Genomic DNA, 44,220 nt, shown 5'->3' with positions numbered 1-44,220 from the left:
GAGATACAGGGCGAGATCACGAGGAACATCGAGGATGGCACGATAGGTGATCACGTGGGGGCCTTACCTGGTGAAGATCATCTTTGGTCGGAGTTCTTCTACCAGGAGCCCCCACGTCCCACTCCATCAGGCAGGCCCTCTGCCACCCCTACCGATCACCCCACGGCCACCCCTGCCAGGCACCTTACTGAGATCACCTCATTGAAATCGCGTCACCTCAGCGGAGGAGTGCCTCGGACTTGACCGGGGCCTGCTTGCGGGTGGCGAGGTAGCCGACGATGACCGCGATCGCCAGCACCGGCGTGATGTAGAGGGCGATGCGGGTCTCGGCGTCGAAGGCCAGCAGGATCACCACGAACGCCAGGAACGCCAGCACCACGTAGTTCGAGTAGGGCGCCAGCGGCATCCGGAAGCGGCCCTCGGGCAGCTCGCCGCGGGCGACCTTGCGGCGGTAGCCCAGGTGCGCGACGACGATCATGCCCCAGGTGAAGATGGCGCCGACCGTGCTCGCGCTGGTGATGTAGGTGAACGCCTGCTCCGGCACCACGTAGTTGAGCACCACGCCGACCAGCATCGCGCAGAACGTCACGCCGATCGCCCGCGCGGGCACGGCCCGGCCGGACAGCTGTCCCAGCGCACGTGGCGCCTGCCCGTCCTCGGACAGCGTGCGCAGCATGCGGCCGGTGGAGTAGATGCCGCTGTTGCACGAGGACAGCGCGGCCGTGGTCACCACGAAGTTGATCACGCCTGCGGCGGCCGGGATGCCGATCAGGGTGAAGGCGTGCACGAACGGGCTGCCGTCGGCCGGGAACTGGTGCCACGGCACCAGCGCGGTCAGCGCGATCAGGGCGCCCACGTAGAAGATCAGGATCCGCCACATCACCGAGTTGATGGCGCGCGGCAGCACCTTCTGCGGATCGGAGCTCTCGCTGGCGGTCTGGCCGACCATCTCCACGCCCACGAACGCGAACATCACGATCTGGAAGGCCAGCAGCGAGGACGCGGCGCCGTTCGGGAACAGCCCGCCCTGCGACCAGATGTTGCTCAGCGAGGCGGTGTCACCGACCTCGGAGAAGCCGAACACCAGGATCGCGGCGGCCAGCACGATCAGGCCGACGATCGCCAGCACCTTGATCAGGGCGAACCAGAACTCGAACTCGCCGAAGAGCTTCACCGCGATCAGGTTGACCGCGCTGAGCACGATCAGGGCGCCGAGCGCGGGAATCCACTGCGGCAGCTCGGGGAACCAGAACTGGAAGTACTCGCCGACCGCGGTGATCTCGGCCATCCCGGTCACGATCCACACCAGCCAGTACCCCCAGCCGGTCGCGAAGCGGGCCCACGGGCCGACGAACTCGCCCGCGTACTCGGCGAACGAACCGCTCACCGGGCGGTACATCAGCAGCTCGCCGAGCGCCCGCATCACGAAGAAGATCATCACGCCGGCGATGGCGTAGATCAGGATGAGGCCGGGGCCGACCTGGTTCAGCGCCTTGCCGGAGCCGAGGAACAACCCGACACCGATCGCACCACCGATGGCGATCATGTTGATGTGCCGGGTGCTGAGATCTCTCTTGTACTCGGCCACTGGCTGGCTCATGGGAGTTTTGCTCCTTTGTGGACGAATGTCGCAAATCTCCGGCGAGTTCCCGCCGGTCGGTCCGCGGAGATGATCCACCCGCCCGCCGACCTGCGGCAAGAGTTCGGGACATACCGAAAAGGCAACCTCGCGGCCCGCATTCGCCCCATGCCGGAGCGTGCACGAAAAAACGCCGCATTCCGGACACAGTGGACCGGAACGCGGCGTTTCCCGCTCAGGCGATCAGAGGTTCGGGTACAGCGGGTGCTTCGCCGCCAGCGCCTCGACCCGGGTGCGCAGCTCGGCGCTGATCGACTCGTCGAAGTTCGGCTTGAGGGCCTGCGCGATCACTTCGGCGACCTCGGTGAACTCCTCCTTGCCGAAACCGCGCGTGGCCAGCGCCGGGGTGCCGATCCGCAGACCCGAGGTGACCATCGGCGGGCGCGGGTCGTTCGGCACGGCGTTGCGGTTGACGGTGATGCCGATCTCGTGCAGCCGGTCCTCGGCCTGCTTGCCGTCCAGCTCGGAGTGGCGCAGGTCCACCAGCACCAGGTGCACGTCGGTGCCGCCGGAGACCAGCGAGACACCGGCCTCGGCCGCGTCGGCGGCCAGCAGGCGCTCGGCCAGGATCTGGGCGCCCTCGACGGTGCGGCGCTGGCGGTCCTTGAACTCCTCGCCGGCGGCGATCTTGAAGGCCACCGCCTTGCCCGCGATCACGTGCTCCAGCGGGCCGCCCTGCTGACCGGGGAAGACCGCGGAGTTGAACTTCTTGGTGAACTCCTCGTCGTTGGACAGGATCACGCCACCGCGCGGGCCGCCCAGCGTCTTGTGCGTGGTCGTGGTGACCACGTGCGCGTGCGGCAGCGGCGACGGGTGCAGACCCGCGGCCACCAGGCCAGCGAAGTGCGCCATGTCGACCATCAGGTAGGCGCCGACCTCGTCGGCGATCTCCCGGAACCGCTTGAAGTCCAGCTGGCGCGGGTAGGCCGACCAGCCCGCGACGATCAGCTGCGGCTTGCTCTCCCGGGCCAGGCGCGCGACCTCGTCCATGTCGACCCGGTGGTCGGATTCGGAGACGTGGTACGGCACGACGTTGTAGAGCTTGCCGGAGAAGTTGATCCGCATGCCGTGGGTCAGGTGACCGCCGTGGGCCAGGTCCAGGCCCATGATGGTGTCGCCCGGCTTGAGCAGCGCGAACATCGCGGCCGCGTTCGCCTGCGCGCCCGAGTGCGGCTGCACGTTGGCGTAGCTGGCGCCGAAGAGGTCCTTGATCCGGTCGATGGCCAGCTGCTCGACGACGTCGACGTGCTCGCAGCCGCCGTAGTAGCGCTTGCCCGGGTAGCCCTCGGCGTACTTGTTGGTCAGCACCGAGCCCTGCGCCTGCAGCACGGCCTGCGGGGCGAAGTTCTCCGAGGCGATCATCTCGAGGGTGTTCTGCTGGCGACCCAGCTCGGCGCCGACCGCCGCTGCCACCTCCGGGTCAACCGCTGCCAGGGCATCGTTGAACAGATCCGGGTTCGACATCAGTGTGTGCCTCCTGTTTCTTTCTGGAGTCAGGCGTTGCGGCGGTAGAACGGCAGCTCGACGACCTGCACCGCGACGTTGCGGCCGCGGATGTCGACCTGCAGCGCCGTGCCGGGCTCGCTGTGCTCCCGGTCGACGTAGGCCATTCCGATCGGGTGTCCGAGGGTCGGGGACGGTGCGCCGCTGGTGACCTCGCCGATCTCGGCGCCGTCGGCGTCGAGGACGCGGTAGCCGTGACGCGGCGCCCGCCGCTGGTCAGTGGTCAGTCCCACCAGGGTGCGCTCCGTGGGCTTCTCGGCAACCGCGGCCAGCGCGGACTTGCCGACGAAGTCGGCGTCCTTGTCCAGCTTGACGACCCGGCCGAGGTTCGCGTGGTACGGCGTCAGGTCGGCGGAGAGCTCGTTGCCGTACAGCGGCATGCCCGCTTCCAGCCGCAGCGTGTCGCGGCAGGACAGCCCGGCGGGCTGCAGGTCGTGCTCGGCGCCGGACTCGCTCAGCGCCTGCCACACGGCCACGGCGTCGCCGGGGGCGGTGAACAGCTCGAAGCCGTCTTCGCCGGTGTAGCCGGTGCGCGCCAGCAGCACGTCCTTGCCGGCGACCGTCGCGCGGTAGCCGGCGTAGTACTTGACGGTGCTCAGGTCGGTGTCGGTCAGCGGCGCCAGGATCGCCACCGCGTTCGGCCCCTGGACGGCGATCAGCGCGTAGTCGTCGGAGACGTCGGCGTGCTTCGCGTCGAAGCCGGAGACCCGCTCGGCCAGCTCGGCGGAGACCACCGCGGCGTTGGCGGCGTTGGCCACGACCAGGAACTCCTGCTCGGCGAGCCGGTAGACGATCAGGTCGTCGAGCACGCCGCCGGAGTCGTTGCAGATCATGGTGTAGCGCGCGCGACCAGGGGTGATGGCGGAGGCGTTGGCGACCAGCGCGTGGTCCAGCGCCTCGGCGGCCTGCCGGCCGCTGATCAGGATCTCGCCCATGTGCGTGAGGTCGAACAGTCCCGCGCCGGTGCGCACGGCGTTGTGCTCGGCGGTGTCGCCGCTGTAGCGCAGCGGCATCTGCCAGCCGGCGAACTCGGTGAACGTGGCGCCGAGGGACTCGTGCACCGCGTGCAGCGGTGTCTGTCGGGGCGACGACATGGTGAAACTCCTCCTGGGTGGGCGTGCCGGTCGGCAGTCGAGGGCCGGTCAGCTCACGCGCCCAACCTTATCCGGGGCGCCTCGACCCCCGACCGGCGCGGTCTGCGCTGGTCGGGCGGGGTCTCCCCGGAGTCATTGGCCTGAGAGTTTCACCACCCGGCAGGGTGGTTTGCACCGTGGGCGAGAAGCGCGATGCTCCTGCTTTTCTCCGTGTTTCGCCTGGTGTCCTGCGGTAATGGTGCCTGAGAGTTTACTGGGGAGTATTGCTCCTTCGGCGCCTCGCCCGGCCGGGGCGAGGTCTCTCCCGCGAGACGTCATCGGCGCGGTATTCGGTTGTACCGCTCACAGACGCTACGAACCGCCTCACCCCCAGTCAACAGGAAGACCGAGTGATCTCGACCCTTGCGCAGCGGCCCGGTGCGACACCCCGTCGCGCCCGCGCCGGGCCCCGGGTCAGGTCTCCGCAGTGAGTTGTTGGTGTTGGACCTTGAGGCCGTCGATGAGGGCGGTGAGGGCGAGCTCGAAGCTGGCCGTGTCTATCTCGGCGGCCTTCTGGTGGAGCAGGTGGGCTCTGCTGAGGTGCGGGTAGCGGTTGGTGTAGAGCGCGGCGTCGGCGGGGAAGCCGTGGCTGAACGACCCCATCGCCGAGCCGACGACCAGGTACTTCGTCGAGGCGCCGATCATCGTGGCGTAGCGCTGGGGCCACCCGGCGCTGGTGAGGCCGCCGTGCACGGCGTCTGCGGCGCGCAGCGCGGCGTCGCGGCGGGCCGGGCCGTAGGCGATGAACGGGACCAGGTTCGGGTGGCCGGCCAGGGCCGCGCGGTAGGAGCGGGCCCAGGTGCGCAGTCCGGTGATCCAGTCCTGGGCGAACCCGGAGACGTCGACCTCGCGCATCACCTCGTCGGCGATCTCGTGCAGCAGGTCTTCCTTGGTGGCCACGTGGTTGTACAGCGAGGCCGCGCGCACGTCGAGGCGTTCGGCCAGCCTGCGCATCGAGAGCGCTTCCAGGCCCTCGGCGTCGATGATCTCCAGCCCCGTCCTCCGGATGCGGTCCGGGGAGAGGCGGGGTGTGCTGGGTCGGGGCAACGTCTTCTCCTCGCCGGAATCCCTTGCGGCGTGCGCCGGAACGGTTCTAGGCTGCCATAAAACTAACGGTGTTAGTTACCGGCCTGCACGGAAAGGAACGACGCGATGGTCGACTTCTCGCTCTCCGACACCGAGCGCGACATCCGCGACTGGGTGCGCAACTTCGTCCAGCGGGAGCTCATGCCGCTGGAACCGGAGGTGTTGCGCAGGGAGCGGGCGGGTCAGCGCGGTCTCAGCAAGGACGAGCTGGTCGAACTGCAGGACAAGGCCAAGGACGCCGGGTTCTGGGGCGTGCAGACGCCCGAGGAGTACGGCGGGATGAACCTCTCGGCGGTCATGACGGCGCTGATCGAGGTCGAGCTCGGACGCACCTACGTGCCGTTCCGCTTCGGCGGCTACGCCGACAACATCCTCTACTACGCCAACGAGGACCAGAAGCAGCGCTACCTGCTGCCGACCATCGAGGGCACCCGCAAGTCCTGCTTCGCCATCACCGAACCCGGCGCGGGTTCGGACGCGAAGAACCTGCGCACCACCGCCGTCCGGGACGGCGACGAGTGGGTCATCAACGGCGAGAAGACCTTCATCACCGGCGGGATCGACGCCGACTTCGTGATGGTCTTCGCCGTCACCGATCGGGACAAGGGCGCCAACGGCGGGGTCACCTGCTTCCTCGTCGACCGCGACATGGGCTGGAAGTCCGAGCCGATCGACATCATGGGCCCCGACGAGCGCCAGCCGGCCGCGCTGGTGTTCGACAACGTCCGGGTGCCCGCCGAGAACGTGCTCGGCGAGGTCGGCAACGGGTTCGGGCTGGCCATGCAGTGGATCGGCCGCGGCCGCTACCTGCTGCCCGCTCACGCGCTGGGCGCCTGCGAGCGGCTGGTCGAGATGGCCTCGGAGTACGCCAAGAGCCGCGAGACCTTCGGCGCCCCGATCGCCGACCGGCAGGCCATCCAGTGGATGGTCGCCGACTCCGCGGTCGAGATCGAGGCGCTGCGCTGGCTGATCCTGCAGGCCGCCTGGCAGGTCGACCAGGGGATGGACTCCCGGCACGCGCAGTCCATCGCCAAGCTGTTCGGCGCCACGCGCGCCAACGAGATCGTCGACCGGGTCATGCAGATCCACGGCGGCATGGGCTACACCAAGGAGCTGCCGGTCGAGCGCTGGTACCGCGACCTGCGGCTTCTCCGGATCTTCGAGGGCACCGACGAGATCCAGCGCCGCACCATCGCCCGCAACGTGCTCAAGGGTCACGCCAGCATCAGCGGGGTCCTCGGCTGAGTTCGCCACCCGTTCCACGGCGGGATCCGTGAGTCGTGGGTGATTTGTCGGTACCCTGGTGAACAACGGCCACGATGCATCGGGAGTGATGATGTCGCTGTTCAAGAAGGTCACCGACTTCGCGAAGAGCCCGCAGGGCAAGAAGGTGATCGACCAGGCCAAGAAGTACGCCTCCGACCCGAAGAACAAGGAAAAGATCGACCAGGTCAAGAACAAGTTCACGGGCAAGGGTGGATCCGGCTCGCAGGGCGGTCACCACTGAGCGGAAAACCCAGGACGGCTCCCGGCTTCGGCCGGGAGCCGTTTTTCTGTTGCCGGAGGGGCGATCAACAGTAGAGTCGCCTCCCGGGTTGTTCTCGATGACGGGCAGCACGGAGGTCGCGATTGGGCAGCGCGCACGTCGCCGGAACGTTCGACACCAAGGGCGCGGAACTGGGCTACGTCGCCGAGCTCATCGCCCGGGGGCATCCCGTCGTCACCGTGGACCTGTCGACCACGGGTGAGAGCTCTTCGGGTGCCGACGTCTCCGCCGCCCAGGTCGCCGGGCACCACCCGGGCGGTGTCGCGGCGGTGTTCACCGGCGACCGGGGGACGGCGGTGACCGCGATGGCCACCGCCTTCGCGCACTTCCTGCGCAGCCGCGACGTCGACGGCGTCATCGGGCTCGGCGGCTCGGGCGGGACCGCGCTGGTCACCCCGGCGATGCGGGAACTGCCGGTGGGCGTGCCCAAGGTGATGGTGTCCACTGTGGCCTCCGGTGACGTGTCCGGCTACGTCGACGCCACCGACATCGCGATGTTCCCGTCGGTCACCGACGTCGCCGGGCTGAACCGGATCTCCCGCCGCATCCTCGCCAACGCCGCGCACGCGCTGCTCGGCGCCCTCAGCCACCCGATGCCGCAGGCCGAGGACAAACCCGCCGTCGCGCTGTCGATGTTCGGCGTCACCACGCCCTGCGTGACCGCCGCGGCCGGGAAGCTGGAGGCCGACTTCGACCCGCTGGTGTTCCACGCGACTGGGACCGGCGGGCGGGCGATGGAGAAGCTCGTCGACGACGGCCTGGTGCGCGCGGTCCTGGACATCACCACCACCGAGGTCTGCGACCTCGTCGCCGGGGGCGTGATGAGCGCGGGCGAGCAGCGGCTCGACGCCATCGCCCGCACCCGGGTGCCCTACGTGGGCTCGTGCGGAGCGCTGGACATGGTGAACTTCGGTGCGCTGGAGACGGTTCCGGAGCGCTACCGGGACCGCAACCTCTACGTGCACAACCCGCAGGTCACCTTGATGCGCACCACGCCGGAGGAATGCCGGGAGATCGGCTCGTTCATCGCGCGCAAGCTCAACGCCTGCCAGGGCCCGGTCCGCTTCCTGCTGCCGCTCGGCGGTGTGTCCATGTTGGACGCGCCGGACCAGCCCTTCCACGACCCCGAGGCCGACGCCGCGCTGTTCGACACCATCGAGCGCGAGGTCGAGCAGACCGAGGACCGCCGCGTGCTGCGGATCGCCCACAACGTCAACGACGAGGAGTTCGTCACGGCGCTGCTGGCGGCGTTCCGTGAAATCCTCGACCGGTAGGGGCATTCGAGACTGGAGGGGCGATGAACGGATTCGACCGCGCGGACCTGCTGCGCGAGTTCCACGCCAAAGCCCAGCGCGGCGAACCCATCGTCGGTGGGGGAGCGGGCACCGGGCTGTCGGCCAAGTGCGAAGAGGCCGGTGGCATCGACCTGATCGTCATCTACAACTCCGGCCGCTACCGGATGGCCGGGCGCGGCTCGCTGGCCGGGCTGCTGGCCTACGGCAACGCCAACGACATCGTGGTGGAGATGGCCCGCGAGGTGCTGCCGGTCGTGCAGCGCACGCCCGTGCTGGCGGGGGTCAACGGCACCGACCCGTTCATGCTGCGCGAGCGCTTCCTGCGCGAACTGCGGGATCTCGGCTTCGCCGGCATCCAGAACTTCCCGACCGTGGGGCTCATCGACGGCACCTTCCGGGCCAACCTGGAGGAGACCGGCATGGGCTACGGGCTGGAGGTCGAGCTCGTCGCCGCCGCGCGCGAAGCCGATCTGCTCACCACCCCGTACGTGTTCTCCGCCGACGACGCGCGGGTGATGACCGAGGCCGGTGCCGACATCATCGTCTGCCACATGGGCTTGACCACCGGCGGCGCGATCGGTGCGGAGACCGCCAAGAACCTCGACGACTGCGTCCGGCTCATCGACGAGTGGTCGCAGGCCGCCGCCGAGGTCCGCGACGACGTCCTGGTGCTGTGCCACGGCGGGCCGATCGCGATGCCGGACGACGCCGCCTACGTGCTGTCGAAAACCCAGCGCTGCCACGGCTTCTACGGCGCCAGCAGCATGGAACGACTCCCGACCGAGAAGGCCCTGACCGAGCAGACCAAGGCGTTCACCAACATCAAGCCCTAGGAGGAGCCATGCGCAGCTACGCCAGCGCCGTCATCGAAGCCCCCGTCGAGAAGGTGTGGGAGGCCGTCCGCGACTTCGACGGACTCCCGGTCTGGCACCCGGCGATCGCCTCCAGCGAGATCGAGGACGGCCGCGACCCCGCGAGCGTCGGTTGCGTGCGGCGGCTCGAGCTCGGCGACGGCGGCGAGGTCCGGGAGCGGCTGGTGGCCCTCGACGACGCCGCCCGCAGCTGCACCTACGAGTTCGTGACCAGCCCGTTCCCGGTCCGCAGCTACCGCTCCACGATCCGCGTCCTGCCGGTGACCGACTCCGGGCGCAGCTTCGTGGAGTGGTCCGCCGGCTTCGACGCCGACGCCGACGTCGAAGCCGAGATGGACAAGACCTTCGCCCAAGGCGTCTACGCCACGGGTCTGAAAGGACTAGCGGCGCACCTCGCGGGCTGATCAAGCGGAGTTTCAGCCGAAACCGCCTCACGTGCGGGGAGGGAGGTTTCCGCTGAAACGTCCCTCCCCGGCCAACCGTGAAAGTGAAGGCCTCGGGGATGGCGGGGGATCGTTCCGGTTAGAGTCGGGCGCGTGCCAAGCCCTACCCCCGCAGACATCGCCCACTCCGACCGGGTCGTGGTGACCGGAGGCTCCGGCTTCGTAGGCCGCGCCGTGGTCCGCGCGTTCGTCGAGCGCGGCACACCGGTCACCATCGTCGACCTGCAGGCCCCGCCGGAGTCCCTCCAGGACCCGCTGGTGAGCTTCGTGGAGGGCGACCTGCGCGACGCCGACGTGCGGGACCGGGCCATCGCGCCCGGCAGCGCCGGCATCGTCCACCTGGCCGCGATCACCTCGGTGCTCAAGTCCGTCGAGCAGCCCGCCGCGACCTACGCCAACAACGTCGAGGTCACCCAGCACCTGCTGGAGCTGGCCCGCGAGCGCGAGGTCGGGCAGTTCATCCTCGCCTCCACCAACGCCGTGGTCGGCGACATCGGGCACGGCACGATCTCCGAGGCGCTGCCGGTCCGCCCGCTCACGCCCTACGGCGCCACCAAGGCCGCCTGCGAGATGCTGCTGTCCGGCTACGCGGGCGCCTACGGGATGTCGACCTGCGCGCTGCGGTTCACCAACATCTACGGCCCCGGCATGGGGCACAAGGACAGCTTCGTGCCTCGCCTGATGCGCGCCGCGCTGGCCGGTGAGGGCGTCGAGGTCTACGGCGACGGCGCGCAGCGACGCGACTTCGTGCACCTCGACGACGTCGTGCAGGGCGTGCTGGCCGCGTGGGACAAGCAGTACACCGGCACCGCGGTGATCGGCTCCGGCGAGTCGATCACGGTGCTGGAGCTCATCGACGCGGTCCGCGCCGCCACCGAGATCGACATCCCGGTCACCCACGTGCCCGCCAAGAACGGCGAGATGCCCGCGGTGATCGTCGACGTGTCCAAGGCCCAGCGCGAGCTCGGCTTCCAGCCGGGGGTGGAGCTGACCGACGGTCTGCGCACCGTCTGGGCGGACTTCGCCAGCGGAGCGCGGTGACGGCCGCGCTCACGCGCGCACTGCGCCGGCACTGGTTGCTGGCGCTGCTGGTGCTGGCCGGACTCGTGCTGCGGATCGTCACGCAGCTCGCCTACCGGCCGGCGCTGCTCTACATCGACTCGTTCCGCTACCTCGACGACGTCGGCGTCTTCCACCCCGGCGGCATCAACCCGGTCGGCTACGAGTGGTTCCTGTGGCCGCTGCTGGGCATCGGCGGGCTGACCGGCGTCGCCGTCGTGCAGCACCTGCTGGGCATCGGCCTGGGCATCGGCGTGTACGTCCTGCTGCGCCGCTTCGGCGTCCGCGAGTGGCTGGCCGCGCTGGCCGCCGCGCCGGTCCTGCTGGACGCCTACCAGCTGCAGATCGAGCAGCTGATCATGTCCGACCTGCTGTTCCAGGTGCTGCTGCTGGTCGCGGTGTACCTGCTGTGCTGGTGGGGCCCGCCCACGCCCAAGGTCGCCGCGATCGCCGGTGGTGTCCTGGCGCTGTCGGTGATGGTGCGTTCGGTCGGGCTGACGCTGGTGCTGCCCGCAGCGCTGTTCGTGCTGCTCGCGACGGGGCTGCGGCCGCGCGGGGGCTGGCGTCCCCGGCTGATCGCCACCGGCGCGCTGGTCGCCGGGTTCGGCGTGGCCGTGGTGGCCTACGCCCTCTACGGCGCGCTCGTCGCGGGCAAGTTCGGCGTCGGCGGTTCCGGCGGTGGGGGAGTGCTGTTCGGCCGCGCCGCCGTCGTGGCGAACTGCGACGAGCTGGAGCTGACCCGCGAGGAGCAGCTGCTGTGCCCCGACGAGCCGCGCGAGGTCCGCGAGGAGCTCGGCATCGACTTCTACCTGCACCTGTGGGACGTCCAGGCCAACGTCGACAACCTGCTGCCCGAGGGCATGGACGTCGAGGCCGCGCAGCGCTCGCTGACCCGCCAGGTCGTGCTGAACCAGCCGCTGGACATCGCCGAGGGCGTGCTCCGCGACTTCTTCAAGGGCTTCGCGCCCACCCGGACCCAGACCGTCGGCGACGTGCCGCTGGACCGCTGGCAGTTCCAGCTCGACCACCCGATGTTCGCGCCCGACTGGTACGTCCACGAGTGGGTCGAGCTCCACGACGGCGGCGGACTGCACGCCGACCCCGAGCTCGCCGCGTTCCTGCGCGGCTACCAGCTCGGCGGCGGCTACACCCCGGGCCTGCTGCTCGGCGGCGCGCTGCTGCTGGCGACGGCGGCGGTGCTGGGCGCGGGCCGGGCGCGGCGCAGCGGGCTGCGCGCGGTGACGCTGCTGCCCGCCGGTCTGGTGACGACCTCGCTGCTGACCGCTTCGGTCATGGAGTTCTCCTGGCGCTACCAGCTGCCCGGACTCGTGCTCATCCCGCTGGCCGGCGCCCTCGGCGCCACCGCGATCTTCGGCCGCCCCCAGACCATCCGCACCGCACACCGATCGACGCCCTCCGAGGAGAGCCAGATGTTGACGACCTTCCCCGACGAGGTGGACTCCGACGCCCTCGACGAGTACGCGACCCGCTACGGCGAGCACCGGTTCGCGCCGGTGGTCGTGCTCATCGCCGCGTACAACGAGGAGGAGTCGATCGGCGACGTCCTCGACGCCATCCCGGCCCGCAGCTGCGACATGGACGTCGACACCCTCGTGGTCGTCGACGGCGCCAAGGACAGCACCGCCGAGGTCGCGCTCAAGCACGGCGCCCACACCTGCGTGGCCCCCACCAACCGGGGGCAGGGCGCGGCGCTGCGGCTGGGCTACCGGCTGGCGGCGCAGCGCGGCGCCCGCTACGTGATCACCACCGACGCCGACGGCCAGTACGACATCGCCGAGCTGCCGAAGCTGTTGCGACCGCTGATCGAGGGCCGCGCGGACTTCGTCACCGGCTCGCGGCGGCTGGGCAGCAACGAGCGACCGGCGCTGATCCGCCGCATCGGCACCTACGTGTTCGCGTGGACGGTCAGCGCCCTGACCAGGCAGCGCATCACCGACACCTCGTTCGGCTTCCGCGGCATGCGGGTGGAGGTGCCGAACTCGGTGACCCTGCAGCAGGCGCAGTACCAGTCCTCGGAGCTGCTGGTGGGCCTGCTCAGCCACGGCTACCGGGTGCTGGAGCAGCCGATGCGGATGCTGCCGCGCAGCGCGGGGGAGAGCAAGAAGGGCTCGAGCCTGAGCTACGGCTACCGCTACGCCAAGGTCGTGCTCGGCACCTGGTGGCGGGAGCGCGGTGCTCGCGCGCAGGCTCCGGCCGCGGAGCGGATCAGCGAGCGGCCCGCCGCTGTGGGCGAGTGAAGACGAGCTTGTCGATCAGCACGAACTTGATCACGAACATCACCGCGTAGGTGCCGATGAAGGCGCCCCACACCACGGCCACCTGAGCGGGCCGGGTGTGGGGGAACGCCGAGGTCGCGACGATCTCGGCGAGGTGCGTGGCGCCCGCGGCCAGCAGCGCGGTGCCGACCGAGATGGCGCCGTAGCGCAGGAGTTCACCGCGCAGCGCCTCGCGGCCACCGCCGCCCCAGGTGCGCCGGTTGAGCGCGAAGTTCGGGATCGCCCCGGCCAGCCACGCCAGCACGGTCGACACCACGGGCGTGGCGCCGAGCGAGTAGGACAGCAGGAACACGAGTTGGCTGATGCCGGTGGCGACCGCTGACGCCGCCGCGAACCTGCTGATCAACCGCCAGTAACGAGCACGGCCGGTGATCATCGGCTGCGCCACGTGTCCTCCAGGAAAATTCATGCGCAAGTGTGCTGGGCTGCACGATACCGATCGCAATGCGTGGTCTTCTTGGAGTGCGGAAGAGATGAGAGCATGCGTGATGTTCACGCTGCACTAACGGCTGAAAAGAGGGAGACAGGCGTGCGAATCCTCGTCCTCGGAGGGGACGGCTACCTCGGTTGGCCGACCGCTCTGCACTTGTCCGACTGCGGTCACGAAGTCGCCGTGGCGGACAACTACGCCCGTCGGGGCTACGACCACGAGATGGGCGTCGAGAGCCTCGTGCCGATCGAGTCGATGCAGGTCCGCCTGGACGCCTGGCGAGAGGTTTCCGGCAAGACCATCAAGCACTACTACGGCGACCTCGTCGATGATCACTTCACCTACGAGATGATCGCCGACTTCCGGCCGGACACCATCGTTCACTTCGCCGAGCAGCGCGCGGCGCCGTACTCGATGATCGACCGCAAGCACGCGGTCTACACCCAGCACAACAACGTGGTCGGCAACCTCAACGTGCTGTTCGCGATCCAGGAGATCGACCCGGAGATCCACCTGGTCAAGCTGGGCACGATGGGCGAGTACGGGACGCCGAACATCGACATCGAGGAGGGCTGGCTGGAGGTCACCCACAACGGGCGGACCGACCGGATGCTCTACCCGAAGAAGCCCGGCTCCTTCTACCACCTGAGCAAGGTGCACGACAGCCACAACATCGAGTTCGCCTGCCGCATCTGGGGTTTGCGCGCCACCGACCTCAACCAGGGCGTGGTCTACGGGCAGGAGACCCCGCAGACGGTGCGGGACCCGCGGCTGTCGACCCGCTTCGACTACGACGCGATCTTCGGCACCGTGCTCAACCGGTTCGTCATCCAGGCCGTGCTCGGTCACCCGCTGACGGTGTACTCGCCGGGCGGCCAGACCCGGGGCATGATCGACATCCGGGACACCGTCGAGTGCATCCGGCTGGCCGCGGAGACCCCGGCCGACCGCGGCGAGTTCCGGGTGTTCAACCAGATCACCGAGAGCTACTCGGTCGGCGAGATCGCCAAGACCATCGCCAACAACTTCGACGGCCAGGTCGAGATCGAGTACGTCGACAACCCGCGCGTCGAGCAGGGCGAGCACTACTACAACGTCAAGCACACCGGTCTGGTGGAGCTGGGCCTGCAGCCGCACCTGCTGTCGAACACGCTCATCGAGTCGCTGTTCGCGGTCGCCGACAAGCACAAGCACCGCGTCGACCTCTCGGCGATGCGCCCCACCGTGAACTGGCGCAAGGCCAGCAACCCGCTCCGCGAGGAGGAGTAGGGCGAGAAGGTGGCCCCGGGCTGTTCGGCCCGGGGCGCCTTACCGCGTGTCGGGGGGCTTCCACGCGGCAGGTTCGAACATTAGCTCGTTGGGATGATCTCGGCGATACGGCACGTGGGTAAACCTGAAACCCGACGTGAACGCCGGTTAACAAGTGCCGCGCATTCGGTTGGGCGAGTTGACGGTTCCGCCCCGGTCCGGCCACGCCCTGCGGGCCCTGGGACGGGTTGGTCCTGGGCGGAACCGTTAACTGCTATTCAGCTCCGCGCGGCCGCCGGGGCATCCTCTTCGAGGTCCTCGATCTCGCGGCGCTCGCTGATGATCACCCGGATGGTGTAGGCCAGTGCTGCGACCCAGGCGACCACGATCGCGCCGTAGATCGCCGTGGGGGTGGGGGCCGGGAGGTCGAAGGCCTTGATCAGCGTGCGCGCATTGGTCAGCACGATCAGACCACCCGCGCCGACGCCGATCAGCCGCATCGGCACGATCCGGACCAGGTAGGCGGCCAGCGGCGCGGCCGCCACACCGCCCAGCAGCAGGGCGCCCACGGTCATCCAGGACAGCTTCTGGTCGGCCAGCGAGAACAGGAATCCCAGGCTCGCCGCGACGGCGATCAGGAACTCGCTGGTGTCAACCGATCCGATGACCTTGCGCGGTTCGACCTTGCCGGTGCTCAGCAGCGTCGGGGTCGCGACCGGGCCCCAGCCGCCGCCACCGGTGGCGTCCACGAAGCCGGCGACCAGGCCCAGCGGTGCGAGCAGCTTGGGGCTCACGCCGGTGAGCTGGCGGCGGCGCAGCGGGCGGATGGCGAAGCGCAGCAGCACGTAGACGCCCAGCGCCAGCAGGATGGTCGACATCCACGGCTCGGCGGCCTCGGTGGAGACGTTGCTCAGCGCGGTGGCGCCGAGGAAGGCGCCGATCGCACCGGGAACGCCCAGCGTGAGGACGATCTTCCAGTCGACGTTGCCGAACTTCCAGTGCGAGACGCCGGAGGCGACCGAGGTGCCGATCTCGGCGAGGTGCACCGACGCCGAGGCCAGCGCCGGGGTGAGGCCGGCGGTCAGCAGGATGGTCGTCGAGGTGACGCCGTAGGCCATGCCGAGGGAGCCGTCGACGAGCTGCGCGACGAAACCACCGATCGCGAAGATCAGGAATGCTTGCACGATGTCTCCGTACGGGATCCGGGGCGCGACGAGTTCGCGGCGCGAGGTCTCGTGGCGGGGATGGGTGAAGAGGGTGCGGACGGGCGGGCGCGGCTGGGTCCAGCGCGAGGAGGACTAGCGCGAGCGCCGACACCGTGCGGAGGTGACGCGGCGCAGGTCTACGTGGAGGCGCTGCGACAGCAGCCGCCACTGATCACCGGGCGTCATGGGGACAGTCAAACAGATCGCGCGTTCGAGTGGCAGAGCCTCCCAGAGTGCGGGAAGCCTCACTAGGCCGTTCGAGGGGCGTTTGTGTCGAAGGACACTTTCCACCCGATCTGATCTTGTGCCGGCTCCAGCGCGTCATCGGAGCACGGGAGTCCACTGTGGACCACCTAGCTCGGGGGTTCCGCCCGGTTGCTGTTGCGGGCCTTGGTGATCTAGCCCTGATCGTCCACATGACCTGCACGAACTGTTCGAATCATGAACCGCCCCGCTGCCTGCACCGCCGGTCGGCGATCGCGTCGTCGGGCGGCTGGGTCGATCTCGGGCGTTACCGAACGGCGATCTTGAGTGATCACTGAAAGTCACAAATTGTGCGGCACGAGTGGGTGAACCGTCTGATGGGTGATCCATCGGTTGCGGCTTGCCGTGACTGTCAGCTACGTTCTGGTCCGCACGTCACGGTTCGATCACGACGAGATCTCTTTCCCCGAGGAGCTCTTGCCCGCACCCCCGACGCGGGAGTGACCGGACCGTCCCCCGACGGAAGGTAGTGATGGGCAAGCATCGCAAGGAGGACCGGCGACCCCCGACAGCCGGTCTTCCGCTCCGCAACAAGGTTGTGGCGGCGGTGGTGGCCGGAGGCGCGGGGGGGGGGGGGGGGGGGGCGCCCCCCCCCCCCCCCCCCCCCCGGCTCCGAGCAGGACCGCGACGTTCAGCCCCTGGCCAACGTCAAGAAGCTGAGCACCGCCATCACCGGAACCCAGAACAGCCCGGCATCCGCGCGACTGCTGCAGTCGCAGGTCCCGGCCCGCTCCGAAGCGCAGGACCTGGCCAAGGCCAAGGTCATCGAGGCCGAGCGCATCGCCCGCGAAGAGGCCGCCCGCCAGCAGGCCGCTCAGGCCGCCCGAGCCGCGGCCGAAGCGCAGCGGGCCGCCGAGGAGAAGGCGCGCAAGGCCGCCGGCTTCCACAGCCCCGCTGAAGGCCGGTACACCTCCGGCTTCGGGTCGCGCTGGGGCAGCAGCCACATGGGCATCGACATCGCCAACAGCATCGGCACCCCGATCTACTCGGTGGCGCCCGGTGAGGTCATCGACGCCGGTCCGGCCAGCGGCTTCGGCATGTGGGTTCGCGTGAAGCACGACGACGGCACGGTCACCGTCTACGGCCACGTGAACACCATCGTCGCCGAGGAAGGCCAGCGGGTCGGTGCCGGCGAGCAGATCGCCACGATGGGCAACCGCGGCCAGTCCACCGGTCCTCACCTGCACTTCGAGGTCCACGAGGACGGCACCAAGATCAACCCGCTGCCCTGGCTCCGCGAGCGCGGCATCGACGTCGCCTGAGACCGGGAAGGCACCGAGCTCCGCGCGGTGCCCCCCACAGAGCGACCGCCCGGGGTCCGACTCCCCCGACAGGCCCCGGGCGGTTGACCACATCAGGAGCCGGTCCTGCCGGTCGGTTCCGCCTTGCGGCGGAGCAGGCGTGCGAGCGGGAACGGGCGACGCGTCGTCACCGGCTCGTCCGCCGACCGGTCCGGGTGGTCGGTGTTGCCCGCGAGCCTGGCCAGGTCGATTCGCACACCCATGTGTCCTCCCTAGGCTGCTCTGCCTCGATCAAGAACAACGCTAGCCGACGTGACGGCGCGGGAACTCCGCTCTTCTACTCATCTTGGTCACTCCGTCGGCTGCGGAGCGTGCGCGTCGTCCTCCAGGCGCTGCCGCAGCCACACCAGGGTCCGCGACAGCAGGCGGGAGACGTGCATCTGCGAGATGCCGACCTGCTCGGCGATCTGCGTCTGGGTCATGCCCCGGAAGAAGCGCATCACCAGGATGCGGCGCTCCCGCTCGGGGAGCTCCTCCAGCAGCGGCCGGACCATCTCGCGGTTCTCCACCTCGGCCAGCTCGGCGTCGTCGGAGCCGATGGCGTCACCGAGCGGGATCTCGTCGGTGTCGGTGAGCAGCTCGTCCAGCGACGCGCTGCGGTAGGCGTTGCCGGCTTCCAGGCCGTGGTAGACCTCGTCGGTGCTGATGCCGAGGTGCTTGGCCAGCTCGCTGGGGGTGGGGGCGCGGCCCAGCTCCTGCGAGAGCCGGGCGATCGCGGACGAGACCGACAGGTGCAGTTCCTGCAGGCGACGCGGCATCCGCACCGCCCAGCCGGTGTCGCGGAAGTGCCTGCGGACCTCGCCCATGATCGTCGGCACGGCGTAGGAGAGGAAGTCGACGCCGCGCTCCGGGTCGAAGCGGTCGACCGCGTTGATCAGGCCCAGCACCGCGACCTGGGTGAGGTCCTCCTGGGATTCACCCCGGTGGCTGAAGCGCCGGGCGATGTGCTCGGCCACCGGCATGTGCTCGGTGACCAGCTTGTCCCTCAGTTCCGCGTGTCGTGGATCCTTCTCGTCCAGCTTCGCGAGCTCGCCGAACAGCGGCGCCAGCCTCTCGTAGCGCTCGTTGCGCGACTGAGTGGAATCCGCCCGTTTCACACCTGAGCCGTCCGTCCCTTGGTCAACTCGATCCGCACCAGGTGACTGCCGTCGGCAGTGGGATCCGACTCGACCGAGGTTGACACAGCGTCGGCCAGGGCGCTGAGCACGCGCCAGCTGAAAGTGTCCTTGCGGGGCCCGAAATCGTCCTTGCTGCGCACTTCTGCGGAGATGGAAAGCCGGTCACCGATCAACTGGAACCGGCAGACCAGGGTGGCTTCCGGTGCGGCCAGCCGCACCAGCGAGGAGCACGCCTCGTCCACGGCCAACCGCAGGTCCGCGATCGAGTCGACGTCGTGGTCGGCGCGCATCGCCAAGTCGCCCACGACGGCCCGCATCACCGACAGCTGCCCGGGTTCAGCCCTGACCCGGACCTCGACCTGGTTGGGAGCGGAAGTCGCAGGCTCGACCTGCGCGACCTCGCGTTCCACGCTCATTTCGCCGACCACCTCGTCTCGGAGCGGCGTTCACTCGCGGTGACCTGCCCTTGCGGTTACCTGGTACCCGTGACCCCGATCGTGCAAACGGACGGCCGGTCAGAGGCTCGTCCAGAAGTCCCAGAAGCGCTGCAGGATCAGAGCCACGATCACGACGTACCACACTACGACTACCACGCTGTGCAACCGGCTCAGCGCCGCGCCGAGCGAGCGGCCGCCGCCGAGGTGGCCTTCGCGCAGGTTGTGCAGGGTCGTGTACCAGAACAGCGGGATCGTGACCGCCCAGACGACCATGCAGTACGGGCACAGCGCGCCGATCGAGTAGAGGCTCTGCACGATCAGCCAGTGGATGAACACCACGGCCAGCGTCGTCCCGGCCTGCATGCCCACCCAGAACCAGCGCGGCGGCCGGAACCCGGCCAGCACCGCCACGCCCCCGGTGATGACCACCGGGAACGCGGCGACGCCGATCAGCGGGTTCGGGAAGCCCAGCAGGGCGGCCTGCGAGCTGTCCATCACCGAACCGCAGGAGACGATCGGGTTGAGGCTGCACGAGGGCACGTAGTCGGGGTTGGAGATCTTCTCGATCTTCTCGACGATCAGCGCGAACGCGGCGATGAACCCGATCGCGCCGCCCACGACGTACAGCCACGCCAGGCCGCGCGGCGGGGCCGCGGACGGCTGCGCGTCGGAGGTGGCCGGCTCGACGGCGTGGGCGGCGGTCACTTCGCCAGCTCCTGGTCCAGCTGCGCGCGGAACTTCTGCTCGACCTCGCCGAAGGTCTGCGCGTTGCCCTGCTCGAACTGGTGGCCGTTGAGGAAGATCGTCGGCGTGCCGCTCACCTTGGCGGCGTTGCCGTCGGCGACGTCGCGGTCGATCTTGGACTGGACGTTGGGGGAGACCACGTCCTGCTTGTAGCGGTTCACGTCCAGGCCGATCTGCTGCGCGTACTGCTCGAAGTGCGCGGTGGCCTCGGCCTCGTCGCTGCTGGCCTCCTGGCCGTCGACGGCCCACTGGGCCCAGTTGTCGAACAGGGCGTGGTACATCTCCTTGTACTTGCCCTGCAGCGCCGCCGCCTCGGCCGCGCGCGCGGCCTGCTGCGCCAAGGGGTGCATCTCGAGCGGGTAGTTGCGGGTGACGAAGGTGATCCGCCCCGCGTACTCGGCCTCGATCTTCTTCATGAACTGCGAGTAGTAGTTCTGGCACACCGGGCACTGGTAGTCGACGAACTCGACCACGGTGACCTTGGCGCCGGGCGTCTCGGTGAGCACGTTGCTGTCGGGCTTGCGCAGCACCTCGGCGGCCACCGGGGGCTGCGAAGCGCTAGTGCCGCTGCCGCCGTCACCGCTGCGGTTGAACAGCAGCACACCACCGATCACCACCACTGCGACGACCACCACCACGACGGTCAGGATGACGTTGGTGGAGAGCCCGCTCTTCTGGGTCACCGGGTTCTGGTTCTTCGACATCGTGCGCATTCACCTTCGGCGGTTTGTGAGGGGAACCGACCAAAACAGTCTCGCTCATTCACCCGGTCGAGAAATTCTGCGGGGTGCCACTCACAGCACCTTCACAGCGAGCTCTCAGCTTGTCGGTGATCCGGCCAGGGGTGATGCTGGCGCGCGTGACCGATCCGGCAGGCATGCTCGACGAGGACTCGCGCGCCGCGCTGCGGGCCTGGCCAGGCGGGACGTGGCACTCGCCGCAGCTGGCCACGCTCACCCGGCACGAGTTCTCCGACGAGAGCTGGATCTACGAGCGCAAGCTCGACGGCGTGCGGCTCATCGCCGGAGCCGACGGCGGCGAGCCGCAGCTGTGGTCGCGCAACCGCAAGCGCGTCGACGCCTCCTACCCGGAGATCGCCGACGCCCTGGCCGCCCAGGGCGCGTCGAGCTTCGTGGTCGACGGGGAGGTGGTGGCCTTCGAAGGCGACCGGACGAGCTTCGCCAGGCTGCAGAAGCGGATGCACCTCACCGACGCCACCACCGCGCGACGCACCGGGGTCGCGGTCCACTACTACGTCTTCGACCTGATCGCCTTCGGCGGCGTGGACCTGACCGGCCTGCCGCTGCGCACCCGCAAGCGGCTGCTGCACGAGTGCTTCGAGTTCACCGACCCGCTGCGCTTCAGCAGGCACCGCAACGGCGACGGCGTGGAGTTCCTCGCGCAGGCGTGCGCGCGCGGCTGGGAAGGGCTGATCGCCAAGCGGGCCGATCAGCCCTACCGCTCTGGGCGCGGCCGGGACTGGCTGAAGTTCAAGTGCGTGTCCGGCCAGGAGTTCGTGATCGGCGGCTACACCGATCCCAAGGGTTCGCGGTCCGGCTTCGGCGCGCTGCTGGTCGGCTACTACGACGGCACCGGTCTGCGCTACGCGGGCAAGGTCGGCACCGGCTACGACGAGCGGACCCTGCGCGAGCTGCGGGGGAAGCTCGACGAGCGGTCCCGCACGGCGTCACCATTCGTCGACGAGGTCCGCGAACCGGGCGCGCACTGGGCCGAACCGGAGCTCGTCGCCGAGGTCGGGTTCAGCGAGTGGACCGACGACGGCAAGCTCCGGCACCCCAGGTTCTCCGGCCTGCGCAACGACAAACCGGCCCGAGACGTCCGCCGCGAGGCTTAGCGGCTCTCGACGATCGGGGCCTGGTTCGCGGCGGGTTGGATGTGCTGGCCCGTATCGGTCGGGGGATTGGACACCGCGAGCAGAACGGTCAGCACGACCATCGAAACCGTCCCTACAACCGACACGATCGTGCGGCTGTTGCTCTGCATGGCGCTGCTCTCCCTGAAATGTCGTGCTGGAAGGTGAAGTCGAGGTTCTCGGCGGACGCCGGAGCCGGCGTCCCACACCAGGTGTCGCCGCAGGCAGGGGCAACGTTAGCGGCGTCGCCACAATTCCTCGTGTGACGCGGAACATCCTGGCGCGGAAGGCGTTTCGACCCTAGTGGATCACCCGAAAGATCGCAAAGGGTGATCGGTCGGTCACGCTCCGGAATCACGGGCGACCGGTGGCTCCCGGAAGGGGAGATCTGTGCTCGTGGCCTCGCCGCATCGCTCTGACCGGTATCGTTGCAGGGCGTGGTAGCCGATCCTGCCGATCTCCCCAACGTGACGCACGCGCTGGCCAAAGCCGGGCTGGACGACGTCCCGGCGCTCACCGAGCGCTTGATGTCCGCGATCTTCACCGACAACCCCGAGTGGACCGACTACCGGCCGGTTCCCCGGGAGGACCTGTGGGAGGGCTGCCGCCAGTACCTGGAGCGGATCCTGCAGATCCTCAGCGGCGAGGTCGACATCTCCGACCGCGACGACGACGTCGCCGCGGCCATCGGCCGCCGCCGAGCCGAGCAGGGCGTGCCACTGGAGGTGATGCTGCGGACGTTCCGGCTGGGCGGGCGCGTCGTGTGGGAGGCGCTGGTCGACCAGGCGCACCGCGACGGTGCTGACCCGGACGCGGTGCTGGGCGTGGCCACCTCGATCTGGCGGGTCATCGACGGCCTGTCGTCGACGCTGTCGACGTTCTACCGCAGCACCGAGCTGGAGCGGCTGCGACGCGACGACCAGCGGCGGCACGCCCTGGTGGAGGACCTGCTGGCCGGTCGCGCCCGCGACGTCGCCTTCGCCCAGCGCACCGCCAAGGAGCTCGACCTGCCCACCGGCGGCGCGTACCTGGTGGTGGTCGCGGAGATGGCCGACGACGGCGCCTTCGCGCTGCGCGGGCACTCGGAAGCCTTGGCGGCGCTGCACTTCCGCTCGGTCTGGCAGGTCCGCGCGGATTCGCTCGTCGGCCTGATCGCCCTCGAGCACCACCCCGCGGAGTTGGCGCTGGACGCGCTGCGGCCGCTGGCCCGCGCCCGCGTCGCGGTCTCACCGAAGGTGCAGGGGCTCGCCGAGATCGGCCTCGCCCACCAGCTCGCCCTCACCACGCTGGGCACCTCGCCGCACGGCGCGGCGGAACTGGTGACGCTCGAAGAGCGCTTCCCGGAGGCGTTGCTGGTGCAGTCGCCGGACCTGGCGCAGCGGCTGCTGGAAACCCAGCTCGGCCCGGTCCTGGCCCTGCCGGTCAAGGAGCGCGACATGCTCCTGGACACCCTCACGGCCTGGCTGGAGGAGAACTGCTCCACGGCCAACGCCGCGGTCCGCCTGCACTGCCACCGCAACACGGTCCTCAACCGCCTCCACCGCGTCACCACCCTCATCGGCCAACCCCTCCACGGCCGCACGGCCTACGTCTCCCTCTCCCTCGCCCTCTCCACCCTCGACCTCCGCAACGACCAGCAGAGCTGACCCGGCCACCCGCCCAGGTCTCGACGCATCCCGAACACGGCGCTTTTCCGGCCGCGGATTGAGGCGGTTCTGGGGAACACGGATTACCGCCGTATTCCGGTAACGGATTACGGCGGTAATCGGGGCGCGGATCACGGCGGTAATCCGTGATCCCGGAACTCGACGCGTCCTACGCGGTCGTGCGGCGGGCTTCGACCTCGATCTCGATCTTCATGCGGGGGTCGATGAGGTCGCAGATGAGGATGGTTCCCGCTGGGCGGGTTTCGCCGAAGTGGCGGCGCAGCGCCGGCCAGCAGGCCGGGAAGTCGTCGCGGTTCGGCAGGAAGTAGCGGACGCGGACCACGTCGGCGAGGGTGCAGCCCGCCTCGGCCAGCACCCCGCCGATGTTGCGCATGCACTGCTCGGTCTGCTCCACCACGTCGTCCGAGATGGTCATGGCGGTGTAGTCGGAGCCGGTCGTGCCGGCCACGTGCACGCGGTCGCCGTCGATCACGGCGCCCGCGTACCCGATCTGATCTTCGAAGGTCGAGCCGCTGGAGATCGTGCGTCGCTCCGTGACGTCCCTCAGGTTACGACGCGGCGATTGTGCAGTGGGCATAGTTGGAAAATTTTGGGTTCTTTTCGCAGGTGGAGGGCGTAACCGCAGGCGCTGGGGTTTTGTGCCTGAAAGCGTTCAGCATGTGATCGGGATCGCGGACGCCTTCGGTGACCGAACGAGCACGTGTTGTGCCCGTCACGGCATGTGCTGTGCGGAGTGCACAGTCGGTCGTCCTGAAGTCTGGGCGGCTGGGCATAGCGCCGAAGTGGTCGTGCTCACGACACTCTGGGTAAGAACGGCCCGCTCTCGGGTCTTCGGTAATTCGGCGCGTGCGTTCAAAGGAGCACAGCGAAGTGCAGGAGTTCGACCTTCTGGTTGTGGGCGGCGGCCCCGGTGGCTACGTCGCCGCGATCCGGGCCGCGCAGCGCGGCCTCTCGGTAGCCGTGGTGGAGAAGGAGCGGCCCGGGGGTGTGTGCCTGAACTGGGGCTGCATCCCGACCAAGGCCATGCTGCGCTCCGCCGAGGTCTACGAAACGGTGCTGCACGCCGCCGATTTCGGCGTGAACGTCGAGGGCGTCAGCGTCGACTACGACGCGATCACCCGCCGCAAGGCCAGCGTCGTCAAGGGCCTGACCGACGGCGTCGCGGGCCTGCTCAAGGGCAACGGCGTCACCGTCATCAACGGCCACGCCCGCTTCACCGGCCCGACCACCGTGGACGTCTACGCCACCGGTGAGTCCCCGCTGGGCGCCGACGGCCCCCGCTACGCCGCCGAGCCGACCGGTGCGAAGCCGATCGAGCAGGTCAAGGCCACCGACGTCATCATCGCCACCGGCTCGGTCCCCGTGCAGCTGCCGCTGCCCGGCGCGGACCTGCCCGGCGTGATCACCTCCGACGGCGCGTTCGGCCTCACCGAGGTCCCCAAGCGCATCGCCATCATCGGCGGCAGCGCGGTCGGCGCCGAGTGGGCGACGCTGTTCTCCACCCTGGGCAGCGAGGTCAGCATCATCGAGATGCAGAAGACCCTCGTCCCGGCCGAGGACGCCGAGGTCGGCAAGGCGCTGGGCCGCTCGTTCACCAAGCGCGGCATCAAGGTCCTCACCGAGGCCACCGTCTCCCGCGTCGACCAGGGCGAAGACGGCCTGAAGGTCACCGTGGACGGCGCCAAGCCGCAGCAGATCGACGCCGACTACGTCCTGGTCGGCGTGGGCCGCAAGCCCAACACCGCCAGCCTCGACCTCGACAAGGCCGGTGTCGCCACCAGCGACCGCGGCTTCATCACCGTCGACGACAAGCTGCGCACCAACGTCGAGCACGTCTTCGCCATCGGCGACGTGACCGGCAAGGCGCTGCTCGCGCACGTCGCCTCGCACCAGGGCGTCGTCGCCGCCGAGACCATCGCCGGGCACCACGCCGCGATCGACTACAACGTCATCCCGGCCGCCACCTTCACCCACCCGGAGATCGCCTCCGTCGGCCTCACCGAGGCGCAGGCCAAGGACGCCGGGCACGAGGTCATCGCCGCCAAGTTCCCCTTCGCCGCGCTCGGCCGCGCGCAGAGCTACGGCGACACCGAGGGCTTCATGAAGATCGTCGCCGGCAAGAAGTACGGCGAGGTCCTGGGCGTGCACATCATCGGCCACTCCGCCAGCGACCTGATCACCGAAGGCGCGCTGGCGATGGCGCTGGAAGCCACTCTCGACGAGCTCGCCGAGACCATCCACGCGCACCCGACCCTCGGCGAGGTCGGCATGGAGGCCGCGATGAACGCGCTCGGCCTGCCGGTCCACGTCGCACCGCCCAAGAAGCGCTAGAGGCAAGAGAAAAGGGGATCCGCGATGGCACAGACAGCCACCCGCAGCAAGCCGTCCACGCGCACCGGCGCGGCCAAGACGCGGCGCAGCACCTCGGCGCGGGCCGGAGAGCGCGGCCGCTTCTCGGGCGAATCGCCCGAGCTGCTGCGCGACTACTTCTACGAGATGACCCTGATCCGCCGATTCGAGGAGCGCGCCGCCCAGGGCTACACGCAGGCCAAGATCGGCGGCTACTGCCACCTCAACCTCGGTGAAGAGGCGACCGTAGTAGGCCTGATGCGCTCGCTGCGCAAGACGGACCTGCTGTTCACCAACTACCGCGAGCACGGCTACGCCATCGCCAAGGGCATCGAGCCCGGCCGCGTGATGGCCGAGCTCTACGGCCGCACCACCGGCACCTCCAAGGGCTGGGGCGGCTCGATGCACATGTTCGACGTCGAAGCCGGTCTGCTCGGCGGCTACGGCATCGTCGGCGGCCAGATCCCGCTGGCCACCGGTGCCGCGCTGGCCATCGACTACCGCTCCGGCGACCAGGTCGTGATGTGCCAGATGGGCGACGGCACCACCAACATCGGTGCCTTCCACGAGGCGCTGAACATCGCCGCGCTGTGGAACCTGCCGGTGATCTTCGTGGTGGTCAACAACCAGCTCGGCATGGGCACCACGGTCGACAAGTCCTCGGCGGAGTCGGAGCTCTACAAGCGCGCTTCGGCCTACCGGATGCACGGCGAGCGGGTGGACGGCAACGACGTCCTCGCGGTCCGCGACGCCGCGTCCCGGCTGGTCGAGCAGGCCCGCGAGACCGGTCGCCCGGCGCTGCTGGAACTGGTCAGCGAGCGGCTCAAGGGCCACTCGGTGGTCGACCCGGCCAAGTACCGCAGCGAGGAGTCGGTGGAGAAGGCCAAGCAGGCCGACCCCGTCGCGAACTTCCGCGCGGAGCTGATCACGGCGGGCATCCTCGACGAGGACGCCGCGGTCGAGATCGAGACCAAGGCGCAGGCCGAGGCAGACGCCGCCGTGGCCTTCGCCGACGACAGCCCGCACCCGGACGTCGAGACGCTCTTCGACTACACCTACGCCACGCCGGTCGCCAACGATTCGCGACGGCTGCCCGCCGACCCGCTGTTCGTCCACAACTGACGGGTCGATTCCTCAAGTCCCCTTGCGGTTTTTGCGACACCCCGCCACACGTATCGCAACCCGGTGACCGGAATTCCTCGACGCCACACGAGGAATTCCGGTCCTGGGCCGCTTTTCCCGCTGTCAGGAGAAATTCCCTTGGCACTCATGACCTATCGCCAAGCGCTGCACGACACCCTCCAGGAGGAGATGCGGCGCGACGAGGACGTGTTCCTCATCGGCGAGGAGATCGGAGTCTTCGAAGGCTCCTACAAGATCACCGCCGGCCTGCTCGAGGAGTTCGGCGAGAAGCGCGTGCGCGACACCCCGATCGCCGAAGAGGGCTTCGTCGGCGCGGCGGTCGGCGCCGCGATGCTGGGCCTGCGCCCGGTGGTCGAGCTGATGACGATCAACTTCTCGCTGATCGCGCTCGACCAGATCGTCAACCACGCCGCCAAGATCTACGGCATGTTCGGCGGCCAGACCAGCGTTCCGATGGTGCTGCGCACCCCCGGCGGTGGCGGACAGCAGCTGGGCGCCACCCACTCGCAGAACATCGAGCTGTACTACGCGTTCGTGCCGGGCCTGAAGGTCGTCGCACCGAGCACGCCCGCCGACGCCAAGGCGCTGCTGCTGGCCTCGATCCGGGACAACGACCCGGTGCTGTTCCTGGAGAACCTCGCGCTCTACAACACCAAGGGCGAGGTCCCGGACGTGGTGGAGCCCGCCGAGATCGGCAAGGCGAAGGTGACCCGCGAGGGCACCGACATCACCATCATCGGCTACTCGCGGATGGCCACCGTGGCCCAGCAGGTCGCCGAGAAGCTGCACGACGAGCAGGGCATCAACGCCGAGGTCATCGACCTGCGCAGCCTGCGCCCGCTGGACCGGGACACCGTCGTGCAGTCGGTGCGCAAGACCGGTTGCGCCGTCGTCGCCGAGGACGACTGGCTGACCTACGGCATCGGCGCGGAGATCGCCGCCTCGATCTCCGACGGTGCCTTCGACTACCTCGACGCCCCGGTGCGGCGGGTCGCGGCGGCCGAGGTGCCGCTGCCCTACGCCAAGCCGCTGGAGCGTGCCGCATTGCCGTCCGCGGAGTCGCTGACCACCGCTGTTCACCAGACCCTGGACGCGGTGGGCCGCCGCCGCTGAGTCCCGTGCTCACCCGAGGAAGACGATGACTGACATTCAGATGCCGAGGCTCTCCGACACCATGGAGGAGGGCGTGATCGCGAACTGGCACAAGCAGGTCGGTGACAAGGTCGCGCGCGGCGAAGTGGTGGCCGAGATCGAGACCGACAAGGCCCTCATGGAGCTGGAGGCCTACGACGACGGGGTCTTGGAGAAGATCCTGGTCGAGGCCGGCACGACGGTGCCGATCGGCACGCCGATCGCGGTGCTGGGCGACGGTTCCGGCGCCGCCGCCGAGGCGGCCTCGGCACCCGCCGCTCCCGCTCCCGCCGCCGAGCCAGCCGCTGCGGAGCAGCCCGAGGCCCCGGCTCCGGCCGCTGCCCCGGCCGAGACCGCTGCCCCGGCCGAGACCGCTGCCCCGGCCGAGACCGCTGCCCCGGCCGAGTCCGGGAGCAAGCCGAAGGCTTCGCCGCTGGCCAAGGCCGTCGCCAAGGAGAAGGGCGTCGACCTGAGCGCGGTGCAGGGCACCGGGCCCGGCGGGCGGATCATCCGCGCCGACATCGAGGCCGCCGCGTCGGCGGCTCCGGCCGCTGCCGAGCCGGCTGCGGCCCCGGCCACGCAGGCCAGCGCTCCCGCCGTCGTCAGCGACGACGTCGAGGAGATCCCGCTGTCCAACATCCGGAAGGTCACCGCCAAGCGCCTGACGGAGAGCAAGCAGAACGCGCCGCACTTCTACCTGACCAGCGCGATCGACGTCACCGAGCTGCTGGAGTTCCGGGCGAGCCTCAACGATCGGCTGCAGGCCGCTGGTGGCCCGAAGGTCAGCGTCAACGACCTGATCGTCAAGGCGGTGGCGACCTCGCTGCGCGCCAACCCGTCGGTCAACGTCTCCTTCGCCGGCGACAAGATGCTGCAGCACAAGCGCATCAACCTCGGCGTCGCGGTGGCGATCGAGGGCGGTCTGGTGGTGCCGGTCGTCAAGGACGCGGACCGCAAGAGCGTCTCGGAGATCGCCACCGAGAGCCGCGAGCTGGCCGGTCGGGCGCGGGAGGGCAAGCTGAAGCTGGACGAGATGTCCGGCGGCACCTTCTCGATCTCCAACCTGGGCATGTTCGGCATCGAGCAGTTCAGCGCGGTGATCAACCCGCCGGAGGCGGCGATCCTGGCCGTCGGTGCGGCCCGCGACGAGGTCCAGGTCCGCGACGGCGAGTTCGTGGCCCGCAAGATCCTGCGCGTGACGCTGTCGGCCGACCACCGCGCTGTCGACGGCGCGGTCGGCGCGGCGTTCCTGCAGCAGTTCACCTCGTTGCTGGAGGACCCGATCCGCATCATCGCCTGATCGCTTCTCCACCGCCGCGGGCCCGGGAGAACGCCTCCCGGGCCCGCGGCCTTTTCGAAAGCGGCCGTTGCCGACCTCTGGGGGTAGTCGGCAACGGCCGCTTCGCATTCCGAAAATGCTTGGCAACTGAGTAGGAACACTCATTTTCGCGCGCGATTAACAATTGCTCGCGGATCGGATCAACCGCCGACCGGGTTTCTTTGCTGACTACCCATCGCCATTGGTTCTGCCAATTCAGTGATCTACCTATCGTTTTCCGCGAAATGCCCCAGACGGGCAAGATCTGCTTGGAAGACTCCCGGCCCGGATTCCGGCCTTCGAGGCCGATGCGCAACTGGGAGGACAAGAGCGAAAGTGCTGAAAACCAGGGGGAAGCGCCTGGCCGCGCTGCTGGTCGCGGCCACGGCGGTGACGGTGTCCTGCGGGCAGCTGGGGCCGCAGGCACAGCAACCACCGGCGACGGTGACGGTGACCCAACCCGCGCCGCAGGAGAGCTCGACGAGCGGTGCGGCGGAGAGCTCGGAGTCCACTTCGGATTCTTCGGAGGCGCCGTCGAAGTCGAAGGAACCCGAAGCCGAGGACGGGCTCGCCTGCGCGGCCGAGGAGCTGCAGCTGCAGCTGGATCCGAACTACCCGCAGGCCGACGGCTCGCACATGGCGCTCAAGGTCACCAACAACGGCGGGAGGCCGTGCCAGATCCGCGGCTACGGCGGCCTGCAGTTCGTGGACTACGACGGCAAGCCCGTCGACACGAAGCTGAACCGCCTGCAGGCGAACCCGCCGACGATCACCATCCAGCAGAGCCAGAGCGCTGGACTGGACCTGACCTGGGACATCTACCAGTCCCCGTGCGTGGAGCCGGAAACGCTCCAGTTCACGCCACCCGGCGACGACAAGGCGATCAAGTCGGTCTGGGGGAGGGGCGCGGTGTGCCGCGGCGGCCTGGTGGACGCGACCGCGTTCCGCAACGTCTGGGGCGGCTGACCAGCTGGCCTGAGTAATCAAGGGGAGGAAGAATGCCACAGCCACTTGTCTGGTTGCTCGACGTGCTGCGCGCGGCCGGGCTCAACGTGCACGAGACCGAGGGGTGGCGGGACCGTGCCGCGGCGGGCCGTCCGCCGGAGCCATCGGCGTGCTGCAACACCACACGGCGACGCGCACCACGCCGCAGAATCCGGCGCCGACGCTGAACATGTGCATCAACGGGCGGCCTGATCTGGACGGTCCCCTGTGCCAGGCGCTGATCGGCTTGGACGGTTCGATCCACCTGGTCGCGGCGGGCAGGGCAAACCACGCCGGTGAGGCCAAGGCCTCCGGGCCGATGCCCGCTGCCGGGAGCGGCAACGACATCTACATCGGCTTCGAGTGGGACTACCAGGGTGTGGAGCAGCACCCGTCCCGCGAGCAGTACGACGCGGCGGTGCGCGCGACCGCGGCCGTGCTCCGCCACCTCCGGGTGCCCGCTGAGCACACCAGGGGCCACAAGGAAACGACCACGACCGGCAAGATCGACCCGGGCAACGTCGACCTGAACCAGTTCCGGGCGCACGTGGCGGCGGCGATGAACCAGCCCGCACCGCAACCGAACCCGCCAGGACCTGCTCCGCAGCCGCAGCCGCCGCAGGGCCAGCCGCCGCTCCCGCCCATTCCGGACAGCCCGCCTGCTCGGGGTGGCAATCCCGGGCCGCCTGACCCGGCGGTGATGCGGATCATCTACCTGGTCGGGAAGCACATGAAGGTCTCCGGCTACGTGATGCTGGCGGCGTTCGAGACCGGCTTGGTCGAATCGCAGATGTCGAACCTCAACTGGGGCCACAGCACCTCGCTCGGTGTTTTCCAGCAGCGTCCGGAGTGGTGGGGAACGCCGCAGCAGCTGATGGACGTGCGGTACGCGGCGACGAAGTTCTTCGAGTCGGCGCTGAAGAAGGAGCGCGAGAACAGCCGGCGCAGCGCCGGGCAGCTCGCGCAGGACGTGCAGGATTCCGCGCATCCGGAGCGCTATGACCAGCGAGAAGCCGAGGCGCGTCGGCTGATCGACGAGACAGCTCGTGCCGTGCACGCCGCGCCGCCCGGACCGAACCCGCCGCCGCATCCCGGACAGCCGCCGAATCAGGGCCAGCCCCGAATCAGGGCCAGCCCCGAATCAGGGCCAGCCCCCGAATCAGGGCCAGGCCCCGAACCAGGGGCAGCCGCCGCAGCAGCCGCCCGCTCCGACACCGCCGCCTGCGCCTAGCCGGTGGTGCCGACAATGTTCGGGACGGGGATCCTGCCTGGTCGCGACGGTGCGTTGTTGGCGTTCGCGACGTCGGTCTCCGGTGAGGTCGTCACGGCGTGGCAGGTCGCGCCCGGCGGGGACTGGGTCGGTTGGCTGGGCATCGGTGGTGAGCCGGCCGGGCGGCCGGTCGTGGCGCGCGAACCTTCCGGCGGGATGGCGGCTTTCGTCCGCGACCGCAACGGCGAGGTGATCACGTCCTCCTGCCCGCAGCAGGGCGCCAAGTGGGGTCCGTGGATCGGTCTGCGCGGGCAGATCGCCGAAGACCCGGTGGCGGTCCTGCGCCCGGACGGTGCGCTCGCGCTGTTCGCGGTCGGCAAGGACGGCAAGCTGCACAGCGCGGCCCAGGCCGGTCGGGGCGGGCACTGGACCGACTGGGACGACCACGGCGGTGACCTGATCAGCCGCCCGGCCGTGGCGCTGGGGCCGAACGGTGCCGTGTCGGTGTTCGCCCGCAACGCCCAGCGCGAGGTCGTGATGTCCACGCAGGGCACCGCGGGCGCGGGCTGGTCGGAGTGGAAGAGCCTCGGCGGCAGCATGGCGGGCGACCCGGTGGCCGTCACCCTCGCCAACGGCGTGACGGTGCTGTTCGCGGTCGGCGACGACGAGCAGCTGTACTGCGCGGAGCGGCCCGGCGACGGCGGCCCTGGTCGGGCCTGGGCGGTGATTTCACCGGAACCCCGGCGATCGGCCTCAACCCCAGCGGGCGGCTGGAGGTGTTCGTCCGCGACACCGCCGGTGCCGTGCACACCGCCGAGCAGCAGGCCGCGCACGGCGGCTGGACGGCCTGGACCGATCTCGGCGGCGAGCTCGAGGGCGACCCGGTCGCCATCAGCCGCCCGGACGGCGCCTGCACCTTCTTCGCGGTGGGTCGCGACGGCGACATGGTCACGGCCGCCCAGCCGGAGCCGGACGCGCCGTGGGAACCGTGGAAGGAGCTCGTCGACTCCCTCAAGGCCTAGGAGCGGCGGCTTTTTCGCGCGCGGTGTCCCCCAGGCGCTGCTGGGGGACACCGCGCGCGTCGTGTCAGGACAGGGCGTCGAGGAGCTTGGGCGTGAGGTGGTCGAGGGCGTAGGGGATGCTGGACAGCGTCGCTGAGCCCAGGGCCATCGTGAGGTTGTAGTCGTCGAGCAGGACGAGCGAACCGCGCTTGGCCGCCGGGAGGTTGTTCAGCAGCGGGTCGTTGCGGACGGCCTCGACGTCGGTGGCCTTGGCCGTGGTGACGATGACGACGTCTGCGTCGAGCAGCGAGACTTGCTCCTTGCTGACCTTGACGTTGAACTTGCCGCCGCTGTCCATGCCCTCGATCGCCGGCGACAGGCGCAGGCCGAGCTGCTCCAGCAGCGCCGTGCGGGCGTCCTGCTTGGTGTAGGCGGCGTAGGTGCCCGCGGCGTCGGTGCGGACCACGACGTGCGTCTTGCCCTCGAAAACCGGGTTGGCCTTGCGGGTTTCGTCGACGCGGGACTGCGTCTGCTCGATGAGCCGGGCGACCTCGGCCTGCTTGCCCAGCGCCTGGCCGATGGTCTCGGCCTGCACCCGCCAGTTGATGCCGTAGTCGATGGAGTTCGGCGGCTGCGCCACGACCGGGGCGAAGCTGCTCAGCCGGTTGTACTGCTCCGGCGTCAGCGCGCTCTGCAACGCGACGGTGACCTCGGGTGCCAGCGCGATGACGCCTTCGACGTCGACCTCGCTGCCGAAGACCTTCGGCCGCTGCCCGCCCAGCATCGGCTCCACCCACGGCCCGACGCCGCTGTCCCACGGGCCCCACTTGGTCAGGCCGGCCGGGATCACGCCCAGCGGCAGCAGCACGTCGTGGTCGGTGATGCCCAGGCTCACCACGCGCTGCGGTGCCGCCTGGATGTCGGCCGCGCCGTAGCGGTTGGGGATGCGCGCCGGGAACCCGGGACCGGACGGGGCGTTCTCACTCGGGGTCGCACCGCCGCCGCTGCTGCACGCGGCCAGGCCCGCCGCAACGAGGCCGGTCGCGCCGGCCAGGAAACCACGACGGCCGATCACGCTGGGGGGAGGAGTCATCACCGAGTCCTTCATCATCCGGTTCGGGCGCACCGCCCGAAGTTGTCGCACAAGCGAGGCTAACCTAACTCACGTCCCGATCTCCCCGTCGTCGATCGGTGAATCTGCTCACCGACCTCGCGCTACGGTGGACCGAGATCATCGATCACGGGAGTCCCCTCAATGAGTTCGTTCGCCACCGGAATCCGCGCCCTGGGCTCCGGTCTGGGCATCATCCTGCGCAATCCGAAGCTGCTGCTGCTCGGCGCGATCCCCGCCCTGATCAGCGCGTTGTTGCTGCTGGGGAGCTTGGGAACGCTGATCTACTTCAGCGGTGACCTGACGGTCTGGATGACGCCGTTCGCCGACGGCTGGACCGAGTTCGCCCGCAAGGCCCTGCGGATCCTGCTCGGCATCGCGCTGGTGGGAGCGGCCGCGGTGCTGGGGTCGGTCTCGTTCATCGCGCTGACGCTGCTCATCGGCGGCCCGTTCTACGAGCACATCGCCGAGCAGGCCGAGCAGCAGCTGGGCTTGGACACCTCCGGCGACGGCGCCGGGTTCGCCCGCCAGCTCGGCCGGGGCGTGCGGGACTCGCTCAAGCTCGTCGTCGTGGCGCTGATCGGTGCGGTCGTGCTGCTGATCATCGGGTTCGTCCCGGTGGCCGGGCAGATCGCCGGCGTCGTGCTCGGGGCGCTGTTCGGCGCGTGGGTGATCAGCCTGGAGATGGTGGGGTTGGTGTTCCAGCGGCGCGGCCTGGCCTTCGGCGAACGCCACCGCAGGCTCCGCGAGCACAAGGCCATGACCCTCGGCTTCGGCCTGCCCGCCTACCTGTTGTGCCTGGTCCCGGTGCTGCAGCTGCTGATCATCCCGGCCGCGGTGGTCGGCGGGACGCTGCTGGCCCACCGCGTGATGCCGTCGGCCCACCGATCCTGAGCGGTAACTTCGAGGTGATGTGGGCGCTCATCCGGCGGCTTAGAGTCGGGGTGTGACACAGCCCGTTCAGCCCGACGAGTCCTACCTGCGCGCGGTCGCCGCAGCAACCGAGAAGGCCGTGGCCTCGGCCGAACCCCTGCGCTCCGGGCACACCGGCGCCGCGGAGGCGCTGCTCGCCGAGACCGAGCAGTGGGTCACCAAGAACCGCGACGACCTGCTGGAACTGAGCCACGACCTGCACGCGCACCCGGAGGAGGCCTACGCCGAGCACCGCTCGGTCGCGCAGACCGCCGAGCTGCTGCGGCGCTTCGGCCACGACGTCGAGGTCGGCGTCGGCGGGCTCGACACCGCGCTGCGCGCGAGCGCCGGCAGCGGTGGGCCGCACGTGGCGGTGCTGGCCGAGTACGACGCGCTGCCCGGGATCGGGCACGGCTGCGGGCACAACATCATCTGCTCGGCCGGTGTCGGTGGTTTCCTCGCCGCGGCCACGGCCGTGGAGCGCACCGGCGGCCGGGTCAGCCTCGTCGGCACTCCGGCCGAAGAAGGGGGTGGCGGCAAGGAACACCTGGCCAGGGCGGGGGTTTTCGACGACGTCGACGCGGTGGTGATGCTGCACCCGTTCTCCCACGACATCGCCACCCACCCGTTCCTCGGGCGCAGGCAGGTCGAGATCGTCTTCCACGGCGTGGCCGCGCACGCCTCGGCCCAGCCGTTCATGGGCCGCAACGCGCTCGACGCCGTCGTGGCGACCTACCAGGGCATCGCGGCGATGCGCCAGCACATGCCCTCCACCGACCGCGTCCACGGCGTGATCACCGACGGCGGCAAGCGCCCCAACGTGGTTCCGGACCGGGCCGCCGCGCTGTTCTACGTGCGCTCCGCCGAGCCCGGCTCGCTGCAGGACCTGGCGCGGCGGGTGGAGTCGATCGCGCACGGCGCGGCCGAGATGACCGGTTGCGGCGTCGAGCTCAACTGGGACCACAACCCCGCCTACCTGCCGATCCGGCACAACGACGCGCTCGCCGCTCGCTGGGCCGGGCACCAGAGCAGGCGCGGGCGGACCTCGTTGCCGCGCGGCGTCGTCCCCGACTACCTGACCGGGTCCACCGACCTCGGCAACATCAGCTTCCGGATCCCGTCGATCCACCCGATGATCGGGCTGGGCGATGCGAACCTGTCGCTGCACACCGAGGGTTTCGCCGCCGCAGCCGGTTCCGCAGCCGGCGACTCGGCGGTGATCGACGGGGCCATCGGGCTCGCTCTGACCACAGTGGACTACCTCGCCGACGGTGACCTGCGCGACGCGGTCCGTGACGAGTTCGAGGCCGTCGGTGGGGTCCTGGACGTGCCGAACTACTTCAGCTGAGGCGCGGAGCCGGGTTCCTGCGCTCCCATCGCTGAGGGGGCAGCAAGTAGGGTGGCGCCGGTTCCTCGTCGTCTAGTAGGTCGGATCCGTTGTGGACGAATTGGTGCGGAACGCGACCGCGCGGTTGCTCGACTCCGGGAACGTCGCCGCGCTCATCGCCGGAGTGATCGCGCTCGTGCTGGTGCTCAACCGCAGCACCTGGTTGCCGCTGCGCAACGTCGTGACGATCGCCCACGAGGGCGGGCACGCGGTGGTGGCGCTGCTCAGCGGCCGCAAGCTCAACGGGATCCGGCTGCACTCCGACACCTCGGGGCTGACGGTCTCCACCGGCCGCTCGCACGGGCCCGGCATGGTGTTCACGCTGCTCGCGGGCTATCCGGCGGTGTCGCTGCTGGGACTGGGCGGAGCGTGGCTGGTGACCTCGGACCGCGAGCGGTGGATGCTGTGGGGCTGCATCGCGCTGCTGGTGCTGATGCTGCTGGCCGTGCGCAACGCCTACGGCGTGCTGTCGGTGCTGGTCACCGGTGGTGCGCTCGGCGCGGTGTCGTGGCTGGCCAGCCCGTCGTGGCAGGCGCTGTGCGCGGCGCTGCTGTGCTGGTTCCTGCTCATCGGCGGTCTGCGGCCGCTCAGCGAGCTGGGGCGCAAGCGCCGCCGCGGGCGCGCCGGCGACTCCGACGCCGACCAGCTGGCCCGGCTCACCGGCGTAGCCGGGGGAGCGTGGATGTTCCTGTGGTTCCTCTTCGGGCTCGCGTCACTGCTCCTCGGAGGCTTCTGGCTGCTGCTGATGCCGCAGGTCTAGGAGCTGTTGAGGTGGTCCTTCTGCTCGGCGGTGCGGGTGGCGGAACCTGAGCGGCTCCGTGGACTCCGTGCGCCACTCATGATGCATGGCCAATTCACGGCGTCGCGGCGTACTCGCCACGAAGCCGCTCAGAAATCCCCCGCAGGGCACGGCACCGCGGTGCCAGCTGCGAGGGTGGTGAAAGAGGATGCGGCTCCGCCGCATCCTTCGAACAGCGTCTAGGTGGGCGTCGGCACCATTTCTTGCCGCGCGGTCGGATTTCTAGCAGCATCGCGGCGTGACGACTGCGAATGCACTGGGTGGCAAGTTTCCGCTGGACGCGGGTCTGACGGTCAACCGCATCGGGTTCGGCGCGATGCAGCTGGCCGGACCGGGGGTCTTCGGCCCGCCCGCTGACCGGGACGAGGCGATCGCCGTCCTGCGGCGCGCCGTGGAGCTGGGCATCGACCACATCGACACCAGCGACTTCTACGGGCCGTGGGTGGTCAACGAGCTGATCGCCGAGGCGCTGCACCCCTACGAGTCGCACCTGGTGCTGGCGACCAAGATCGGCGCCTACCGCGACGACGAGGCCAACTGGCTGCCGCTGAACCACCCGGCGGCGCTGCGCGCCCAGGTGCACGACAACCTGCGCCGGCTCCGGGTCGACGCCCTCGACCTGGTCTACCTGCGCGACATGGGACCGCAGGACGGCATCGCCTTCGCCGACCAGGTCGGTGCGCTGCACGAGCTCAAGGAGCAGGGCCTGGTCCGCAACCTCGGTCTGTCCAATGTGGAGCTGGATCACTTCGAGGAGGCCCGGTCGATCACCGCGATCGCCTCGGTGCAGAACCTCTACAACGTGGTCAACCGCACCTCGGCCGCGCTGCTGCACGCCACCACCGAGGCCGAGGTGGCGTTCGTGCCGTTCTTCCCGCTGGGCTCCGGCTTCGCCGACAGCCGGGCGCGCCGCGACGAGGCCCTCCGGTCCGTCGCCGACAAGCACGGCGCCACCCAGGCCCAGGTGTCGCTGGCGTGGCTGCTGCACCACGCGTGCAACGTCCTGCTGATCCCGGGCACCTCGTCGGTGGCGCACCTGGAGGAGAACACCGCCGCCGGGACGCTCGTCCTCGACGAGGACGACACCGCCGAGCTGGACGCCCTGGTCGCCGACGGCGAAACCCTAGAGGAAGCGCACTGATCACGCGCAGGTTGATCGATCCCGATGTGACGGCCATGACGTCCCGGTGGCGCGCGCCCGGTATCCTGTGCGGGTGCGCGCCGCCGGACGGGTGCGCAAGTCGATTCGCTTCGCCAGGTTGACGCTGACGGACGGGTGAGATGAGCGAGGGTGATCCGGACGGCCTGCCGCCGGGATCCGTGTGGCGGTCCGATGCCGCACGTCGTTGGGCGTCCGAGCTCAGGACCACCTCGTTCCTCCCCCTCTCCCGCGCGGAAGTCGAGGAGGTGCTGGCGGAGCTGCTGGACCACGTCCTGGTCGCGCTCGAGGACAGCTCCAAGGCGGGCGTGACCGGTCGGATCGTCGGCGATCGGCTCGTCGAAATCCACGCCACCGGCGAGGAAAGCCTCTCGGTGAGCCTGAGAGTTCTTCAGGACGCGCTGCTCTCGGACCACACCAAGGTCGACGCGCTGCTGGCGGTGCTCACCGAGATCGCCGCCGGGTACGCCGCCGCCGACCGCGAGAACACCTTCACCCAGCAGGAGACGCTGAACAAGGCGCTGCTGAAGTCCAAGCTCAAGACCGACCGCGAGCTCAAGGCCAGCGAAGCGCGCTTCAGCGAGGTGTTCACCTCCACCCCGATCGGCGTGGCCATCACCGACCTCGACGGTCGGTTCGTGCAGGTCAACCCTGCTTTCGGGCAACTGCTCGGGTATCACGCCGACGACCTGGCGCCGATGACCATCGACCGGCTCTTCCACCCCGAGGACGCCGAGTACCTCAGCGCGTCCTACCGCGAGCTGATCGAAGGTGGCAGCGCCAAGCGGATCAGCGACCGCAAGCGCCTGGTGCGCGCCGACGGCGAGGCCGCCTGGTGCTACCTGGGCGTGTCCGTGCTGTGCGGCGCCGACGGGGCGCCCAGCGGCGTGGTGACGATGGTCGAGGACATCACCGAGCTGCACCTGCTGCAGGACCGCTTCCAGCACCAGGCGCTGCACGACGCGCTGACCGGGTTGCCCAACCGCGGGTTCTTCCACACCCGGCTGGAAGCGGCGCTGGTCAACCTGCCCCGCGACGCCCACCTGGCGCTGTACCAGCTCGCGCTGGACGGGTTCGAGCTGATCAACGACGGGCTCGGCTACCCCGTCGGCGACCAGCTGATCCGGACCGTCGCGCGACGCCTGGAGCACCTCGTCGAGGACGAGGAAGCGCTGGTCGCGCGCTTCGGCGGCACCGAGTTCGCGCTGCTGGTCTGGGAGCAGAACGGCACGCCCGGGGTGCCGAGGATGACCCAGCTGATCAACGAGATGCTCGCCGAACCCGTCTACGTCGGCGGGCGCGGCATCGCGGCCTCGGCCAGCATCGGCGTGGTGCAGCGGGACGTCGGGGAAGCCGACGCGGCGAACATGCTGTGGGCCGCCGACGTCGCGCTGCGGCGCGCGGAGGCCGCGGGCAAGCGGCAGTGGGCGCTGTTCGACCCGGACCTGGCGCCCGAGGAGCGCGAGGAGAGCCAGCTCGCGGCGATCATGCCGGGCGGCCTGGAGATGGGCGAGTTCGACGTCGTCTACCGCCCGCAGATCCGGTTGCCCGGCGGCGATCTCTGCACCCTGGAAGCCGAGTTCCGCTGGGACACCAGCGATTTCGGCGTCATCGAGCACGCCGACTGCCTGCGGCTCGCGGAGCGCTCCGGGGTGACGCTGTCGATGCGCGACTGGATGCTGCAGACCGCCTGGCAGCAGCTGGCGGAGTGGCACGCCGGAGGTCACCGCGTGCGGCTGTCGGTGTCGCTGAGCCCGAACCAGGGTCGCGACCCGGACCTGGCGGCCGTGGTGCACAAGGTCCTCGACGGCTCCGAGCTCGACCCGCGTTGGCTGCGGCTGTGCATGCCGATCGCCGCGATCAGGGATAACGAGGAGGCGCGGGACAACCTGCGGCACTTGAGCTCTCGCGGGATCCAGGCCTCGCTGCACGACTTCACCGGATCACCGGGCGAGCTCCGGCTGCTCCGCGAGATGCCGGTGGACTCGGTGCGGCTCTCGCAGGAGATCGTCCGCCTGGTGCACCAGGCCGAATCCCCGGACGTGCCCGAGATCCAGGCGCTCCGCGCGCTGATCCCGCTGATGAACGGCGTCCGGTTGTGCGTCGACCACGTCGAGACCGAGGACCAGCTCGCGCTCTGGCAGGACATCGGCTGCGTCGTCGCCGCGGGCCCGCACCTGGGGAACCCGCTGCTGTCCTTCGACGTCCCGGACCTCCTCACCCGCTCCTGAAACGCCGGAAGCCCCCACCGCCGGTGGGGGCTTCCGCAGGTGGAGCGTCAGTTCTGGTAGACGGGCTGGGTTTGCGGGTTGAACTCCTCGTAGCGGACGTGCTTGGCGGAGTCGGTCCGCTTGTCGCGCAGGTCGAGGACGTCCAGGCCTTCCTGGATGCCGCTGGAGTAGATGTGGCCGTTGTAGTAGTACGCCGACCACGAGCCCGCCACCTGCAGCTCGTTCGGGTTGAACGTCGAGCGGTCGAAGTAGGCGATCTCCTTCGGGTTGGCGGAGTCGGTGAAGTCGAACACCGAGATCCCGCCCTGGTACCAGGCCTGGACCATGAAGTCGCCGCCGGCCACCGGGATCAGCGAACCGTTGTGCGCCACGCAGTTCTCGGTGTCGGCCTGGTGCCGCGGGATCTTGTAGTAGCTCTTGAACGCCAGCTTCGAGTCCGCGCCCGAGCCGGTGATGTCGTAGATGCCGTTGGCGCCGCGCGTCGGGCCGGTGGCCTCGTTGCAGGTCGCCGCGCCGCCACCACCGAGCTCGTCGGTGAAGATGACCTTGGTGCCCTCGTTGTTGAACGTGGCGCTGTGCCAGAACGCGAAGTTCGTGTCGTCGCGCACCTGGTTGATCACGCGCGGGTTCTCCCGGTCGGAGATGTCGAACAGCACGCCGTCACCCATGCACGCGCCCGCCGCGAGGTCCTTGGACGGGAACACCGTGATGTCGTGGCAACCCGTGGTCTCGCGGACGCCGTCCGGCTGACCGGGGTTGCCGCCGTCCGGGAACAGCACCGGGGCGTTGACCAGCTCCGGAGCGGCCGGGTCGGCCAGCGGCACCTTGATGATGGAGATCTTGTCGTGCGGCGGCTGGCAGTTCGGGAACTCCGCCTTCGGGCCGTAGGACGAGACGTAGAGGTAGACGCTCTCACCGGTCTTGTCCGGCACGAGGGTGTGGGTGTGCGAACCGCAGTCGGTCGCGATCGCCGAGACGTAGCGCGGCTTGGCCGGGTCGCTGATGTCGAAGACCTTCATGCCCTCCCACCCGTTGGGGTCGGCGGCGTCGGTCGCCTCGCTGGTGCAGGTGTTGTTGCTGCGCGGGTAGTCGGTCGAGACGAACAGCAGGTTGCCGGAGACCGACATGTCGCCCTGCCCACCCGGGCACTGCACCTGCGTGACGATCCGAGGCTTCTTCGGGTTGGCGATGTCGTAGACGACGAAGCCGTCGTAGTTGCCGACGTAGGCGATGTTCTGCTTGAACGCGATGTCCGTGCCGTAGGCCTCCAGTGTGTTGAAGGGGGCTTGCTTGGGCAGGTTCGCGACGTGGTCGACGTTCTCGCTCTTGTCGATCTCGGAGTTCGGCGGCGCGACCTGCTGAGCGGAGTACTGCTCGGGTCCGTCGCTCGGTGGCGTCGCGGCCGTCGCGGGCGCGAGGGACAAGCCCAGCACGAGCGCTCCGATCGCCGCGCCCAGCGCGCGCCTCCGGCCGGTTGGTTTCGGGATCAAAACCGATCAACCCCCTGTTTCGACGTGGTCGCCGCCGCCACCCTGGCAGCCGCCGACAGCGGTTTCGGGCAACCGCACTTGCCCAGTATCGTGTTGCCAGATTAAGCCTGGAATAGGTCTTTTCGGCGGATTTTTCACGGTTTTCCCAGAAGGGGCGGAAATGGCGCGGATGTCGGTGCTGGGAATCCTGCTGGTCACAGGCGTTGTGGCGGGGTGCGCGGGCGAACCGCCGGCGCCTGCGGGTCCCCCGGTCGTGCAGCCCGGTGCGCCCGGTGACCAGCCGAAGGTGGTAGCCAGCGCCGCTCCGGACCGGGGTGGCGCGAGCCAGGTCGAGGTCGACTACCTGCGCAACATGATCGCCCACCACCAGCAGGCGCTGGAGATGACCGCGCTGACCGCCGAGCGGGCGCAGAACCCGAAGCTGCGCGCCCTTTCCGAGCGAATCGAGGGCGCGCAGGGACCGGAGATCGGGATGATGCAGGGCTGGCTCGACACCCGCGGTGCCGGGCACGCCGGACACGCCGGGCACGACCACGCGACGATGCCGGGCATGGCCACGCCCGACCAGCTCGCCCAGCTCGGGGCCTCGCGCGGCCCCGACTACGACCGGCTGTTCCTGCGCTTGATGATCGCCCACCACGAGGGCGCGTTGACGATGGCGACGCAGCTGCTGTCCACCGGCCGCGACGAGCAGGTCCACGAGATGGCACAGGACGTGCTGGTCACCCAGCAGGACGAGATCGCCACGATGCGAGGCCTGCAGGCCGAGGTCGGCTAGGCCTTCAGCGCTGCTTGCACGATCGCGAGGGCTTCGGACTTGGGGATGCCCAGCGCTTGGGTGATCTGCGCGTAGGTCGCCGCGGCTTCGGCGGCTCGCGCGGCGGCCTGGTCGCCCGCGTCGCTGACGAAAGTACCTGCCCGGCCTCGGGTTTCGATCAGACCGGCCTGCTCGAGCTCGCGGTAGGCCTTCGCGGCGGTGTTCGCCGCGATCCCGAGCTCGGCGGCCAGCGCCCGCACGGTGGGCAGTTTCGCGCCGACCGCCAGATCACCCGAGGTGATCCGCTCGGCGATGCTGGACCGCACCTGCTCGAAGGGCGGTACTTCGGAGTCCGGATCGACGCTGATCCGCATACGCTCACCGTCCCGATTCGCGCACAACACTATGACCCACCCAGTATCTGCCTCCCCCGCCCGCCACTCTCGCCGGGGTCCCCACCACGACCACCCCGATTACGCCGGTAATCAGTACCCGGATTACTGCGGTATTCCGTGTTCGACCCGGATTACGCCGGTAATCGGGTGCCGGAATACCGGCGTAATCCGGGTTCGTTTTCTGAGTACTGCGGTAATCGGGTGGCCGATTGCGGCGGTGATCAGGGTTGTGGGGGTGGTCGGGTCAGGTTCGGCGGAAGGTTTTGAGGAGGGTTTGGGCTGCTTGGCCTGGGGGGAGCTTGCCCTCGGCGACCTGGGATTCGATGGTGGAGAGGATCGACTGGACCTCGGGGTCGTGGGTGAGGTCCGCCAGGAGCTGGTCGCGGACCATCGACCAGGTCCACTCGATCTGCTGGCGGCTGCGCTTGGTGGCCAGCTCACCGGTTTCCGAGAGGGTTTCGCGGTGTTGGCGGATCTGCTCCCAGAGGGTGTCCAGCCCGAGCGAGCGCAGGCCGCTGCAGGTCAGGACCGGGGGAGTCCAGGAGCTGCTGACCGGGGTGAGCATGCGCAGGGCGCTGCGGAGCTCGCGGGCGGCCTTCTTGGCCTCCACCTCGTGGTCGCCGTCGGCCTTGTTGACGGCGATGATGTCGGCGAGCTCCAGGACGCCCTTCTTGATGCCTTGGAGCTGGTCGCCGGTGCGGGCCAGCGACAGCAGCAGGAAGCAGTCGACCATGGCGGCCACGGTCACCTCGGACTGGCCGACGCCGACGGTCTCCACCAGGACCACGTCGAAGCCGGCGGCTTCCATCAGCAGGATCGTCTCGCGGGTCGCGCGCGCGACGCCGCCGAGCGTGCCTGCTGACGGCGAGGGCCGCACGAACGCCGAGGGGTCCGACGCGAGCCGCCCCATCCGGGTCTTGTCGCCGAGGATGCTGCCGCCGCTGCGCGTCGACGACGGGTCGACGGCCAGCACCGCTACCCGATGCCCCTCCTCGGTGAGCATCGAGCCCAGCGCTTCGATGAAGGTCGACTTGCCCACGCCGGGCACACCGGTGATGCCGATCCGGTGCGCGCCGCCGGTGTGCGGGAGCAGCTCGGTGAGCAGTTCCTGCGTGAGCGCGCGGTGGTCGGCGCGGGTGGACTCCACGAGGGTGATGGCCTGCGCGAGCTTGGTGCGCGAGCCGTCGAGGACGCCCTCGGCGTAGTCGTGGATGTCGATCTTGCGTGGCATCAGTGCTCGAGGCGGGTTCGGAGTTCGTCGAGGAGTCCGGAGGCGGCGTCGGCGATGACGGTGCCGGGGGGGAAGATCGCCGAGGCCCCGGCTTGGCGGAGTGCGTCGAAGTCGGCGGGCGGGATGACGCCGCCGACGACGATCATGATGTCCTCGCGGCCGATGGCGGCCAGTTCCTCGCGCAGCGCGGGCACGAGGGTGAGGTGTCCGGCGGCGAGGCTGGAGACGCCGACGATGTGCACGTCGGCTTCGGCGGCTTGGCGGGCGACTTCGGTGGGGGTCTGGAACAGCGGGCCCACGTCGACGTCGAAGCCGAGGTCGGCGAAGGCGGTGGCGATGACCTTCTGGCCGCGGTCGTGGCCGTCCTGGCCCATCTTGGCGACCAGGATGCGGGGTCGGCGGCCTTCGGCCTCGGCGAAGGCCTCGACCTGCTGGCGGGCCGATTCGAGCTG

Annotated in this window: 45 protein-coding genes and 2 riboswitches; of the genes, 24 read left to right on the top strand and 21 right to left on the bottom strand. The window is 69.6% G+C overall.

Annotation, left to right across the window (positions count from 1 at the left end; genetic code table 11):
* Window positions 1–217 precede the first annotated feature (217 nt).
* From R4I43_RS33260 to R4I43_RS33245, 4 genes are all read right to left on the bottom strand, one after another.
* Complete coding sequence (locus R4I43_RS33260; RefSeq protein WP_324269700.1) at window positions 218–1,600, bottom strand: amino acid permease; 1,383 nt, start codon at window positions 1,598–1,600, stop codon at window positions 218–220.
* A 222-nt stretch (window positions 1,601–1,822) separates the two neighbouring features.
* Window positions 1,823–3,103, bottom strand: a complete 1,281-nt coding sequence (gene glyA, locus R4I43_RS33255) for a serine hydroxymethyltransferase (protein ID WP_324269699.1) — start codon at window positions 3,101–3,103, stop codon at window positions 1,823–1,825.
* 29 nt (window positions 3,104–3,132) lie between these two features.
* Entirely contained in the window at window positions 3,133–4,236 is a 1,104-nt protein-coding gene (gcvT, locus tag R4I43_RS33250) for a glycine cleavage system aminomethyltransferase GcvT (RefSeq protein ID WP_324269698.1), read from the bottom strand.
* A gap of 119 nt (window positions 4,237–4,355) precedes the next feature.
* Window positions 4,356–4,455: riboswitch (glycine riboswitch) on the bottom strand.
* Window position 4,456: 1 nt separating this feature from the next.
* Window positions 4,457–4,553: riboswitch (glycine riboswitch) on the bottom strand.
* A gap of 136 nt (window positions 4,554–4,689) precedes the next feature.
* Window positions 4,690–5,322: a TetR/AcrR family transcriptional regulator gene (locus tag R4I43_RS33245; RefSeq protein WP_324269697.1), complete on the bottom strand. Its 633-nt coding sequence runs from the start codon at window positions 5,320–5,322 to the stop codon at window positions 4,690–4,692.
* Window positions 5,323–5,427: 105 nt separating this feature from the next.
* Between R4I43_RS33245 and R4I43_RS33240 the strand changes: the two genes are divergently transcribed.
* The 7 genes from R4I43_RS33240 (at window position 5,428) to R4I43_RS33210 (ending at window position 12,834) form a co-directional block, all read left to right on the top strand.
* Entirely contained in the window at window positions 5,428–6,606 is a 1,179-nt protein-coding gene (locus R4I43_RS33240) for an acyl-CoA dehydrogenase family protein (protein ID WP_324269696.1), read from the top strand.
* A 91-nt stretch (window positions 6,607–6,697) separates the two neighbouring features.
* Entirely contained in the window at window positions 6,698–6,868 is a 171-nt protein-coding gene (locus R4I43_RS33235; protein ID WP_281459019.1) for a hypothetical protein, read from the top strand.
* A gap of 122 nt (window positions 6,869–6,990) precedes the next feature.
* Complete coding sequence (locus tag R4I43_RS33230; RefSeq protein WP_324269695.1) at window positions 6,991–8,181, top strand: Tm-1-like ATP-binding domain-containing protein; 1,191 nt, start codon at window positions 6,991–6,993, stop codon at window positions 8,179–8,181.
* A gap of 23 nt (window positions 8,182–8,204) precedes the next feature.
* Entirely contained in the window at window positions 8,205–9,035 is an 831-nt protein-coding gene (locus R4I43_RS33225; protein WP_324269694.1) for a phosphoenolpyruvate hydrolase family protein, read from the top strand.
* Between the two features lie 8 nt (window positions 9,036–9,043).
* Window positions 9,044–9,478 (top strand): SRPBCC family protein, encoded by a 435-nt coding sequence (locus R4I43_RS33220; RefSeq protein ID WP_324269693.1) that lies wholly within the window; start codon window positions 9,044–9,046, stop codon window positions 9,476–9,478.
* Window positions 9,479–9,610: 132 nt separating this feature from the next.
* Window positions 9,611–10,558 (top strand): NAD-dependent epimerase/dehydratase family protein, encoded by a 948-nt coding sequence (locus R4I43_RS33215; RefSeq protein ID WP_324269692.1) that lies wholly within the window; start codon window positions 9,611–9,613, stop codon window positions 10,556–10,558.
* Entirely contained in the window at window positions 10,555–12,834 is a 2,280-nt protein-coding gene (locus R4I43_RS33210; protein ID WP_324269691.1) for a glycosyltransferase family 2 protein, read from the top strand. The genes R4I43_RS33215 and R4I43_RS33210 overlap by 4 nt, the downstream gene beginning before the upstream one ends.
* On the opposite strand, the gene R4I43_RS33205 is transcribed toward R4I43_RS33210, so the two are convergent.
* On the bottom strand, window positions 12,803–13,261 hold the full coding sequence (locus R4I43_RS33205) for a GtrA family protein (protein WP_324269690.1): 459 nt from the start codon (window positions 13,259–13,261) through the stop codon (window positions 12,803–12,805). The two genes, R4I43_RS33210 and R4I43_RS33205, sit on opposite strands and share 32 nt — an antisense overlap.
* 141 nt (window positions 13,262–13,402) lie before the next feature.
* On the opposite strand from R4I43_RS33205, the gene R4I43_RS33200 reads away from it, so the two are divergent.
* The gene (locus R4I43_RS33200; protein ID WP_324269689.1) at window positions 13,403–14,572 is read left to right on the top strand and encodes an NAD-dependent epimerase/dehydratase family protein; all 1,170 of its coding nucleotides are present in this window, start codon (window positions 13,403–13,405) and stop codon (window positions 14,570–14,572) included.
* A 257-nt stretch (window positions 14,573–14,829) separates the two neighbouring features.
* Here the strand turns inward: R4I43_RS33200 and R4I43_RS33195 are convergent, their stop codons facing one another.
* The 3 genes from R4I43_RS33195 to R4I43_RS33185 all read right to left on the bottom strand — a co-directional run bounded on the left by R4I43_RS33195 (window position 14,830) and on the right by R4I43_RS33185 (window position 16,978).
* Complete coding sequence (locus tag R4I43_RS33195; protein ID WP_324269688.1) at window positions 14,830–15,735, bottom strand: sulfite exporter TauE/SafE family protein; 906 nt, start codon at window positions 15,733–15,735, stop codon at window positions 14,830–14,832.
* A gap of 916 nt (window positions 15,736–16,651) precedes the next feature.
* Complete coding sequence (locus tag R4I43_RS33190; protein ID WP_324269687.1) at window positions 16,652–16,786, bottom strand: hypothetical protein; 135 nt, start codon at window positions 16,784–16,786, stop codon at window positions 16,652–16,654.
* A gap of 48 nt (window positions 16,787–16,834) precedes the next feature.
* Window positions 16,835–16,978, bottom strand: coding sequence for a hypothetical protein (locus R4I43_RS33185; RefSeq protein ID WP_324269686.1), 144 nt, complete (start codon window positions 16,976–16,978; stop codon window positions 16,835–16,837).
* On the opposite strand from R4I43_RS33185, the gene R4I43_RS33180 reads away from it, so the two are divergent.
* Window positions 16,965–17,282: a M23 family metallopeptidase gene (locus R4I43_RS33180; protein ID WP_324269685.1), complete on the top strand. Its 318-nt coding sequence runs from the start codon at window positions 16,965–16,967 to the stop codon at window positions 17,280–17,282. The genes R4I43_RS33185 and R4I43_RS33180 overlap by 14 nt on opposite strands.
* A gap of 92 nt (window positions 17,283–17,374) precedes the next feature.
* Here R4I43_RS33180 and R4I43_RS33175 read toward each other — a convergent pair whose 3' ends face one another.
* The 5 genes from R4I43_RS33175 to R4I43_RS33155 all read right to left on the bottom strand — a co-directional run bounded on the left by R4I43_RS33175 (window position 17,375) and on the right by R4I43_RS33155 (window position 20,324).
* Window positions 17,375–17,524 carry a hypothetical protein gene (locus R4I43_RS33175; RefSeq protein WP_324269684.1) on the bottom strand — a complete coding sequence of 50 codons (150 nt, stop codon included), beginning with the start codon at window positions 17,522–17,524 and terminating at the stop codon, window positions 17,375–17,377.
* Window positions 17,525–17,611: 87 nt separating this feature from the next.
* Window positions 17,612–18,418, bottom strand: a complete 807-nt coding sequence (locus R4I43_RS33170) for a SigB/SigF/SigG family RNA polymerase sigma factor (RefSeq protein WP_324269683.1) — start codon at window positions 18,416–18,418, stop codon at window positions 17,612–17,614.
* A complete protein-coding gene (locus tag R4I43_RS33165; RefSeq protein ID WP_324269682.1) occupies window positions 18,415–18,855 on the bottom strand; it encodes an ATP-binding protein in 441 nt (146 codons plus the stop codon). Before R4I43_RS33165 ends, R4I43_RS33170 begins: the two co-directional genes overlap by 4 nt.
* A 99-nt stretch (window positions 18,856–18,954) precedes the next feature.
* On the bottom strand, window positions 18,955–19,581 hold the full coding sequence (locus R4I43_RS33160; RefSeq protein WP_407691357.1) for a vitamin K epoxide reductase family protein: 627 nt from the start codon (window positions 19,579–19,581) through the stop codon (window positions 18,955–18,957).
* Window positions 19,578–20,324, bottom strand: a complete 747-nt coding sequence (locus R4I43_RS33155) for a DsbA family protein (RefSeq protein WP_324269681.1) — start codon at window positions 20,322–20,324, stop codon at window positions 19,578–19,580. The genes R4I43_RS33160 and R4I43_RS33155 overlap by 4 nt, the downstream gene beginning before the upstream one ends.
* A gap of 155 nt (window positions 20,325–20,479) precedes the next feature.
* Between R4I43_RS33155 and ligD the strand changes: the two genes are divergently transcribed.
* Entirely contained in the window at window positions 20,480–21,475 is a 996-nt protein-coding gene (gene ligD, locus R4I43_RS33150; protein WP_324269680.1) for a non-homologous end-joining DNA ligase, read from the top strand.
* Here ligD and R4I43_RS33145 read toward each other — a convergent pair.
* On the bottom strand, window positions 21,472–21,624 hold the full coding sequence (locus tag R4I43_RS33145) for a hypothetical protein (protein WP_324269679.1): 153 nt from the start codon (window positions 21,622–21,624) through the stop codon (window positions 21,472–21,474). The two genes, ligD and R4I43_RS33145, sit on opposite strands and share 4 nt — an antisense overlap.
* A gap of 306 nt (window positions 21,625–21,930) precedes the next feature.
* Here R4I43_RS33145 and R4I43_RS33140 point away from each other — a divergent pair, with 306 nt between their 5' ends.
* Complete coding sequence (locus R4I43_RS33140; protein ID WP_324269678.1) at window positions 21,931–23,139, top strand: PucR family transcriptional regulator; 1,209 nt, start codon at window positions 21,931–21,933, stop codon at window positions 23,137–23,139.
* A gap of 169 nt (window positions 23,140–23,308) precedes the next feature.
* Here R4I43_RS33140 and R4I43_RS33135 read toward each other — a convergent pair whose 3' ends face one another.
* Window positions 23,309–23,737 (bottom strand): RidA family protein, encoded by a 429-nt coding sequence (locus tag R4I43_RS33135; protein ID WP_324269677.1) that lies wholly within the window; start codon window positions 23,735–23,737, stop codon window positions 23,309–23,311.
* Window positions 23,738–24,030: 293 nt separating this feature from the next.
* Here R4I43_RS33135 and lpdA point away from each other — a divergent pair, with 293 nt between their 5' ends.
* The 6 genes from lpdA (at window position 24,031) to R4I43_RS33105 (ending at window position 31,316) form a co-directional block, all read left to right on the top strand.
* The gene (gene lpdA, locus R4I43_RS33130) at window positions 24,031–25,491 is read left to right on the top strand and encodes a dihydrolipoyl dehydrogenase (protein WP_324269676.1); all 1,461 of its coding nucleotides are present in this window, start codon (window positions 24,031–24,033) and stop codon (window positions 25,489–25,491) included.
* 24 nt (window positions 25,492–25,515) lie between these two features.
* On the top strand, window positions 25,516–26,631 hold the full coding sequence (gene pdhA, locus R4I43_RS33125; RefSeq protein ID WP_324269675.1) for a pyruvate dehydrogenase (acetyl-transferring) E1 component subunit alpha: 1,116 nt from the start codon (window positions 25,516–25,518) through the stop codon (window positions 26,629–26,631).
* A gap of 147 nt (window positions 26,632–26,778) precedes the next feature.
* Window positions 26,779–27,765 (top strand): alpha-ketoacid dehydrogenase subunit beta, encoded by a 987-nt coding sequence (locus tag R4I43_RS33120; RefSeq protein WP_407691356.1) that lies wholly within the window; start codon window positions 26,779–26,781, stop codon window positions 27,763–27,765.
* A gap of 25 nt (window positions 27,766–27,790) precedes the next feature.
* Window positions 27,791–29,083, top strand: coding sequence for a pyruvate dehydrogenase complex dihydrolipoamide acetyltransferase (locus R4I43_RS33115; RefSeq protein WP_324269673.1), 1,293 nt, complete (start codon window positions 27,791–27,793; stop codon window positions 29,081–29,083).
* Between the two features lie 354 nt (window positions 29,084–29,437).
* A complete protein-coding gene (locus R4I43_RS33110; RefSeq protein WP_324269672.1) occupies window positions 29,438–30,067 on the top strand; it encodes a DUF4232 domain-containing protein in 630 nt (209 codons plus the stop codon).
* A 148-nt stretch (window positions 30,068–30,215) separates the two neighbouring features.
* On the top strand, window positions 30,216–31,316 hold the full coding sequence (locus R4I43_RS33105; RefSeq protein WP_324269671.1) for a peptidoglycan recognition protein family protein: 1,101 nt from the start codon (window positions 30,216–30,218) through the stop codon (window positions 31,314–31,316).
* Here R4I43_RS33105 and R4I43_RS33100 read toward each other — a convergent pair.
* A complete protein-coding gene (locus R4I43_RS33100; protein WP_324269670.1) occupies window positions 31,313–31,927 on the bottom strand; it encodes a hypothetical protein in 615 nt (204 codons plus the stop codon). The genes R4I43_RS33105 and R4I43_RS33100 overlap by 4 nt on opposite strands.
* A gap of 144 nt (window positions 31,928–32,071) precedes the next feature.
* Here R4I43_RS33100 and R4I43_RS33095 point away from each other — a divergent pair, with 144 nt between their 5' ends.
* A complete protein-coding gene (locus R4I43_RS33095; protein WP_324269669.1) occupies window positions 32,072–32,317 on the top strand; it encodes a hypothetical protein in 246 nt (81 codons plus the stop codon).
* A gap of 64 nt (window positions 32,318–32,381) precedes the next feature.
* On the opposite strand, the gene R4I43_RS33090 is transcribed toward R4I43_RS33095, so the two are convergent.
* Window positions 32,382–33,389, bottom strand: a complete 1,008-nt coding sequence (locus R4I43_RS33090; protein WP_324269668.1) for an iron-siderophore ABC transporter substrate-binding protein — start codon at window positions 33,387–33,389, stop codon at window positions 32,382–32,384.
* A 162-nt stretch (window positions 33,390–33,551) separates the two neighbouring features.
* Here R4I43_RS33090 and R4I43_RS33085 point away from each other — a divergent pair, with 162 nt between their 5' ends.
* From R4I43_RS33085 to R4I43_RS33065, 5 genes are all read left to right on the top strand, one after another.
* Window positions 33,552–34,301: an EI24 domain-containing protein gene (locus R4I43_RS33085; RefSeq protein ID WP_324269667.1), complete on the top strand. Its 750-nt coding sequence runs from the start codon at window positions 33,552–33,554 to the stop codon at window positions 34,299–34,301.
* A gap of 52 nt (window positions 34,302–34,353) precedes the next feature.
* A complete protein-coding gene (locus tag R4I43_RS33080) occupies window positions 34,354–35,667 on the top strand; it encodes a M20 family metallopeptidase (protein WP_324269666.1) in 1,314 nt (437 codons plus the stop codon).
* A 103-nt stretch (window positions 35,668–35,770) separates the two neighbouring features.
* Complete coding sequence (locus R4I43_RS33075) at window positions 35,771–36,466, top strand: M50 family metallopeptidase (protein WP_324269665.1); 696 nt, start codon at window positions 35,771–35,773, stop codon at window positions 36,464–36,466.
* A gap of 277 nt (window positions 36,467–36,743) precedes the next feature.
* On the top strand, window positions 36,744–37,646 hold the full coding sequence (locus R4I43_RS33070) for an oxidoreductase (RefSeq protein ID WP_324269664.1): 903 nt from the start codon (window positions 36,744–36,746) through the stop codon (window positions 37,644–37,646).
* A gap of 140 nt (window positions 37,647–37,786) precedes the next feature.
* Complete coding sequence (locus tag R4I43_RS33065; RefSeq protein ID WP_324269663.1) at window positions 37,787–39,895, top strand: putative bifunctional diguanylate cyclase/phosphodiesterase; 2,109 nt, start codon at window positions 37,787–37,789, stop codon at window positions 39,893–39,895.
* A 47-nt stretch (window positions 39,896–39,942) separates the two neighbouring features.
* Here the strand turns inward: R4I43_RS33065 and R4I43_RS33060 are convergent, their stop codons facing one another.
* Window positions 39,943–41,382, bottom strand: a complete 1,440-nt coding sequence (locus tag R4I43_RS33060; protein WP_324269701.1) for an LVIVD repeat-containing protein — start codon at window positions 41,380–41,382, stop codon at window positions 39,943–39,945.
* A gap of 163 nt (window positions 41,383–41,545) precedes the next feature.
* On the opposite strand from R4I43_RS33060, the gene R4I43_RS33055 reads away from it, so the two are divergent.
* Window positions 41,546–42,163 carry a DUF305 domain-containing protein gene (locus tag R4I43_RS33055; protein ID WP_324269662.1) on the top strand — a complete coding sequence of 206 codons (618 nt, stop codon included), beginning with the start codon at window positions 41,546–41,548 and terminating at the stop codon, window positions 42,161–42,163.
* Here the strand turns inward: R4I43_RS33055 and R4I43_RS33050 are convergent.
* From R4I43_RS33050 to R4I43_RS33040, 3 genes are all read right to left on the bottom strand, one after another.
* On the bottom strand, window positions 42,160–42,516 hold the full coding sequence (locus R4I43_RS33050; RefSeq protein WP_324269661.1) for a GntR family transcriptional regulator: 357 nt from the start codon (window positions 42,514–42,516) through the stop codon (window positions 42,160–42,162). The genes R4I43_RS33055 and R4I43_RS33050 overlap by 4 nt on opposite strands.
* A 265-nt stretch (window positions 42,517–42,781) precedes the next feature.
* A complete protein-coding gene (gene meaB / locus R4I43_RS33045; RefSeq protein WP_324269660.1) occupies window positions 42,782–43,768 on the bottom strand; it encodes a methylmalonyl Co-A mutase-associated GTPase MeaB in 987 nt (328 codons plus the stop codon).
* A partial coding sequence (locus R4I43_RS33040; RefSeq protein WP_324269659.1) for a cobalamin-dependent protein occupies window positions 43,768–44,220 on the bottom strand: 453 nt, incomplete at its 5' end. The genes meaB and R4I43_RS33040, both read right to left, overlap by 1 nt.

The organism is Saccharopolyspora mangrovi, assembly GCF_035320975.1.
Lineage (GTDB): Bacteria > Actinomycetota > Actinomycetes > Mycobacteriales > Pseudonocardiaceae > Saccharopolyspora > Saccharopolyspora mangrovi.
This window is presented reverse-complemented; position numbering and strand designations above follow the sequence as displayed.

Bases quoted from the DNA above. Each gene is read 5' to 3' on its own strand.
- R4I43_RS33260 (WP_324269700.1), bottom strand. From the start codon at position 1,600: ATGAGCCAGCCAGTGGCCGAGTACAAGAGAGATCTCAGCACCCGGCAC.
- glyA (WP_324269699.1), bottom strand. From the start codon at position 3,103: ATGTCGAACCCGGATCTGTTCAACGATGCCCTGGCAGCGGTTGACCCG.
- gcvT (WP_324269698.1), bottom strand. From the start codon at position 4,236: ATGTCGTCGCCCCGACAGACACCGCTGCACGCGGTGCACGAGTCCCTC.
- R4I43_RS33240 (WP_324269696.1), top strand. From the start codon at position 5,428: ATGGTCGACTTCTCGCTCTCCGACACCGAGCGCGACATCCGCGACTGG.
- R4I43_RS33235 (WP_281459019.1), top strand. From the start codon at position 6,698: ATGTCGCTGTTCAAGAAGGTCACCGACTTCGCGAAGAGCCCGCAGGGC.
- R4I43_RS33225 (WP_324269694.1), top strand. From the start codon at position 8,205: ATGAACGGATTCGACCGCGCGGACCTGCTGCGCGAGTTCCACGCCAAA.
- R4I43_RS33220 (WP_324269693.1), top strand. From the start codon at position 9,044: ATGCGCAGCTACGCCAGCGCCGTCATCGAAGCCCCCGTCGAGAAGGTG.
- R4I43_RS33190 (WP_324269687.1), bottom strand. From the start codon at position 16,786: ATGACCTTGGCCTTGGCCAGGTCCTGCGCTTCGGAGCGGGCCGGGACC.
- R4I43_RS33180 (WP_324269685.1), top strand. From the start codon at position 16,965: ATGGGCATCGACATCGCCAACAGCATCGGCACCCCGATCTACTCGGTG.
- R4I43_RS33185 (WP_324269686.1), bottom strand. From the start codon at position 16,978: ATGTCGATGCCCATGTGGCTGCTGCCCCAGCGCGACCCGAAGCCGGAG.
- R4I43_RS33175 (WP_324269684.1), bottom strand. From the start codon at position 17,524: ATGGGTGTGCGAATCGACCTGGCCAGGCTCGCGGGCAACACCGACCAC.
- R4I43_RS33165 (WP_324269682.1), bottom strand. From the start codon at position 18,855: ATGAGCGTGGAACGCGAGGTCGCGCAGGTCGAGCCTGCGACTTCCGCT.
- R4I43_RS33155 (WP_324269681.1), bottom strand. From the start codon at position 20,324: ATGTCGAAGAACCAGAACCCGGTGACCCAGAAGAGCGGGCTCTCCACC.
- R4I43_RS33145 (WP_324269679.1), bottom strand. From the start codon at position 21,624: ATGCAGAGCAACAGCCGCACGATCGTGTCGGTTGTAGGGACGGTTTCG.
- R4I43_RS33135 (WP_324269677.1), bottom strand. From the start codon at position 23,737: ATGCCCACTGCACAATCGCCGCGTCGTAACCTGAGGGACGTCACGGAG.
- pdhA (WP_324269675.1), top strand. From the start codon at position 25,516: ATGGCACAGACAGCCACCCGCAGCAAGCCGTCCACGCGCACCGGCGCG.
- R4I43_RS33120 (WP_407691356.1), top strand. From the start codon at position 26,779: ATGACCTATCGCCAAGCGCTGCACGACACCCTCCAGGAGGAGATGCGG.
- R4I43_RS33115 (WP_324269673.1), top strand. From the start codon at position 27,791: ATGACTGACATTCAGATGCCGAGGCTCTCCGACACCATGGAGGAGGGC.
- R4I43_RS33090 (WP_324269668.1), bottom strand. From the start codon at position 33,389: ATGACTCCTCCCCCCAGCGTGATCGGCCGTCGTGGTTTCCTGGCCGGC.
- R4I43_RS33085 (WP_324269667.1), top strand. From the start codon at position 33,552: ATGAGTTCGTTCGCCACCGGAATCCGCGCCCTGGGCTCCGGTCTGGGC.
- R4I43_RS33065 (WP_324269663.1), top strand. From the start codon at position 37,787: ATGAGCGAGGGTGATCCGGACGGCCTGCCGCCGGGATCCGTGTGGCGG.
- R4I43_RS33055 (WP_324269662.1), top strand. From the start codon at position 41,546: ATGGCGCGGATGTCGGTGCTGGGAATCCTGCTGGTCACAGGCGTTGTG.
- R4I43_RS33050 (WP_324269661.1), bottom strand. From the start codon at position 42,516: ATGCGGATCAGCGTCGATCCGGACTCCGAAGTACCGCCCTTCGAGCAG.
- meaB (WP_324269660.1), bottom strand. From the start codon at position 43,768: ATGCCACGCAAGATCGACATCCACGACTACGCCGAGGGCGTCCTCGAC.